The 47,304-nt window shown below is 64.7% G+C and carries 45 protein-coding genes (1 of these 45 cut by a window edge); 24 read left to right on the forward strand and 21 right to left on the reverse strand.

The annotated features are described in order from the left end of the window. The 3 genes in view from ACYQ00_RS10125 to rsfS are tightly spaced (at most 14 nt apart) and all read right to left on the reverse strand, a layout consistent with a single transcriptional unit that may run on beyond the window. Positions 1-228, reverse strand: the 5' portion of a protein-coding gene (locus ACYQ00_RS10125; RefSeq protein ID WP_021762294.1) for a hypothetical protein. It extends 15 nt beyond the left edge of the window; the window shows 228 of its 243 coding nt (coding positions 1-228); the start codon lies at positions 226-228; the stop codon falls past the left edge of the window. A 14-nt stretch (positions 229-242) separates the two neighbouring features. Beyond that, positions 243-1,841, reverse strand: a complete 1,599-nt coding sequence (gene gpmI / locus ACYQ00_RS10130; RefSeq protein ID WP_460032013.1) for a 2,3-bisphosphoglycerate-independent phosphoglycerate mutase — start codon at positions 1,839-1,841, stop codon at positions 243-245. Continuing rightward, the gene (gene rsfS / locus ACYQ00_RS10135; protein WP_460032014.1) at positions 1,838-2,347 is read right to left on the reverse strand and encodes a ribosome silencing factor; all 510 of its coding nucleotides are present in this window, start codon (positions 2,345-2,347) and stop codon (positions 1,838-1,840) included. The genes gpmI and rsfS overlap by 4 nt, the downstream gene beginning before the upstream one ends. A gap of 260 nt (positions 2,348-2,607) precedes the next feature. On the opposite strand from rsfS, the gene ACYQ00_RS10140 reads away from it, so the two are divergent. Both ACYQ00_RS10140 and ACYQ00_RS10145 read left to right on the forward strand, forming a co-directional pair. Continuing rightward, entirely contained in the window at positions 2,608-4,338 is a 1,731-nt protein-coding gene (locus ACYQ00_RS10140) for a dynamin family protein (RefSeq protein WP_460032015.1), read from the forward strand. Between the two features lie 33 nt (positions 4,339-4,371). Further along, positions 4,372-5,676: a phenylacetate--CoA ligase family protein gene (locus ACYQ00_RS10145; protein ID WP_460032016.1), complete on the forward strand. Its 1,305-nt coding sequence runs from the start codon at positions 4,372-4,374 to the stop codon at positions 5,674-5,676. A 74-nt stretch (positions 5,677-5,750) separates the two neighbouring features. Here ACYQ00_RS10145 and ACYQ00_RS10150 read toward each other — a convergent pair whose 3' ends face one another. Continuing rightward, a complete protein-coding gene (locus ACYQ00_RS10150) occupies positions 5,751-6,707 on the reverse strand; it encodes a dihydroorotate dehydrogenase (protein WP_460032017.1) in 957 nt (318 codons plus the stop codon). 16 nt (positions 6,708-6,723) lie between these two features. Continuing rightward, entirely contained in the window at positions 6,724-7,518 is a 795-nt protein-coding gene (locus ACYQ00_RS10155) for an iron-sulfur cluster-binding protein (protein ID WP_460032018.1), read from the reverse strand. Between the two features lie 65 nt (positions 7,519-7,583). Between ACYQ00_RS10155 and ACYQ00_RS10160 the strand changes: the two genes are divergently transcribed. The 5 genes from ACYQ00_RS10160 to ACYQ00_RS10180 all read left to right on the forward strand — a co-directional run bounded on the left by ACYQ00_RS10160 (position 7,584) and on the right by ACYQ00_RS10180 (position 15,302). Then, on the forward strand, positions 7,584-9,788 hold the full coding sequence (locus ACYQ00_RS10160) for a peptidase U32 family protein (protein ID WP_460032019.1): 2,205 nt from the start codon (positions 7,584-7,586) through the stop codon (positions 9,786-9,788). A gap of 374 nt (positions 9,789-10,162) precedes the next feature. Then, positions 10,163-11,371, forward strand: coding sequence for an ammonium transporter (locus tag ACYQ00_RS10165; protein WP_460032020.1), 1,209 nt, complete (start codon positions 10,163-10,165; stop codon positions 11,369-11,371). A 25-nt stretch (positions 11,372-11,396) separates the two neighbouring features. After that, positions 11,397-11,735, forward strand: a complete 339-nt coding sequence (locus ACYQ00_RS10170; protein WP_460032021.1) for a P-II family nitrogen regulator — start codon at positions 11,397-11,399, stop codon at positions 11,733-11,735. A gap of 54 nt (positions 11,736-11,789) precedes the next feature. Next, positions 11,790-14,399, forward strand: coding sequence for a [protein-PII] uridylyltransferase family protein (locus ACYQ00_RS10175; RefSeq protein ID WP_460032022.1), 2,610 nt, complete (start codon positions 11,790-11,792; stop codon positions 14,397-14,399). A 60-nt stretch (positions 14,400-14,459) separates the two neighbouring features. Beyond that, positions 14,460-15,302 carry a YMGG-like glycine zipper-containing protein gene (locus ACYQ00_RS10180; protein ID WP_460032023.1) on the forward strand — a complete coding sequence of 281 codons (843 nt, stop codon included), beginning with the start codon at positions 14,460-14,462 and terminating at the stop codon, positions 15,300-15,302. Between the two features lie 117 nt (positions 15,303-15,419). On the opposite strand, the gene ACYQ00_RS10185 is transcribed toward ACYQ00_RS10180, so the two are convergent. Then, entirely contained in the window at positions 15,420-15,935 is a 516-nt protein-coding gene (locus ACYQ00_RS10185; protein WP_460032024.1) for a hypothetical protein, read from the reverse strand. Between the two features lie 320 nt (positions 15,936-16,255). On the opposite strand from ACYQ00_RS10185, the gene ACYQ00_RS10190 reads away from it, so the two are divergent. The 3 genes from ACYQ00_RS10190 to ACYQ00_RS10200 all read left to right on the forward strand — a co-directional run bounded on the left by ACYQ00_RS10190 (position 16,256) and on the right by ACYQ00_RS10200 (position 20,676). Continuing rightward, positions 16,256-16,912 (forward strand): Bax inhibitor-1/YccA family protein, encoded by a 657-nt coding sequence (locus ACYQ00_RS10190; protein WP_460032508.1) that lies wholly within the window; start codon positions 16,256-16,258, stop codon positions 16,910-16,912. 97 nt (positions 16,913-17,009) lie between these two features. Further along, complete coding sequence (gene rnr / locus ACYQ00_RS10195) at positions 17,010-19,229, forward strand: ribonuclease R (protein WP_460032025.1); 2,220 nt, start codon at positions 17,010-17,012, stop codon at positions 19,227-19,229. Between the two features lie 220 nt (positions 19,230-19,449). Further along, positions 19,450-20,676 carry a glycosyltransferase gene (locus tag ACYQ00_RS10200; RefSeq protein WP_460032026.1) on the forward strand — a complete coding sequence of 409 codons (1,227 nt, stop codon included), beginning with the start codon at positions 19,450-19,452 and terminating at the stop codon, positions 20,674-20,676. A gap of 144 nt (positions 20,677-20,820) precedes the next feature. On the opposite strand, the gene ACYQ00_RS10205 is transcribed toward ACYQ00_RS10200, so the two are convergent. From ACYQ00_RS10205 to ACYQ00_RS10220, 4 genes are read right to left on the reverse strand one after another with little or no spacing between them, the layout of a single operon-like run. Beyond that, entirely contained in the window at positions 20,821-22,494 is a 1,674-nt protein-coding gene (locus ACYQ00_RS10205; protein WP_460032027.1) for a DNA repair protein RecN, read from the reverse strand. 11 nt (positions 22,495-22,505) lie between these two features. Next, the gene (locus ACYQ00_RS10210) at positions 22,506-24,119 is read right to left on the reverse strand and encodes a glycosyltransferase family protein (RefSeq protein ID WP_460032028.1); all 1,614 of its coding nucleotides are present in this window, start codon (positions 24,117-24,119) and stop codon (positions 22,506-22,508) included. Between the two features lie 59 nt (positions 24,120-24,178). Next, a complete protein-coding gene (locus ACYQ00_RS10215; RefSeq protein WP_460032029.1) occupies positions 24,179-25,063 on the reverse strand; it encodes a transglutaminase family protein in 885 nt (294 codons plus the stop codon). Continuing rightward, the gene (locus ACYQ00_RS10220; protein WP_460032030.1) at positions 25,060-27,654 is read right to left on the reverse strand and encodes a circularly permuted type 2 ATP-grasp protein; all 2,595 of its coding nucleotides are present in this window, start codon (positions 27,652-27,654) and stop codon (positions 25,060-25,062) included. The genes ACYQ00_RS10215 and ACYQ00_RS10220 overlap by 4 nt, the downstream gene beginning before the upstream one ends. A gap of 339 nt (positions 27,655-27,993) precedes the next feature. Here ACYQ00_RS10220 and ACYQ00_RS10225 point away from each other — a divergent pair, with 339 nt between their 5' ends. Next, positions 27,994-28,503 (forward strand): MarR family winged helix-turn-helix transcriptional regulator, encoded by a 510-nt coding sequence (locus tag ACYQ00_RS10225; protein ID WP_460032031.1) that lies wholly within the window; start codon positions 27,994-27,996, stop codon positions 28,501-28,503. A gap of 18 nt (positions 28,504-28,521) precedes the next feature. Next, positions 28,522-29,688: an MFS transporter gene (locus ACYQ00_RS10230; RefSeq protein ID WP_460032032.1), complete on the forward strand. Its 1,167-nt coding sequence runs from the start codon at positions 28,522-28,524 to the stop codon at positions 29,686-29,688. Positions 29,689-29,702: 14 nt separating this feature from the next. On the opposite strand, the gene ACYQ00_RS10235 is transcribed toward ACYQ00_RS10230, so the two are convergent. Together ACYQ00_RS10235 and ACYQ00_RS10240 are read right to left on the reverse strand one after the other, a co-directional pair. Then, positions 29,703-30,470 carry a DUF429 domain-containing protein gene (locus tag ACYQ00_RS10235; RefSeq protein WP_460032033.1) on the reverse strand — a complete coding sequence of 256 codons (768 nt, stop codon included), beginning with the start codon at positions 30,468-30,470 and terminating at the stop codon, positions 29,703-29,705. A 100-nt stretch (positions 30,471-30,570) separates the two neighbouring features. Next, on the reverse strand, positions 30,571-30,774 hold the full coding sequence (locus ACYQ00_RS10240) for a twin-arginine translocase TatA/TatE family subunit (RefSeq protein WP_460032509.1): 204 nt from the start codon (positions 30,772-30,774) through the stop codon (positions 30,571-30,573). A 232-nt stretch (positions 30,775-31,006) separates the two neighbouring features. On the opposite strand from ACYQ00_RS10240, the gene ACYQ00_RS10245 reads away from it, so the two are divergent. From ACYQ00_RS10245 to ilvC, 9 genes are all read left to right on the forward strand, one after another. Further along, a complete protein-coding gene (locus ACYQ00_RS10245; RefSeq protein ID WP_460032034.1) occupies positions 31,007-31,453 on the forward strand; it encodes a hypothetical protein in 447 nt (148 codons plus the stop codon). Continuing rightward, positions 31,450-32,319 carry a hypothetical protein gene (locus ACYQ00_RS10250; RefSeq protein WP_460032035.1) on the forward strand — a complete coding sequence of 290 codons (870 nt, stop codon included), beginning with the start codon at positions 31,450-31,452 and terminating at the stop codon, positions 32,317-32,319. The genes ACYQ00_RS10245 and ACYQ00_RS10250 overlap by 4 nt, the downstream gene beginning before the upstream one ends. Beyond that, a complete protein-coding gene (locus ACYQ00_RS10255) occupies positions 32,316-33,011 on the forward strand; it encodes an HAD family hydrolase (RefSeq protein ID WP_460032036.1) in 696 nt (231 codons plus the stop codon). Before ACYQ00_RS10250 ends, ACYQ00_RS10255 begins: the two co-directional genes overlap by 4 nt. 105 nt (positions 33,012-33,116) lie before the next feature. Beyond that, entirely contained in the window at positions 33,117-33,428 is a 312-nt protein-coding gene (locus tag ACYQ00_RS10260) for a YggT family protein (protein WP_460032037.1), read from the forward strand. 20 nt (positions 33,429-33,448) lie between these two features. Beyond that, positions 33,449-33,784 (forward strand): DUF167 domain-containing protein, encoded by a 336-nt coding sequence (locus ACYQ00_RS10265; protein WP_460032038.1) that lies wholly within the window; start codon positions 33,449-33,451, stop codon positions 33,782-33,784. A 15-nt stretch (positions 33,785-33,799) separates the two neighbouring features. Further along, positions 33,800-34,021 carry a DUF465 domain-containing protein gene (locus ACYQ00_RS10270; RefSeq protein ID WP_460032039.1) on the forward strand — a complete coding sequence of 74 codons (222 nt, stop codon included), beginning with the start codon at positions 33,800-33,802 and terminating at the stop codon, positions 34,019-34,021. 12 nt (positions 34,022-34,033) lie between these two features. Next, positions 34,034-35,728, forward strand: a complete 1,695-nt coding sequence (ilvB, locus tag ACYQ00_RS10275) for a biosynthetic-type acetolactate synthase large subunit (protein WP_460032040.1) — start codon at positions 34,034-34,036, stop codon at positions 35,726-35,728. A 10-nt stretch (positions 35,729-35,738) separates the two neighbouring features. Then, positions 35,739-36,224, forward strand: coding sequence for an acetolactate synthase small subunit (gene ilvN, locus ACYQ00_RS10280; protein WP_460032041.1), 486 nt, complete (start codon positions 35,739-35,741; stop codon positions 36,222-36,224). Positions 36,225-36,262: 38 nt separating this feature from the next. Then, a complete protein-coding gene (gene ilvC / locus ACYQ00_RS10285) occupies positions 36,263-37,252 on the forward strand; it encodes a ketol-acid reductoisomerase (protein WP_460032042.1) in 990 nt (329 codons plus the stop codon). Positions 37,253-37,348: 96 nt separating this feature from the next. On the opposite strand, the gene ACYQ00_RS10290 is transcribed toward ilvC, so the two are convergent. Further along, positions 37,349-37,858, reverse strand: a complete 510-nt coding sequence (locus ACYQ00_RS10290; RefSeq protein WP_460032043.1) for a hypothetical protein — start codon at positions 37,856-37,858, stop codon at positions 37,349-37,351. A 223-nt stretch (positions 37,859-38,081) separates the two neighbouring features. Here ACYQ00_RS10290 and ACYQ00_RS10295 point away from each other — a divergent pair, with 223 nt between their 5' ends. Together ACYQ00_RS10295 and ACYQ00_RS10300 are read left to right on the forward strand one after the other, a co-directional pair. After that, positions 38,082-38,579, forward strand: a complete 498-nt coding sequence (locus ACYQ00_RS10295; protein ID WP_460032044.1) for a PilZ domain-containing protein — start codon at positions 38,082-38,084, stop codon at positions 38,577-38,579. Positions 38,580-38,613: 34 nt separating this feature from the next. After that, a complete protein-coding gene (locus ACYQ00_RS10300; protein ID WP_460032045.1) occupies positions 38,614-38,985 on the forward strand; it encodes an FHA domain-containing protein in 372 nt (123 codons plus the stop codon). An 85-nt stretch (positions 38,986-39,070) separates the two neighbouring features. On the opposite strand, the gene ACYQ00_RS10305 is transcribed toward ACYQ00_RS10300, so the two are convergent. Together ACYQ00_RS10305 and ACYQ00_RS10310 are read right to left on the reverse strand one after the other, a co-directional pair. Beyond that, positions 39,071-39,484, reverse strand: coding sequence for an SH3 domain-containing protein (locus tag ACYQ00_RS10305; protein WP_460032046.1), 414 nt, complete (start codon positions 39,482-39,484; stop codon positions 39,071-39,073). A gap of 105 nt (positions 39,485-39,589) precedes the next feature. Next, positions 39,590-40,204, reverse strand: coding sequence for a hypothetical protein (locus ACYQ00_RS10310; RefSeq protein WP_460032047.1), 615 nt, complete (start codon positions 40,202-40,204; stop codon positions 39,590-39,592). A gap of 250 nt (positions 40,205-40,454) precedes the next feature. On the opposite strand from ACYQ00_RS10310, the gene ACYQ00_RS10315 reads away from it, so the two are divergent. Further along, the gene (locus tag ACYQ00_RS10315) at positions 40,455-40,670 is read left to right on the forward strand and encodes a hypothetical protein (RefSeq protein WP_460032048.1); all 216 of its coding nucleotides are present in this window, start codon (positions 40,455-40,457) and stop codon (positions 40,668-40,670) included. A gap of 90 nt (positions 40,671-40,760) precedes the next feature. Here the strand turns inward: ACYQ00_RS10315 and argB are convergent, their stop codons facing one another. From argB to rdgC, 6 genes are all read right to left on the reverse strand, one after another. After that, a complete protein-coding gene (gene argB / locus ACYQ00_RS10320; RefSeq protein WP_460032049.1) occupies positions 40,761-41,645 on the reverse strand; it encodes an acetylglutamate kinase in 885 nt (294 codons plus the stop codon). Positions 41,646-41,679: 34 nt separating this feature from the next. Then, on the reverse strand, positions 41,680-43,089 hold the full coding sequence (hslU, locus tag ACYQ00_RS10325) for an ATP-dependent protease ATPase subunit HslU (RefSeq protein WP_460032050.1): 1,410 nt from the start codon (positions 43,087-43,089) through the stop codon (positions 41,680-41,682). Positions 43,090-43,171: 82 nt separating this feature from the next. Further along, positions 43,172-44,629, reverse strand: a complete 1,458-nt coding sequence (locus ACYQ00_RS10330) for a DegQ family serine endoprotease (protein WP_460032510.1) — start codon at positions 44,627-44,629, stop codon at positions 43,172-43,174. A 137-nt stretch (positions 44,630-44,766) separates the two neighbouring features. Beyond that, positions 44,767-45,303, reverse strand: a complete 537-nt coding sequence (locus tag ACYQ00_RS10335) for a hypothetical protein (protein WP_460032051.1) — start codon at positions 45,301-45,303, stop codon at positions 44,767-44,769. A 77-nt stretch (positions 45,304-45,380) separates the two neighbouring features. Continuing rightward, a complete protein-coding gene (locus ACYQ00_RS10340) occupies positions 45,381-45,788 on the reverse strand; it encodes a hypothetical protein (protein ID WP_460032052.1) in 408 nt (135 codons plus the stop codon). 528 nt (positions 45,789-46,316) lie between these two features. Then, on the reverse strand, positions 46,317-46,931 hold the full coding sequence (rdgC, locus tag ACYQ00_RS10345; protein ID WP_460032053.1) for a recombination-associated protein RdgC: 615 nt from the start codon (positions 46,929-46,931) through the stop codon (positions 46,317-46,319). Between the last annotated feature and the right edge of the window lie 373 nt (positions 46,932-47,304).

Here is a 47,304-nt window from a genome sequence, read left to right on the forward strand (position 1 = left end):
ATCAATCCCGGCCTTGCCATTGGCGAGCATGATCTTGAGAAAGGTCAGGGTCCGTTCGTCAGCCGGGACGATGGGGAACTGCCCCTTGCAGCTGTCGCACTGGGCCAGGGAGGGCTGGGTGGGGCCCACCAGGGGCACCTGGCGCTGGCAGTGCGGGCAGGGGTAGAAGAAGACCAGCTCCAGGCCCACGGGTTTGACGGGGGTGAGGGGTTTGCGGATGTCGCTCATGCTGTGGCTCCTGGCTAGGGCTGCGCGGCGGGGCGCAGCAGAGAGTTGCCGGTCATCTGGTCGCCGCGGGCAAGACCCATGAGTTCCAGCACGGTGGGGGCCACATCGCCCAGACGACCATCGGCCAGGGGGCACGGGCCGGTACCATTGGCCAGCGGGTCACCATGGGGCAGAATGAGGGCCAGGGGCACGGGATTGGTGCTGTGGGATGTCTGGGGCTGGCCTGCGGCGTCGAGCATTTCTTCGGCATTGCCGTGGTCTGCGGTGAGCAGCACGCGCCAGCCATGGCTGCGGGCCGCCTCCAGAATCCTGCCGACGCACTGGTCCACAGTCTCGGCGGCCTGGATGGCCGCGGGGATGCTGCCAGTGTGACCGACCATATCCATGTTGGCCAGATTGCAGACAATCAGATCGTGTTTGCGGGCGGTGAGGGCCTCTACCAGCTGGCGGGTGACCTCGGGGCAGCTCATTTCGGGCTTGAGGTCATAGGTGGCCACCTCGCGCGGGCTGGGCACGAGAGCCCGATCCTCACCGGGGAAGGTCTCCTCGCGGCCGCCGGAAAAGAAGTAGGTCACGTGGGCGTACTTTTCCGTTTCAGCGATGCGCAACTGCTTCAATCCCTTGGAAGCGACGATTTCCCCGAGCACGCCGGTAAGATCCTGCGGCGGAAAGGCAGCCGGCAGGGGCAGCGCGGCCTCATAGCGGGTCATGGTGGCGAAGCCGGAGAGCGCCGGCCGCACCGGACGGGGGTAGGCGTCGAAGGCGTCGTCCCAAATGGCCCGGCACAACTGGCGGGCCCGGTCGGCCCGGAAGTTGAGAAAGAAGATGCCATCGCCATCGCGCAGCAGGCCCCTGGGTTGGCCATCGGCCTGGACCAGCACGTGCGGTTCGATGAATTCATCTGTGGTTCCGGAATCATAGGCAGCCTGGACCAAGGCGGAAGCGTCCGTGGCTGTGGCGGCGCCGCTCAGGCTGGCGGGCTGGGTCAGGGCGCGATGGAAGCGTTCCACGCGTTCCCAGCGCTTGTCGCGGTCCATGGCCCAGAACCGGCCGGTCACGCTGACGATCTCGCCCCAACCCAGCTCCTGCATAAAGGCTTCCAGGCGCTGGATATCGCCCAGGCCGGCGGTGGGGGGCTGGTCCCGGCCATCCATGAACACGTGCACCAGAGCCGGCACGCCCTGGGCCCTGGCCAGGGAAAGCACGGCGCGCAGGTGGCTGCTGTGGCTGTGCACGCCGCCATCGGAGAGCAGGCCCAGGCAGTGCAGCCGGCCGCCGGCGGCCTTGATGTCGGCCAGCAGCTGCAGCAGGACGGCATTGGCGTTGAAGGAGCCGTCCTCAATGGCCATGTCGATGCGGGTCATGTCCTGGTACACCACGCGGCCGGCGCCCAGGTTCATGTGGCCCACCTCGGAGTTGCCCATGAAGCCGGCGGGCAGGCCCACCTCGCGGCCGGAGCAGGCCAGGGTGGCGCAGGGCGCGGTGCGCAGCAGGCTGTCCAGCACGGGCGTGTTGGCCAGGGCGATGGCGTTGCCGGGCCCGTCAGGGGCCAGGCCGCAGCCATCGAGGATCAACAGCAGCACCGGATGCACGGCAGCGGGGGAAGCGTTCATGCGTCGCCTGCCGTGCCCTGTCCGCTTTGCGCAGCAGGTCCGCCTTGCTCGGGGAGGGGGGGCCGGGTCTCCGAAAAATTGAACGTAATGCGCGGCACCTGGAGCCAGAGGCCCTCCAGATTGAAGAGCCGGCGCATCTCACCCATGAAGATGTGGACCAGCACATCGTTCATATCAATGAGAATCCACTGGCCGGCCTTGTAGCCTTCCACGCCCAGCACTTCCAGGCTCTGCTCCCTGGCCAGTTCGCCCAGGGCGTCGGCCAGGGCCTGGGCATGGCGCTGGGTTTTGGCCGTGGCGATGAGCATGGCGTCCGTGGCGGCGGAATAGCCCTTGAGCTGGTGGCCGGAAATCTCCTCGGCCTGCTTTTCATGCAGCCGGGCGGCGATGAGCCGGGCCTTTTCGTCGTAGGGCATGGCATTGTACTTGGGCGGAGTGTGCATCATCGGCGTCTTGTCTTCCTTAGTGCGGACGGGATCTGGGAGAGTGCGGCGAACAGCCGTCATGCTCGCTCTACGCAATTTCGCGCCCGCTTGCAAACAGAGACCTGTTGTGCCCCCATTGCAACCCAGTCCGGCCCAGTCCGGCCCAGTCCGGCCCAGTCCAGTCCAGCCAGGTCCAGCTGGGCATGCCCCGGCCCGCCATGGTGCAGACAGCCCAGAGGCTGGATTTTTCCAGGGAAATGGGCGAAGGAAGGGAACTCGACCAAGACCCCGCGTGCCTGTCATGCGCCTGCGGGCGACCCAATGCCGGAGGCTTCCGCTCCATGTCCGATCTTCAGCCCTCGCCCCTGCTTGAAACCTGCTACCTGCAGATCAAGGAACGCCTGACCGCGCGCTTTACCGACCTGCACGCCCTGGCCGTGGAGACCGGCCCCGAGGCCGCCCGCAGCGTGGCCGCGGATGCCATCGCCTCGGTGCACGCACCGTTTTTGTTCGTGGTGGTGGGCGAGGTCAAGGCTGGAAAATCCAGTCTGGTGAACGCCCTGCTCGGTGCCGATATCTGCGCCGTGGCCCCGGAGCCCTGTACTGACGTCATCCACAAAATCATATACGGCGCCACCTCCGCCGTGCGCATGGTTTCCCCGCACCTGCGCGAGGTGAGTCTGCCGGTGGAGATTCTCAAGGATATCGCCATTGTGGATACGCCGGGCACCAACACGCTGGTGGCCCAGCATCAGGAGATCACCGAGGCGTTCATCCCGCAGTCCGACCTGGCCCTGTTCGTGTTTCCGGCCACCAATCCGCATACCAAGTCGGCCTGGGAGTTTTTTGATTTTGTGCACGAGGCCTGGCGCAAAAAGGCCGTCTTTGTCCTGCAGCAGAAGGACCGGGCCAGTGAGGAAGAGCTGGCCGTGAACACGGCCAAGGTGGCGGAATACGCCAACGCCCGCGGCATGGCCGAACCGGCCATCTTTGCCGTCTCCGCCCGCAGGGCTCAGGACGATCCCGAAGGCTCGGGCATGGCCGCCTTGCTCGCCTTTATCCGGGCTCATGTCACCGGCGGTCGCCGGGCACGGGAGAAAATGGCCAGCTGCATCACCACGGGGCTGACGGTGCTTGATCTGGTGGACGGCTCCCTGACCAGCCAGGCCGAGCTGCTGCGCCATGACCGCCGCGAAGAGACCATCATCAAGGATTATCTGGAGCTGGCCCGCAAAAGCTGCCTGAGCGACGTGGAGTGGATCCGCACCCGCACCTCCGAGGCCTACGCCCGCCATGCCGCAAGTCTGGCCCGGGACTTTGAGGACGGCCTCTCCCTGATCCAGATGCTGCGCATGACGGCCTATTCCATCGCCGGCAAGAAGGAGAAGATGCAGCAGTGGCTGGATGGCATCTTTGCCTCCTTTAAGCAAAAACTGGATGCCGACGTGGAGGCCGTGAGCGCCCAGGGGGCGGCCCGGCTGCGCGAAAGCGTGGCCAAGGTGATGGAAACGCTGGCCAGCCAGCTGCGGGCCGAGGCTGCGGCCCGCTCCCGCGAAGCCGCCATGACCACCATGACCCGCACCCGCCTGGAGAGCCTGGATCAGGCCCGGGAGCAGGTCCTGGCCCTGTTGGGCGATGCCGCCCTGGATGAACGCCTGGCCCCGCGCACGCTGCAGTCCATGGGCGAGCAGGCCGTGGCCGGCGGGTTGATCACGGCCATGGGCGCGGTCATCGCTGCGGCCACCCATGCCGCGGTCATTGACGTCACCGGCGGGCTGATCAGTCTGGCCGGGGCCGTGCTGGCCCTGAACATCCTGGCCATCCGCCGCCGGGGCAGCGTCAAAAAATTCCGCGAGGCCCTGGAGCAGGGCCGTGAACGGCTTCGTCAGGAGGTGGAGGACCAGCTCACCGGCCAGCTGACGGCCATTTTTGATGACATCCACCTGGCCTTTGCCCCGTTTTTCAACAACCTCGCCCGCCGCGAAGATGCTTTGAGTCTGCTGGACGCCCGCTCCCGCGACCTGCGTCTGGCCCTGGAACGCGAGCGCGACGAGTTGCCCTTTTCGGAATAGACCCACAGTGTTCAGGCGACTGGAGGAACGACGATGATCTATGATGTGGACAAGGAAACCCTGCCTCGCGAAGACATGGAAGCCCTGCAGCTGCGGCGGCTCAAGGCCCTGGTGGAAAAACTCTACGCCGTGGTGCCCTTTTACCGCAAAGCCATGGATGCCCGCAAAGTCGGCCCGGCCGACCTGCGCACCCTGGCCGACCTGCAGTATTTTCCCTTCACTGAAAAGCAGGACCTGCGCAACCATTACCCCTTTGGCCTCTTTGCCGCACCCCGGGAAAGCATCGTCCGCATCCATTCCTCCAGCGGCACCACCGGCAAGGCCACTGTGGTGGGCTACACCCAGCGCGACCTGGACACCTGGGCCCAGTGCGTGGCCCGCGCCCTCATGGCTGCCGGCGCCACCCGCAACGACATCATCCATAATGCCTATGGCTACGGCCTCTTTACCGGCGGGCTGGGCGCACACTACGGCGCCGAGCGCCTGGGCGCCACGGTGGTGCCTGTTTCCGGCGGAGCCACCAAGCGGCAGATCAGCATCTTGAAGGATTTCGAAGCCACGGTTATCTGCTGCACGCCCTCGTACATGCTCCACCTGCAGGAAGCCGCCGAGGAAGTGGGGGTGGACATCCGCAAGCTGCCCCTGCGCGTGGGCGTTTTTGGCGCGGAACCCTGGACCGAGGAAATGCGCCGCCAGATTGAGCAGAAGTGTGGCATCACCGCCACAAACATTTACGGTCTCTCCGAAATCATGGGGCCCGGCGTGGCCCAGGAGTGCGCTGAAGGCCAGTGCGGTATGCACCTCTTTGAGGACCATTTCTACCCCGAAATCATCAACCCCGAAAGCGGCGAGGTGCTGCCCCCGGGCGCCCAGGGCGAACTGGTCATCACCACCCTGACCAAGGAAGGCATCCCGCTGCTGCGGTACCGCACCCGGGACATGACCACCCTGAACTACACGCCCTGCATCTGCGGCCGCACCCTGGTGCGCATGGGCCGCATCGCCGGCCGCAGTGATGACATGCTCATCATCCGCGGGGTTAACGTCTTCCCCTCGCAGATCGAGTCCATCCTCATGGAAACCGAAGGCCTCTCCCCGCACTACCAGATCGTCGTGCGCCGCGAAGGCACCCTGGACACCATGGAAGTGCAGGTCGAGGTGGGCGAATCCATGTTCTCTGACGAAATCAAGACCCTGCAGCAGCGTGAGCGCCGCATTTCCGAGACGATCAAGGAGTTTCTCGGGGTCACGGCCAAGGTCAAACTTGTGGAACGCCAGTCCATCGCCCGCTCCGAGGGCAAGGCCAAGCGGGTCATCGACGAACGTTCCCTGACGTAGCGCAAGGGCGCACGCACCGGGAGGGCGCTGTGCGGCAGCAAGCGGTTCTCCCGGTGCGTGCGTGTGTGTTGGGCTCAGACCTTCAGCGTTCCCCTGAGTTCGTCCAGGCTGTTCACGCGCAGGGCGTGCAGGGCCTGGGGCAGGTCGGCTGCAATGCGGAAGGCGGCGTCAGGGCGCATGAAGTTGGCGGTGCCGATCTGGACCGCCGCCGCGCCCACAAGGATGAATTCCAGGACATCCCGGGCGCTGGCGATGCCGCCCACACCGATGACGGGAATCTTGACTGCCCTGGCCACTTCCCAGACGCAGCGCAGGGCCACGGGCTTGATGGCCGGGCCGGAAAGCCCGCCGATGACGTTGACCAGCCGTGGCAGGCGGCGCTCCAGATCCACGGCCATGCCCGGCAGGGTATTGATGCAGCAGACGGCGTCGGCCCCGGCCTTTTCCACAGCCCTGGCCACGGCGGCAATGTCCGCCACGTTGGGCGTGAGTTTGACCCAGACCGGCGTATCGCCGGCCTGTTTTTTCACCGCTTCGGTCACCCGCGCGGCCTGGGCCGGGTCCTGGCCAAAGAGAATGCCCCCGGAGGCGACGTTGGGGCAGGACACGTTGACCTCAATGGCCGCAATGCCCTCGGCTCGGGCCAGAATGCCGCCCAGGGCGGCGAATTCGTCGGCGTCGCAGGCATAGAGGTTGGCGATGATGGGCACGTCCTGATGGGGCAGGGCCGGGAGCTTGTCCTGCAGAAAGGCTTCCACCCCGATGTTCTGCAAGCCGATGGCATTGAGCATGCCGCAGGGCGTCTCGGCCAGGCGGGGCATGGGATTGCCCAGGCGGGGCTTGAGGGACAGGCCCTTGACGATGATGCCGCCCAGGGTTTTCAGGTCGCCATAGGGCGCGAACTCCAGGCCATAGCCGAAGGTGCCCGAGGCCGTGAGGATGGGATTTTTCAGGGCCAGACTGCCGAGCTGCACGGCGGTGGAGGCAGCGGCGGGAGCGGCCTCGGAGACGGGCGTGGTGGGAGTGGTCATGCGGCGTCCCCTTGGTTCAGACGGTGATTTTGGTGGACCAGAACACCGGACCACGGCTGCAGGTCTGCACGCGCTTGCCCTGGTCGTCCTCGGCCACGCAGCCCAGGCAGGCGCCCACGCCGCAACCCATGCGGTTTTCCAGGGAAAGCTGGGTTCTGGCGCCGGTTTCCCGGGCCAGACGCTGCACGGTGCGCAGGAAAGGCAGGGGGCCGCAGGAGAGCACCAGCCCGTTTTCCGCCGCCGTAGCGGTCATGGCCTCGTGCATGGCGTCGATGAATTGTTGCAGATCGGCCGGCCCCTGCTCCAGAAAGCCCCTGGCGGAGATGGACGAAAAGGCGTCCCACGGGTAGGATTCAAGGGGCAGACGGTGGCCGAAGAGCAGGGAGAGCTTTTCCGGCGCGGGATGGGATCGCGTATAGCCCACAAAGGGGGCTATGCCGATGCCCCCGCAAAGCATGAGGGTGGGGGCGTTTTTTTCCTGGGCAAAGCCGTTGCCCAGCGGCCCCCAGACGGTGCAGCCCTGGCCTGGCTGCAGGGCGGCCAGCTTTTCCGTGCCCCGGCCAGTGTTGAGCACGTACAGGATGAGCCGGCCGTCCTGGTAGTCGCCAATGGAAATGGGCCGGCCCCAGATGAGTTCCTGGCCGAAGAGATCCGGCCGCAGCATGACAAACTGGCCGGGCCGCCAGAGGGTCCAGCCGGGAAAGTCCAACACCAGCTTGAATACGCCGCCGGCGGCCGGGCCCGCACCGAGCAGGCGGTTTTCCAGTACCTGGGCGTCGTGACAGGACGCCTTCAACAAGGCTTGGGCCATAGCAGAGTCCTCATTGACCGTCCGCACCCCTGCCGGACAGCGCAGGGCCGGACGATGGAGAATCCATGACAGTGTTGCATACAGAGACAAAACCCGCTGCGCAGCAGCTCGAACGTCCGCAAAGTGCCGGCCGTTCCACCCCTCCCGAAATCCTGGCTCCGGCCGGGCAGGCGGATTCCTTCCTGGCGGCCGTGGCCGCAGGGGCGGATGCCGTGTACGCCGGGTTGAAGCACTTCTCTGCAAGGATGCAGGCAGACAACTTCGCCGTCAAGGAGCTGGCCACACTTTCCGGCTATGCGCGCGAAAAAGGGGTGAAGACCTACCTGGCCCTGAATACCCTGCTCAAGCCAGGAGATCTGGACGCCGCAGGCCGGATGCTGGACCGCGTGGCCAGGGCCGTGGAGCCGGAGGGGATCATCGTCCAGGATCTGGGCGCCGTGCAGCTGCTGCGGCAGATCGGCTTTCCCGGGGAGATTCACCTCTCCACCCTGGCTGCGGTCTCGCCGGCGGTGGGGCTCAAGGTGGCCAAGGACATGGGCGTGCGCCGGGCCGTGCTAGCCCGCGAATTTCATGTGGACGAGATGAAGCAGATGGACGCCGCCGCGGCAGAACTGGACATGGATCTGGAAGCCTTCATCCACGGCGCACTGTGTTTCTGCGTTTCCGGGCGGTGCTACTGGTCCAGCTACATGGGCGGCAAGAGCGGCCTGCGTGGCCGCTGCGTGCAGCCCTGTCGCCGCCGGTACGCGGGCAAGGGCGTGCATGGCGCGGCCGCCGAAGACGGGCGCGTCTTTTCCTGCCTGGATCTTTCCCTGGACGTGCTGGTCAAGACGTTGCTGCAGTTCCCGCGGATCAAGGCCTGGAAGATCGAGGGCCGCAAGAAGGGACCGCATTATGTCTTTTACGCCGTGACGGCCTACAAGATGCTGCGCGACCACGGCGACGACCCCGCCGCCCGCAAGGAGGCCCTGGCCATTCTGGAACGCGCCCTGGGCCGGCAGGGCAGCCACGCCCTCTTTTTGCCTCAAAAGCCTCACCAGCCCCTGCCCGAGGCTGGCGCGGAAGAGGCCGTTGCTTCCGGCCGGCTGGCCGGCCGCGTGACCCACACCAACGAGGGCGGGGCCTATCTGGCCCCCCGGCTGCCCCTGCTCAAGGGCGATTTGCTGCGCGTGGGCTCCGAGGATAACAGCTGGCATCAGACCATTCTCATCCGCAAGGCCATCCCCAAAGGCGGCCGGCTGGATATTCGCCCCGCCCCCCCGCCAAAGGACAAACCGGCTGCCGCGACACCCCCCAAGCAGGGCGACAAGCCCGGTGGACGTGCCGGGGCGGCCCTCAAACGCAAGGACCAGGGCCAGGCCCGGCGGCCGTTTCCGCCCCGTGGCCGCCGGGTGGGGCCGCGTCTGCCGCCCAAGGGCACGCCGGTGTATCTGGTGGACCGCCGGGAACCCGAGCTGGCCTCCCGCCTGGGCAGCATGCGGGCCGAACTGGCCCAGCGGCGCGAGCCGGCCAGCGTCACCTCGACCTTTGAACCGCAGGTGCCGCCACCAGCCCCCCGGCCCAAGGGCGCGGTGAACATCATCGTGCAACGGGCACTGGCCGCGGGCAAGCAGACCGAGCGCGGGGTCAAGGGGCTGTGGATGACGCCGTTCACCCCTGAAAAATGTTCCCCCACCTTGTACCCGAAGATCTGGTGGTGGCTGCCGCCGGTGATCTGGCCCGAGGAGGAGGAGTCCTGGAAGAAGGCCCTGCACAAACTGGTGCGCGACGGTGGCCGGCGCATCGTCTGCAACGCCCCCTGGCAGATCGGGCTGTTGCCGGAAATTGGCAAGGTCAAGCCTGTGGCCGGGCCATTCTGTAATCTTTCCAACGCATTGGCCTTGGAAGAGATGCGCGGCCTGGGGTTTGACATGGCCATCGTCAGCCCGGAACTGAGCGGTGAGGACCTGCTGGCCCTGCCGGCGCAGAGCCCGCTGCCGCTGGGCATTGTGGTGTCGGGCAACTGGCCCGTGGGGGTGACGCGGTACAAGAGCCCGCTGATCAAGCCCCAGGAGCCCCTGACCAGCCCCAAGGGCGAGACCTTCTTTACCCGGCCGTACGGCCCGCTGACCTGGGTGTTTCCGGCCTGGCCCCTTGATCTCACAGCCCGGGTGGAGGCCCTGGAGCAGGCCGGCTACGGTGTGTTCATCCACCTGCGGGAGCCGCAGCCCAAACGGGTGGACACGCCCGGCCGGAGCAGTCAGTTCAACTGGGAGCTGGGGATGCTGTAAAGTATGCAAAATTGTCAATGAGCCGCAGAGTGCTTTGAGGGGCTCTGCGGCGCAGGCAAGGTACCCGGGGAGGAGCCTCCATACTGTGGAGGGGGGATGGCGTGTTATCTGGCTAATGCATGAGAAATACGTCTGATTTTTGATTGCAGTGCGCACATTGCAGGCGTGCTCTGCCCTCGGTGGCTCCCTCCGGTGTGCGTCTGGCGATGAGATGTTTCGTGTTTGTTACGTTTAATGTCAAAACGTCTTCCCCTGGTGTTTGGCATGCGTTAAGAGGGGGCGTCCTCCAGACGGGAGGAGGTTTTGACCTGGGAGTGCGGCACTGCTGCACCACACGAAAGCAACGCACAGCTCATTTTCAGCAGGAGGAAATCATGCAGCCGGCGGATACCGCGTTCATTCTGATAAGCGCAGCCTTGGTCATGTTCATGACCCCTGGTCTGGCCCTGTTTTACGGCGGCCTGACCCGCAACAAGAACGTGCTGGCCACCATCATGCACAGCTTCATCTTGATTGCGGTGGCGACACTGGTCTGGGTGGCCGTGGGCTACAGCCTGGCCTTCGGGGATGACATTGCGGGCATCATCGGCTCGCTCAATTTTGCATTCCTGTATGGCGTGGGCGGGGAACCGGCTGCCATTGCCCCCACCATCCCGCATTCCACGTTCATGATCTTCCAGTGCATGTTCGCGGTCATCACCCCCGCGCTCATCTCCGGAGCGTATGCGGAACGCATCAAGTTCTCTGGTTTTCTTGTCTTTTCCGTGCTCTGGCTCATCGTGGTCTACTGTCCCATGGCCCACTGGGTCTGGGGTGGCGGCTGGATGGCCCAGATGGGTGCCCTGGACTTTGCCGGCGGCGCAGTGGTGCACATGAGCTCCGGCGCGGCGGCCCTGGCGGCGGCTGTTGTCCTGGGTTACCGCCGCGGCTACGGGCAGGCTCCCTTCATTCCGCACAACATTCCCATGACCGTGCTGGGCGCGGGCATTCTGTGGTTCGGCTGGTTCGGCTTCAACGCCGGCAGCGCCCTGGCCGCCAACGAGCTGGCCTCCAGCGCCTTTGTGACCACGCACATCGCCGCCGCAGCTGCGGCCGTGGCCTGGATTGCCATGGAACGCATCGTCAGCGGTAAGCCCACCACCCTGGGCGCGGCCTCCGGCGCTGTGGCCGGGCTGGTGGTCATCACCCCGGCCGCCGGGTTTGTCACCCCCATGGGCGCCCTCTTGATGGGACTCTCCGGAGGCGCTATCTGTTACGGCGGCATCTTCCTCAAGCACAAGCTGGGCTTTGACGATGCGCTGGACGTGGTGGGCATTCATGGCGTGGGCGGCACCTGGGGCGCCATTGCCACGGGCATTTTTGCCAACCCCGCCATCAACGGCAAGTCCGGCCTGCTGCAGGGCGATGTGCATCAGTTCCTGGTGCAGATTGCTTCCGTGGTGGCCACCTGGGTGTTCTGCTTCGGCGCGAGCTACATCCTGCTCAAGTTCACCGACGTGGCCGTGGGCCTGCGCGTGGCGCCGGAAGAGGAAGAGGTCGGTCTGGACATGAGCCAGCACAACGAATCGGGCTACCAGTTCTAACCTCTTGCGAGAAAGGATTGCGATCATGAAAAAGATCGAGATCATCGTCCGGCCCTTCAAGATGGAAGAAGTCAAGAAGGCGCTGACGAGCCTGGACATCAAGGGCATGACCGTCAGCGAAGTCAAGGGCTTCGGACGCCAGCGCGGGCACAAGGAAGTGTACCGTGGCGCCGAATACCAGGTGGACTTCGTGGCCAAGGTCAAAATCGAAGTGGTGGTGGACGACTCCATGGCCAAGACCGTGGTGGACGAGGTGGTCAAGGCCGCCCGCACCGGTCAGATTGGCGATGGCAAGATCTTTGTCATCCCCGTGGAAGAAACCATCCGCATCCGCACCGGCGAATCCGGGGTGGAAGCCATCTAACCCGCATCTGCACCGGGCCGGTAAGCCACGCTTTCCGGCCCGGTCCTTTTTGGCATGCCCACGCCCATCGAGACCCTGGCCGCGGAGCGCAAGGCCGTGCAGGCCCTGCTGCAACGTCCTGCCATGCCTCCCCCCGCGCCTGGCGCCTCCCCCGTTGCCGCCCGGCTGACTGCAGCCTGCGACGCTTATTTTGCCGCCAGCCTGCCGGCGATTGCAGGCGCGCGTCCTGCCTGCTGCATCGTCGCCGTGGGAGGTTACGGCCGCGGCGAATGCTCTCTGCACGCAGATATTGACGTGCTGCTGGTCTATCCCAAAAAGATTCCCCCCGCCGCGAGCGAGCTGGCCGGGGACCTCTTCCGTCCGCTCTGGGATCTCAGGCTCGACGTGGGCCACGGCGTGCGCAGCGTGGGGGACTGCGGCCGCATCGCCAGACAGGACATGGCCGTGCTGGCCTCCCTGCTGGATCTGCGTTTCGTGGCCGGAGACGCCGGCGTCTTCGCCGCCCTGCAGCAGGCCGTGGAGGGCGTGCTCAGGCGAGACGTGCTGAAACCATTTCTGGAATGGCTGGGCCGGGAGACTACCCAGCGCCTGGCCAGGCACGGCAACGCCTTCGGGGTACTGGAACCGCAGCTCAAGGCCGGCGAAGGCGGGTTGCGGGAAGCGCATGCCGCACGCTGGCTGCATCGTCTGCTGGGAGCTCGCTCCATCCTCTCGGAACGGGACCTGGCGCGGATGGAGGCCGACGTGGGCCTGTTGCTGGAGGTGCGCAGCCGGCTGCATGCCCTGTCCGGCTCGCGCCAGGATCTGATTGCGCTGGAAATACTGCCCGAACTGGCCGCCCGGTGCGGATGGGGCGGGACAACTGGCGAACCCGGCACCCCGGTCATGCCGGACGAATCCGGATTCCTGGCCTGCCTGCACCGGGCCATGGAGCGCAACCGCGCCGCGGCCTGGTGGCAGCACCGGGCTGCGCTGGGCAAGGCGCAGCAAGATGTGCCGGGCGATTGCTGGGATCTGCTCCTCGTCTGCGGGGCCATGGGCACGCCGCCTTCCCTGGCCACCCGTCGCAAGCTGGAGGCCAAGGCTGCCCGGCCTGTCGATCAGGCAGAACTGTTCCCCCGGCTCACGGCCCTGCTGCAGCAGCCGCAGGCTGCCGTGGCTGTGGAGGCCATGTTCGAGACCGGGCTTCTCGGGGCCACACTGCCGGCCTTTGGCCTTTCCCAGGACCGCATCCCTTACGGTGGCTGGCATGTCAGCCCGGTGGGGCGGCACAGTGTGGAAACCCTGCGTTGCCTGGAGGCACTGGCCGACCCTGCCTCCGAAGCACCGCCGCGCCTGCGAAGCCTGTGGCAGCAGGAGCACGCCCATCAAACATTGCGCTGGGCCGCCCTGCTGCACGACATCGGCAAGACGCCGGCCGAGGGCAGCCAGGGGCATTGCGAACGCGGGGCCCATGTGGCCTCGACCATGCTTGCGGCCTGGGGCGCGCCGGCGGATCTGGTGGACGAAGTGGCTTTTCTGGTCCGCGAGCATCTGCTGCTGGCCGAAACGGCCCATGGCGAGGATCCGGAAGATCCTGCCGTGGCCGCGCGAATCATCGGCCGGGGGTTGACCAGGGCCCGGCTGCGGCGCCTTTTGCTGCTGACCTATGCGGATTCTCGGGCCACGGGCCCGCGCGTCTGGAATGATTGGTCCGCCTCCCTGTTGTTCGCCCTGGCGGACGCCCTGGGGGAAGCCCTGGAAACAGAGGATCCCGTTCCGGCCCGCCAGGCCAGACAGCTGCAAAAGCGGCGCGAGTTGTTGCGCAGTCAGGCTGCCAGCGTCTATCCTCCTGATGTTTTTGAGGAACGGCTGGGGTTGCTGGATTCGCGCTACCTGCTGGTGGTGACGCCGCGGGAGGCGCTCCGGCATCTGCAACTGCGCGACGAGTTTCTGCGCCGGTTTGAGGAAGCCTTGATCCGTCTGCCCGGAGGGGGGCAGGAGGGCAGGGTGGCCGTGCTTCAGGCGCGCCCCGCAGGCCGGGAAGACCCCCGGGCCGATTCCGGGGCCTGGGAGGTGGATGTGGCTGGCCGGTGCGAAGCCCGGCTCCTGTCCATGACCTCAGGGGTGCTGGCGCTGCACGGGCTGGATATTCTGCAGGCTGATGTCTTTACCTGGAAGGACGGCGTGGCCCTGCACCGCTTTTTCGTCAGCCCGCCACCGGACCCGTTGTATCCTGAGGAGTTCTGGGCCAGGGTGCAGTCTTCCCTGACCTACGCCCTGAGCGGGAAGGTCCGCGTTGAGGAGCGGCTGGCAGAAAAGCGCAATTCGCTTTTCGCCAGTGCCGGCAAGCCCGGGGCTTGCAATGGTCGCGCTGCGGCGGGGCCGGTGGTGGCCGTTGCTGGCGAGGGGGAGGGGGTTCGGGTGCAGGTGGAGGCCGATGACCGCATCGGTCTGCTGCATGACATTGTGGTGGGCATCGAGGCCGCCGGCGGAGCGGTGCGCACGGCGCGCATCCAGACCAGAGGGCACCGGGCCCATGATCAGTTCCATGTGCAACCGCCTGCGGGAGTGCCGGCGGGGGGCGTTCCGGCAGCAAATCTTTCGGGCAATGAGACCGGTTCGGCAGATTTCTTTGTAAAACATTTGCAGGAGACCTTGCTCTCCCGGTTGACCTGCGGCTAAAAGCGGCCTGATTGGTGGTCCGGCTGTGTGTGCCGACTGCCCAACCAAGGAGCACGCCTCATGTTCAGCTGGTTCAACCTGCCTCGCCAATACCCGCGCCTGCATCGGGCGCTCGTCTGTGTTGTCTGCTCCCTGATGCTTTTGTCCGCACTCTGCACCGGCGCCTGCACCTACCGCCACGTGCCGCCGCCACCCCGCGTGTACAACCAGCCCATGCCCACGGATGTTGCCCCCAGCTATGTGGACGCCCGCTGGCAGCTCACGGCCGTGTCGTATGTCTGGATGGGCCAGGGGTTCGACTATTCCCGGGCCGGCCTGGAACCGGTGATCCTCAAGGTGGTCAACACGGGAAGCACCGGGATTCAGGTGCTGACCGACGAGGTGGTGGGCATTGCCCAGGATGGTTCGGAATATCTGGTGTACACCCTGCCGCAGGCCGGGCAGATGGTCATGAATTCAGAATACTATCGCGCCAATCGCGATGCCGCGGCCAGCACCGTGGCCGGTACGCTCATTGGGGCCGGGTTGGGCTCCATCGTGGGGCTGCTGGTGGGCGGCGGGCCTGGGGCCTGGCGTGGGGCCATCATCGGCGGTGCGGGTGGCGCAGTGACCGGGGCCATGTCCGGCTCGGCCCAGGGAGAGGCCCGGCTGCGCAACGACGTCATGCAGGAACTGCAGTATTACGTATGGAAGGAAACCCTCATCGCGCCCCAGGCCACCAAGGTGGGCTACTTTTACTTCCCCCGGGTGAATCTGCGGGCCGTGCGTGTGACGGTGCGTGGCGTTGGCGGCGAGCTGCAGGCCTATGAGCTGCCCCTGGTGGCGCCGGCCAACCTGCCTCCGGCGCAGCCCGCACCTCAGGCCGCTCCGGCAGCACCTGCCGGCACTACGTTGACGCAATAGCACTGCGTCCGCTTTCATGCGGCAGGCAATGTCAAAGGCCGGGCACCTTACGGTGTCCGGCCTTGTTGTATGCCTTGCTGGAGTGTTGCAGTGCGCTTGCCTGGTGCCAGCGTGGCACTATCTGTTCATGGCGTTCAGCGCGTTGAGGTTGTTGCGGATCATCATGGCGTTGATCTGGTTCGCCGTGCGGATCTGCTGTGCGGCGATGGCGTTAGTGCGGGCTTGCTTGTTCACGTAAGGACGAGGAGCCACGACAACGCCAGGGACTCCACCCATGGGCGGCGCGACCACAGGGCGGGGCGCCACGACCACAGGACGCGGCTGGTAATACACCGGGGGCGGCACCACGGCCACTGGCGGGGGCATCACCACCGGAGGGGCGACCACTACCGGCGGAGGCGGTGCGTAGACCCGGCGCGGCGGTACGTACACGACCGGCGGCGGAGGAGCCACCACGACACGCGGCGGGGGCACTACCACAGGAACGCCAATGGACACGTGCACACCAGGGGCGTACACAGTCAAACCTTGCGCAGCAGCAGGCGCGTGGGCTGCAAACACCGTCACCACACTTGCCATGACAGCCGGGATGACAAAGAACAGGAACAACTTCTTTATAAGCAGGCGGTTCATACTATGCCTCCTTTGCAGTCTCTCTTGCAATGCAGCTATGCATGGTGCATGAAGTGCATTGCGACCTGTTACAGAGCGGCATGAAAAAAAGTTTAATCCTCGACATCAGATTCAATTTGGGGATTCATTTTTTTCACGCCTTCCTATATTTCAATGTCAGGCATTCAAGCCCGCTTGTCAACGCGGGCAGGCGTTGTTAAATACTTCTTTTACAAGACCAGACCCAACCAAGGAGCCGACAAGTGAATCAGACTCCCTATGCCTTTTCCAGGACCCAGGCCGGTGGCGTGGCTGCCAGCAAGTCCCTGGCCTCCATCTTCATGCGCGGCGTGTACCAGTGGATGTGCCTTGGCCTGCTGGCCACGGCAGCCATGACCTGGTTCACCCTGAGCAGCGAAGCCGTGCTCAGCCTGCTGATCACCCCTCAGGGCGGCCTTTCCATGCTGTACTGGGGCGCTGTCATTGCCGAGCTGGTGCTCGTGGTGGTGCTTTCCGCCCGCATTGGCAAGCTTTCCGCCGCCTCGGCCTCGCTTATGTTCCTGGCGTACAGCCTGCTGAACGGCGTCACCCTCTCGCTCATCGTGGCCATGTACACCCAGGCCTCGGTGCTGCGGACCTTCCTGGTCTGCGCCGGCATGTTCGGGGCCATGAGCGTCTATGGCATGGTCACCAAGAAGGATCTGACCGGCATGGGCAGCTTCCTGATCATGGGCCTCATCGGCATCATCCTGGCCTCTGTGGTGAACATCTTCCTGCAGAGCACCACCATGCACTTTGTCATCAGCTACCTGGGTGTGCTCATCTTCACTGGCCTGACTGCCTATGACACCCAGAAGCTCAAGGAAATGGGCTCGGTGATGCCCCTGGACGACGCCACGGCCGTCCGCCGCGGCACCATCCTCGGCGCGCTGACCCTGTACCTGGATTTCATCAACCTCTTCATCATGCTGCTGCGGGTGATGGGCGACCGCCGCTAAGGCGGGCCCCATCCCGGCGTTGCAGCCTGCATGCGCCCTGCGAAGACGCCCGTCGGCTTCGGCCGGCGGGCGTACGGGCGTTATCAAAAAGGATCAAATGGCCAAGAAAAAACGGCGCGGCGAGCGCCCCCAAAGCGTGGACCTGCCCACGGTCCTGCGCGTGTTCAAAGAAAGCCGCAAACCCCTGAGCCAGGGGGAACTCGTTTCCATACTCAAGCTCTCGGGCAAGGAGGCCCACCGACTGCGGCCCATCATCGAACAACTCCTGGATACCGGCAAGCTCATCAAGCTGGGCCGCGGATCCTATGGTCTCACGGAGCGGCTCAAGCTCATCACCGGCAAGCTGGAGGTCCAGCGCTCCGGCGTGGGCTTTGTTATCCCGGAAGACAAGCGGCGCACGGACATCTTCGTCAGCCCGCAACATTTCAATGGCGCCTGGCATGGCGACCGCGTGGCCGTGGCGCTCCTGCCGGAATCCCACGGCCGCCGGCCCGAAGGCCGCATTGCCCGGGTGCTGGAGCGCGGGGCCACCAAGCTGGCCGTGCGTGTGCAGCGCCGCATGGGCGAGCTGCTGCTTTGCCGGCCCACGGATCCCAAGCGCGGGTTCCACGTCATGGTCAAGGCGGAGGAGCTGGTCCAGTCTCTGGGGCAGGATGTCTTTGACGGCGACATCCTCCTTGTCGAGCCCGGCGAACAGCTGGACCGCGACCTGTACAGCGCCACGGCCCTGTCCCGTCTTGGCCCTGAAGGGGAGGTGGGGGTGCAGGAGTCCCTGGTCAAGAGCAATTACGACATCCCCGCCGCCTTTCCCCAGGCCGCGCTGGAGCAGGCGGCCACCCTGCCCGAGGCGCCCGGCGAGGCCGATCTGGCCGGCCGCGAGGATCTGCGGGCCCTGGATCTGGTGACCATCGACGGCGCCACGGCCCGGGATTTCGACGACGCCGTGTGCGTGCATCGCGAGGGCGAGGGCTACCGCCTCTGGGTGGCCATTGCCGACGTCGCCCACTACGTCCACCCTGGCACGCCCCTGGATGAGGAAGCCTACACCCGCGGCAATTCATACTATTTTCCGCAGTCCGTCTGCCCCATGTTCCCCGAGGCCCTGTCCAACGGGCTGTGCAGCCTGAACCCGCACGTGGACCGGCTGTGCATGGTGGTGGAGACGGCCTTCGACCGCCACGGCCGCCCTGGCGAGTCCCGGCTGTATCAGGCCGTGATGCATAGCAAGGCCCGCCTGACGTATGATCAGGTGCAGCGCGCCGTGCTGCTCAGGGAAGAGGAGGAGCGCGCCAATCTGGCCGCCGTGCTGCCCATGCTCGAGGTGGCCGAGGAGCTGGCCCGCAAGATCAATGCCCTGCGCAACCAGCGCGGCAGCCTGGACTTCGACCTGCCCGAGCCGGAAATCCTCTTTAACCTCCAGGGCGAAACCACGGACATTCGCCGCCGCACCCGGCACTTCGGCCATCAGATCATTGAGGAATTCATGATCGCAGCCAACGAGGCCGTGGCGCGGTTCCTGACTGAGCGGGAGTTTCCCTGCCTCTACCGCATCCACCCCGAGCCGGATCCGGGCAAGCTGGCTGCACTCTTCAAGCTGCTGCAGTCGACTTCCCTGGGCCCGCAGCTGGATCCTGAGCAGGCCAGCAGCCCCACCCCCGAGGGCGTGCAGCAGCTCCTGGCCCTGGCCCAGGGTACGGAGCAGGAATACGTGGTCAACCGGCTGACTCTGCGGTCCATGATGCAGGCCTCCTACGACCCGGTGAACGAAGGCCACTTCGGCCTGGCCTCGGACTGTTACTGTCACTTCACCTCGCCCATCCGCCGCTACGCCGACCTGGTCGTCCACCGCAGCGTCAAGGTTGCGCTGCACCTCGCCACTTGGGAGCAGCCCTTCCACTCCCTGAAACAGCTCAAGAAGGTGGCCGAGCAGCTCTCGGCCACCGAGCGCGTGGCCATGGAGGCCGAGCGCGAGATTCTGAAGCGCCTGACCGTGCTTTTCCTGGAAGACAAGGTGGGTGCGGAGTTCACCGGCGTGGTCAGCGGCATGTCGGACTTTGGCTTCTGGGTCGAACTCAACGAGGTCATGGCCGAGGGGCTCGTCCGCCTCTCCACCCTCAATGACGACTACTACGCCTACCTCTCGGACAAGCAGGTCCTCCTGGGCGAACGCACCGGCCGGGCCATCACTCTGGGCCAGGAAGTGCGCGTGCTGCTGACAGACGTGCACATCGGTCGCCTGGAAGTGAATCTGGAACTGGCCGCCCCGCCGGAACGCGCCGCTGCCGGCCGCCGGGCAAAGTTCAAGCGCAGGGGGTAGAGAGCAGCGTTCGTGGAACCCCTTTCTGGAGAAGGGGGTTCCACCAATCCCATCCCCAAAGACTTTTATCGGGCCAAAGACTTTTATTGGGGTGGGTACGGGAAAAGTGGGCAGGTTGACCCGGTAAAAGCCGGAGTTTGCCTGGGCGATCGGCCATTGGCAGGCGCAGGCTTTTCACGTACAACGCCCCCTTCCTCTCACGCCTACCCGAAGACATATCATGCACCCTCGCGTTGCCTATATTTCGTTGTGGCTGCCCAAGCCGTCGGAAACGTTCATCATGCGGGAGATTCTCTGCCTGCGCGCCCAAGGTCTGGACGTGTTCCCCACAGCCCTCTATGGCCCGCTGCGCAAGCATTTCTCCAAGGAAATGCAGGCCTTTGCCGCCACAGTCACCCGTCTGGGAATCAAACACCTGGCCCGCGGCGTGGCCGATGAGCGGTATTGGTGGAAGCGTGACCCCGCTGCCGTCAAGGAATGCCTGGGCTATGCCCGGCTGGGCTTTCGGACCCTGGAGCGCACCGGCGAGAACCTCTGGGCCCTGCACGCCGGCTTCCGGCTGGCCCGGTTGTTCGAACAGGAAGGCGTGACCCACATGCATGCCCCCTGGGCCACGGGCCCGGCCATGGCGGCCATGGTCGCCTCGCGGCTGACGGGCATTCCCTTCAGCTTTGCCGCCCGCGCCGGAGACATCTACCCGCCCGAGCAGGCCCTGCCGGCCAAGATTGCCCGCGCGGCTTTTGTGCGCGTGAACACCCAGTCCAACGTGAGCTACCTGCGCTCCCTGGTCCCGGCCGACCAGCAGCAGAAGATCCTCAATGTGTACAACGCAGTGACCCTCATCCCGGCCGAGGAGGCCCCGGTCTTCATGACCCCGCCGGCCCGCCTCCTGGCCATCGGCCGCTTTGTGCGGACCAAGGGCTTTGATGATCTGCTGCGCGCCTGCGGGCTTCTCAGACAGCAGGAAATTGACTTCACCCTCACCCTGGCCGGCTCCGGTGGCGAGGAACCCGCCCTGCGGCAGCTCGTCAAGGAACTGCAGCTCGAAAATCGGGTCCGCTTTCCCGGTTTCGTCACCCACGAGGAAGTCTCCCGGCTTCTGGACCAGGCCGATTGCTTCGTCATGCCCTCCGTGGTGGGCAAGAACGGCGACCGCGACGGCATCCCCAACGTGATCATGGAAGCCTGCACCCACCGCGTGCCCGTGGTGGCCACGGACTGCTCGGGCATTGGCGAGGTGATTCGCGACGGGCAGACCGGACGCCTCGTGCCCCAGCGCAATCCGGCAGCCCTGGCTGCCGCCCTGCGCGACACCCTGGCCGACCGCGCCACGGCCCTGCGCCTGGCCGACACCGCAAAAACCCTGGTGCTCTCCCTGTTCGACCAGCAGACAAACTGCGCGACCTTGCGCAGATTGTTTACGGAGAACGGACGAAAGGAAAGATGAGTCAGGGGGGATAATCCCCCCTGGACCCCCTGATAGTGTAAGCGGCGCTTCCGGTTCGTATACGAACCGGAAGCGCCGCTTACACTATTGGAGGGGGTTCGGGGGAACTCAGTTCCCCCGGATTCTTCTTTCCCCGCCGTTCTCTTATTCTTCCCGTCTTCCCAACAGTTCGCGGGCCAGGGCTTCGCCCTGGGCGCCGCCACCGGCCATGCGGGTCAATTCGGCGAAGATGGCGTCCGGGTCGAGCTGGCGGCAGCGGGTGGTGGTTTGCCCGTCGAGGACGAGTTTTTCCACGTAGAAGTGCCGGTCGGCCAGGGCGGCGAGCTGGGGCCAGTGGGTGACGACGAGGATCTGGCGGCGGTGGGAGAGTTCCTTGAGCCGCTCGGCGACGTGATTGAGGGTGATGCCGCCGACGCCGGTGTCGATCTCGTCAAAAAGCAGGGTGGGTTGTTCGAGGTCGTCGCGGGCGGCGCTGGAGCGGACCAGGGCCAGGAGAAAGCGCGAAAGTTCGCCGCCAGAGGCGATGCGGTCCAGGGGCTGGGCAGGCTGGCCGGGGTTGGGCCGCCAGAGCAGACGGGCGCGGTCGTCCCCCAGGGTGGAAAAGAGCGGGTCGGCGGCGCGGTCCGGGAAGAGCAGGGCGCGGTCGAATTCGCAGCCGACGTGAACTTCCGGGGAGAATCCCAGGCCGCGCAGCTCCTCCTCCAGGATGCGGGAAAACTGTTCGGCGGCCTCGCGCCGGGCGGTGTTCAGGCGTTCCAGCAAGGCGGCCAGGGCCTGGGCGGCCTCGGTTTCCTCGCGGGTCAGCTGGGCCAGCTCCAGGCCGCAGACATCCAGAAAGGAGATGCTCTCCTCGATTTCGGCCTGCAGGGCCAGGATTTCCGGCATGCTGCGTTTGAGCTGCCGTTTGAGCTGGGCCAGGGCGTAGAGCCGGGATTCCACGGCTTCCAGCTCACGCGGGGAGGGGCCGGCGGCGCGTTCCTTGCGCAGGCGGGAGGAGAGATCGCGCAGGCGGATGGAGGTTTCCTCCAGCCAGGGCAGGTCGTCGGCGTAGTTGTCGCTGACGTCGGCCAGGAGGGTCAGGCGCCGGCCGAGCTGATCCACGGTCTCGATGAGGCCGGCCTCCCCACCCAGAAGCAGGGCCAGGGAGTTGTCCACGGCTTCACGCAGGGCCTTGGCCGCGCGGGCAGCCTCACGCTTTTCCTGCAGGGCGTCTTCCTCGCCTTCTTCGGGGGCCACCTTGTCGATGATGGATTTCTGATGCTCCAGCAGCTCGCGCCGGGCGGCAAGGTCGCGGCTGCGGGTCTCCAGCTCCTGGCGCCTGGCGGCCAGATCGCGCAGGCGGCGCTTGCCGTTCTCGCAGGCGGTCCACAGGTCGTCAGGAACCAGTTGCTGACGGCGCAGGAAGTCATCGAGCAGGCGGGCCTGGAAGGCCGGGGAAAGGAGCTGCTGGTGGCCGTGCTGACTGGTCACCGCCACGAGGGCGGGTCGCAGGGCGCGGATGGTATCCTGGGAGGAAAGGGCGTCGTCGATGCGCAGTCGGCTGCGGCCGGAGTCCGCGGCCAGTTCGCGGTGCAGCACCACTTCGCGTTCTTCGCCTGCCGCCGTGGGAATAACGAACAGCGCTTCTACGGTGGCTTTGTCCTCGCCGGGGCGGACGAGGTCGGCGGCGAGTTTTTCGCCGGTGAGAAAGCCCAGGGCCTTGAGGATGAAGCTCTTGCCCGCGCCGGTTTCGCCGGTGAGGACGTTGAAGCCGGTGTCCAGCTCCAGGGCCATGTCCTCGATGAGGGCAAGATTTTTGATACGCAGATATTCCAGCATGATGGCAGTGCTCAGAGGATAGAGGCCAGGGTCTTGGCAAGCAGGCCGGAGGGATCGAGCCCTTCCAGCCGCCGGGCGAACTGCCCTTCCTTGCCTTGGCTTCGCGCGGAATGCAAGGCCAGGGCAGCTTCTTCCAGACCTTCCTTGAGGCGAAAGGCCTTGAGATTGGCCAGCCCCAGGGAGAGGCCGAGCCGCCAGTCCTCGCGCCGGCGCAGGGAGAGGTCAGAGAGCAGGCCCAGCCGCAGGTGCTCCCAGCCGCCGCAGGCCGCCAGGAGGGATTCCAGGCGACGGGTGATTTCCATGTCGTGCGGGGCCAGTTCCATGGCCAGAAAGAGGCAGTCCGCGGCGCAGGCTGGCAGGTGCATGCGCGGGGTGAAGCTGCGGCCGGGAAAGGCCGTCCGTCCAAGCCGGGCCAGCTGGGCGGCCCAGCCCTGCAAAAGGGCGGCGGGCGTTTCCGGCCGTCGGGGCTCGCCTTGCAGGAGCAGGCATTGCCGGGCGAATTCGAACTGCCCCTGATACAGCCCCAGCACGGAACAGGCCGCGGCCAGAGGGACGATCCGGGAGTGGACGGGATGCTGGATGATCTGCACGGCCAGCTGCAGCGCATCCTGCGGCCGGTTGAGCAGGTGCCAGGTCTCCAGGACGGCGGCCAGGGCCTCGGGATGATCCACATACCCGGCCAGGGCCAGGCCAAGCTCCCGCAGGCTGCCGGGCTGCCGGCGGTTGCGCACCAGTTCCCAGCGGGCCAGCAACCAGGCCAGGCGGCGGTCCATGACCGGCGCGGTCTGCGCCGGCAGGGTTTCCGCAAAGCGCAGCAGCTCGGCCGCGCGGTGCTTCGGCAGATGGCTGGCCTGCACGCGCTCCCAGCCGGCCCGGGCGATGGCCTCGGCCGGGCGGGGGAAACGGCGGAACTGGTCCAGCAGGGCCTGCAGTTCCAGGACATGATCGTAGACGACGATTTCCTTGCCTGGCTCAAAGAGGGCGTCCTGGTCCGGGCCTATGTTCTGGCTGAGGACCAGACAGCCGACACTGGCTGCCTCGGTGACGCGGAAATTCACCTCGGCCTGGATGGCTTCGTTGGGCGCCAGACGGGTGTCCGCGTACACGTCGAGCATGGCATGCAGGGGCAGATCCTGCTCGATGCGGGCATTGCAGCGGGCCTTGAGGAATTCCGTCAGCCAGGCCCGGCGGGGCCGTTCGGGGGTGATGCGGCCGACAAAGCTGACATCATGACCGCGCCCGGCGTGCGGGGTCCAGGGGCGTGGATAGCCGGGAAACGCCAGCCGTCCCAAGGGCGGCCGGGGCCAGGGAAACTGCTCCCAGAGGTGGCGGTGCGGGGTGACGACGCCGTCGAAACAGCAGGCATACCAACGGTGCCAGTGGGCATTGAGGTGTGAATCCAGGGACCAGAAGATTTTGGGGCAGGCGAGCTTGTCCAGCCCGGTGAGCAGCACGCGGGGGCCAAGGAACTCTTCCTGAATGATCAGTTCAGGCGTGAAGCCTTGCTGCTCCAGGGCCTCGGGCAGGTTGAATTCGGCCTGCCCGGTGGGCCAGAAGCAGATCACCTCATGGCCCAGGGACTGCATGGCCTTGTTCAGGGCAGGAGAGATGAGGCAGATGCGCATGGCTGGGCTGGTGTTGAAGGGAATGGTGGTGAAATGGGCAACGGCGCCGGCTGGCAGGATCAGCCTTCCAGGCGCATGACGTCCACAGTCACGTCCATGGCCTGGGCGCCGCTGGTGTAAATGACGCCTTTGAGGGGCGGAACATCGGCATAGTCGCGTCCCCAGGCCAGGGTGATGTGGCGGTCCATGGGGATTTGGTTGTTGGTGGGGTCAAAGTCCATCCAGCCATGCTCGGGCACGTACACGGAGAACCAGGCATGGGAGGCGTCCGTGCCGACGAGCTTTTCCTGTCCGGGCGGGGGCAGGGTTTCGATGTAGCCGGAAACATAGCGCGCGGCGAGGCCCATGGAGCGAAGGCAGCCGATGGCCAGGTGGGCAAAGTCCTGGCAGACGCCGCGCCGGTGGGCGAGGACCTCTTCCAGGGGCGTGGAAATCTCGGTGAAGCCCGGCACGTACGCAAAGTCGTGATGGATTCGCTCCATCAAATCCCTGGCCGCCAGCAGCAGGGGCCGGCCCATGGGAAAGGAGGGCACGGCGTAGGCCTGCAGCTGGCCGGTGGCGGCGATGAGGCTGGAATCGAGCATGAAGTCGCGGTTCTCGGCAATGTCGAAGTGGTCGGAATGGCGAAGAAGCTGGCGCGCGGCCTCCCAGGGGATGTCATCGCCCGGCCCGGGGGTGTCGTATCCTGCATCGGCAACCTGCACCTCGCTGGTCACGCTGACGGTCAGTTCGCTGTGAGGTTCCTCAATGGAGAAATAGCAGACCTGATTGCCAAAGTAATCAAACCGCTTGCGGAAGATTCGCGGCTTGGGGACGATGTGGTAGCGGTTGCGGGTACAGGTTTGGCGGGAAAAATCCCGCGGGGAGAGCCGGGCCTCGTTATGGGAGAGAGGCACAGGCTCGCTGTGGCGGAATCTGGTGGTGTGGATGATTCTGTAGTTCACGAGAGGGCCGCCCGTCGCCGCGCCAGGGGCGTGGGGCCGCCGGCGTGGCTGAAAAAGGAAAGGGAAATCGCGTCAGACATGGCTGCCAACAGCCGGAACTGCTCGGCCAGGAAGGTGCGCAACACCTCCTGCCGCCTGAGCCTGCCTGTGGTCCGGGCCAGTTCCATGGCATCCATGCGCTTGAGGCTGGCGAAGGCCTCCAGGGCCAGGCGTTCTTCCGGGCTGGTACGGGAGGTGCGGCGCGGCCGGGGCAGGGTTTGCATGTGTCGCTGCAGCTGTTCCAGCTGAAAGGCCAGGGAGCGCGGGTTGGTCTCGTCCAGGAGCAGCAGATCCAGGGTCTGTTCCAGGTGCAGCCGGGAGCGGTAGCGGCGGCGGTAGGTGATGAGGGATTCCAGGGTGGAAAGGGTCATCTCCATCAGCTGCTGGGCCACCGGTTCGGCCAGGGGGCTGGAAACCTGCGGGGTCAGGGTGGCCTGGAGCATGCCGATGAGCATCAGCCCGCGCTCCATGCGGCGGCCGGTGTCCAGGAGAATCCAGCCCACGGCGCGGGTCATGCTTTCCATGGTGTAGCCGGTAAAGGCTATCAGGCTGGTCAGGAGCAGATCCAGGGTGCTTTGCAGCCGCTCCATGGAGGCCAGGGCCACCTCCGGAGGCTGGGAAAAATAGTCCGAAAGCGTCTCGGCGTGTTCCTGGATGGCGTCGATGACCCGCCAGGTGTCCGCAGACCAGCGATCACGCACGGCGTAGGCATTGCCCGCCAGCAGCCGCAGGGTTCGGGGCAGGGAGCCGCCGAGCTGACTGCCCAGGATCAGGGCCTGCAGCTGCGGCTCGGGCCAGTCGGCCAGGGTGGTCAGGTCGTCCACCGAGTCAGGCATTGCGCCGCCGGTGAGGTTGGCCAGGGCCTGCAGCAGGTGCGGCAGGCTGGTGCGCTCCAGTTCCGGCTCAAAGGAATCGGAGTGGCTGAACAGGCTGGCCAGCACGCGCAGAAGCCGGGCGCAGGCCGTGGCCCGTTCCAGATAGCGGCCCACCCAGAAGAGATTTTCCGCAGCCAGACTGGGGAGCACGTTGTCCACGGCCCAGGGTTCGCGGACCTGGTCAGAGCTGGTCCAGAGGCTGATGTGCTGGGTTCTGGCCCGGGCGCGGACCCAGGTATCCTTGCTTAACTCGCGGCCCAGTTCGCGGTTCTGTTCGCGAGCGAGGGGTTGGGAGGATCCAGGCTCGTCCGCCTCGTCGCTCAGGCAGCGGGTCAGCCCGCCGGGCATGATCATGTACCCGTCGTCCTTGGCGGTCAGGAAGGTCCGGACCACCACGGGACGGGTGCACAGGCCCGAAGGCTGCACGCCCAGGCCGGGTTCGGGAAAGGCGGGCGCCGTGGACGGCTTCAGGGGTTCCTGCGCGGCGAAAAGGGCCGGCGTGGCGGCGATGCGTCGGGCCAGGGCCTTGCGGGCTTTGCGATCCAGCCGCCAGCTTTCCACGGGCGGGCCATACTGGGCGGCGATGGGCAGGATGCGCAGGGTTTCCATGCGCTCCAGCACCAGACGCTTGTCTTCAGGCACGCCGCACCACCAGGTCTGGGGGCTGGGCAGCAGCAGATCCTGTCCCAATAGACGCCGGCAGACCGCCGGCAGGCAGGCGGCCAGGGCAGGATTTTCCAGCACGCCGCTGCCCAACGGGTTGACCACGGCCACGTGCTGCAGCCGCACGGCCTCCATCAGGCCGGCAATGCCGTGACGGCTGTCGTCCTGCAACTCCAGAGGGTCGCAGAGCAGATCTGTGACTCGTCTGAGGATCACGTCCACGGGCTCCAGGCCGCCGATGGATTTGAGCCAGACCGCGCCATCGCGCACGGTGAGGTCCTCGCCCTGGACCAGGGTGTAGCCCAGGTAGGCGGCGAGGTAGGCGTGCTCAAAGTAGCTTTCGTGCTGCGGGCCGGGGGTCAGGAGGACGATGCGCGGGTCGTCGCTGCGGCGGGGGGCCAGGCGGGCCAGGGTCTCGCGCATGGCCCGGAAAAAGTGGGAGATGCGTTCCACATTGCAGTCGCGGAACAGGTCTGGCAGCACGCGGGCCAGCACGGTGCGGTTCTCCAGCGCATAGCCCGAGCCGGTGGGGGACTGGGTGAAGTCCTGCAGCACCACAAAGCGGCCGTCCGGTCCGCGGCAGCAGTCTGCCGAGTGGAACACCAGCTGCCGGTCCCCGCGATGGTGCATCCTGTCGCAGGCGCGCAGGAATCCGGGGTGGGCGAAGACGAGCTCGGCCGGAATGACGCGTTCCCGCAGCAGCATGCGCGCGCCGTACAGGTCTTTGAAGAGCAGGTCGAGGACCAGGGCGCGCTGGGTCAGGCCGGCTTCCAGCTGTTCCCAGTCTGTGGGGGGGATGATCCAGGGGACGATGTCCAGCTCCCAGGGCCGGTGGCGTCCGGCGGGGTCGCCGTGGACGTGAAAGGTGGCGCCGTTTTCGCGCAGCAGGCGGCGGATGTCCAGCTGGCGGCGGGCCACTTCGGAAGGGGGCATGCGGTTGAGGGAGTGGAAAAAGGGCTCCCAGTGCGGCAGGGGCCTGCCCGCAGCATCCCGAAATTCATCGACAGCCTGCACCGAACTGTGCTCTCCGGCGCGGCGGGCCGCAGGCCAAGCGTCTAACGAATCGCTAGGCGAATCGCTAGGCGAATCGCTAGGCGAATCGGCAGGCAAGGGCGACTGGCCAGGCTGATCGGACTGATCTGGCTGGCCGGGCGCAGCGGCAGACGCCGGGGCTGGGTCCATGGCTTCCATGGATTTGACCACCTACACGATTTTGCCTGATTCCGCCATAGCGAGGATGCCCGGGCAGTTGCGCTCCTGGTTCCGGGCCTCTGGAAAAATCTCCGTTGCGAATGCAACAGAACTGTGGCAGAGAGACAGCCGTTTTACGCATCTCAACTCCCGGGGGGGACCATGACTGAGCAGATTTCTTTTGTGCGGCGGCCTCGCGAACAGTCACTTGGGCGACTCATCTGTCTGGTGAACCGGCGCTTTCAGCTGTATGCATTGCGGGAAATGGCCCGGCTGCAGATCGGCCAGGGCCAGGTGCTGCTGATGGCCGAGCTGTTCACCAGGCATGCGGAAGGGGTGCCGCCCTGTTCCCAGGACGAGCTGGCCGGCCTGCTGAAGGTGGACAAGGCCACCGTGACCAGGGCCATGGCCCCATTGGAGCGAACCGGGTATGTGAGCCGGACGGCGGATCCCGATGACCGGCGCATCCGCCGGGTGCAGCTCACGGACAAGGCCTTGGCCATTGAACAGGAATTTTTCGATATTTTGTACAACTGGTCTGACGCGCTGCTGGAGAACATCCAGGAACCCGGACGCAGCGAGCTGTTTGCCTTGCTGCATCAGGTGTTGGTCAATGCCGACCGGGTTGCCGATGCCGTCAGGCCGGCCCCTGACAGCTCGGCTGACGCGTAAGACGGACGGAGTCTTTTCATGACGTTGCACGCCTGGAGCATTCTCTCCATATCCCTGCTCACGGTCATGGCCGGCGCTGTGGTTGCGCCGGCGCTGGCCGCGGTGCAGGCCGCCTTTCCAGACGTGCCCGCCACCACGGTCAAGCTGCTGCTCACGGCGCCCTCGGTGTGCATCATCCCCATGACTTTTCTGGCGCCGCGCGTCTGCGCCCGGCTGGGCTACAAGCGGACCATCCTGTTGGGCGGAACCCTCTATCTGCTGGGCGGAGCCGGCGGGGGGCTGGCCACGAGCTTTCCGGTGCTGCTGGCCACGCGGGTGGTGCTGGGCATCGGCGTGGGCATGATCATGCCCATGTCCAACTCCCTGGTGAGCGTCTTTTTTGCCGGGGAAGCACGGGTGCGGATGATGGGTCGTACTGCTTCCACGGCCAACCTGGGCAGCATTGCCGGCATGTTCTGCTCGGGCTGGCTGGCCCAGATGAACTGGCGCTATGCCTTTGCCATTTATGGCATCAGCCTGTTCACCATGACCATGACCACATTGTTTCTCCAGGAGCCTCCGGCCACGCACGGTCCTGCCGGCGCGTCGGGCCGGCTGCCCCTGGGCGCGTGGCTGGGCGCCGGGGCGTTGCTGCTGCTCATGATCGCCTTTTACTGCCTGCCGACCAACCTGGCCATGTTTCTGGTGCGGGAAGGATACGGCGATGCGCGGTATTCCGGCGTGGCCCTGGCTGTTTCCAGCGCCGCGGGGTTCCTGGCCGGGCTGGCGCTTCCGAGATTGCGTCTGCTGCTGGGCCGCCTGTTGCCGCTGGGCATGCTGGCCATGATGACCGCCGGCTTTTTGTGTCTGCATCAATCGGATGGCCTGCTCACCGCGCTGGCCGGGGTGGCCTTGGTGGGGCTCGGTTTCGGCTCGCTCTGGCCCACATTGCTGGTGGTGGTGGCCAAGGCCACGCCACTCCCGAAGAGCATGCAGGCCATGGCCCTGGCCGGGAGCATGATCTTCCTGGGGCAATTTCTCTCTCCCCTGGTGTTCGATGCCCTGGGGCAGGCCTTGGATCTCCTGAACCCGCGCAGCCTCTTCGGCCTGGCCAGCCTGGGCACGGCCGCCGCTGCCCTGGGCATGGTGACCGTGGGGGGACGCCTGCAGCGCCTGCTCGATCACCGGCCCGTCTCGCCCGTCTAGCCCGCCTCGCCCAGTTAGCCAGTCTGCTTTGTGGTCTGGATCGCTGCATCGCGGACCCAGATCCAGCCTTCCTTGCGGGCCGTCTCCAGCTCTTCCGGGCGCGGACCGGGCGTGAGGCCCTGCAGATAGTCCGCGCCGCCAAGACAGCACAGGGCAGCGTCCAGCAGGTGCTCGCTGCCAAGACAGGCCTCCCTGATGCCCTGGGGCAGGTCCATCAGACGTTCCAGGATGCCCACCATGGCGGCGCGGTCGGCAGCGGTTTTCTTGTAGCCGGGGCGCAGCAGGCCGCGGCAGGCCAGCACGCCGGCGGGGTAGATCTCCAGTGCGCAGGATTTCTCCAGCCGGCCGGGCGTCCAGCCCAGGGGGAGCGGCAGGCCCGAGGCCTGGCGCAGGCGCTCCAGCAGGTTCACGGCGGCCAGGGCGGCGCGGGCAATGTAGTTGGCGCCCACTTCCATGGGCCGCTTGCCCAGACGCTGGGCGATGCGACGGTCAGTCAGCCGGGAGAAGAGCGCGTCGGCAGGCAGGCAGAGCCCCTGGCCGGCGTGATGACCGGTCAGACGCGGGCCCATGGACTGCGGCCAGCCGAGGGGGGCGTCCATGCAGAGCAGGGCCGGGGCCGGGGACAGGCGGAGCCATTCGACCAGACCCTCCACAAGCTCCGGCCAGGAGGGGGCTGTGAGGGTGGCCAGCAACGCGGGCTGCCGGCCGTCCCATCGGGCGAGCATGCAGCCCATGCGGACCGGGGAGGCGGCGCAATCCAGGCCAAGGAGCAGGGTGTTCATGCAGCGGGCTCCAGGACGCAAAAAAACCGGCGCGCCATCCCGGCAGAGGGCAGGGCGGCGCGCCGGCGTGCAAGCAGGCAGAAAGAGAGGCGCGCGAGGGCTACTCGGCCTTCTCGTCGTCCTTCTTTTCGGTCACTTTTTCTTTGGGGGTGACGTCAATTTCGTCGGGCTCGGTGGTTGCACGCTTGAAGTTGCGGATGGCCTTGCCCATGCCACCGCCGATTTCAGGCAATTTGTTGGCGCCAAAGACGATGAGGACGATGCCAAGAATGAGGATGAGTTCCCAGATGCCGAGGCCACCGATCATGGCGCTCCTCCTTACATGAAAAAATCCTGGCCAACGCTGATGCCGGCCACAGGGGCCTCGTCCCAGTTGATGTCGGCGCTTCGCACGGCGTCCAGACGAGACATGCTGCCTATACTCACGCCAAAGGGCAGGGTCAAGGAGCAATTTGGCAGGGGCTGTCGCAATGCTTGCCGGCGGGGGGGCAAGGGTGTAGGAGAACGCTTTTTGGTCCAGCCAGCCCGACATAGCCATGACCCGCCGCCTCTTGCACTTTCCCGGCCAAGGATGCCACTATTACTGGAACGGCCGCTGCCTTCTGGAGGAGCGCCGCAATCCTGGCCTGGAGCAGGCCTGGCGCTGCCGCGTGCTGCTGGCCTGGGGCGAGGCCTACGATCATTTTCTGGATCAGGCCGAGGTGTTTGCCCTGGCGGACGAGACGGCCATGGGCATCTGGCGGCAACGGATGAAAAAGCTGGGGCACCCCAGGCTTTGGTGCGGGGAATACGTCCTGGCTCCGGATGGGGACGACCTGCCCGACCTGCCGCCTGGCATTTCCCCTGAGGATGTGGCCACCGTGGGGTGTCTGCATCAATTGGAAGACATGTGCCTGAAAGAGCTGCCGGCCTGCGCCGGTGTCTGCGCCCATTTTGAACCGCGGCGAGATCACGACGCTGCAGAGGATGAAGACGCGCCATGAACGAATCTCCCGAGCGCCCGCTGCTGATCGCCTTTCCCACACTGCATCCCTCTTTGCTTTCGGGCCAGGGCCAGGGCCTGCCTGCGCAGACGCGCTTTCTGGATCCCGGTCTGGCCCCGCCGCCCCTCAGGGCGCGCATGGTCATGCCCCCGACCATGCCCATGAACCGCCAGATGGCCCGCGCCTGCCTGGCAGAGATGCTGGCCTTTGGCGAGCGGTTCAAAAAGCCCGGGGACATGGCCTACTTTTCCGTGGCCGGGATGGAAAATTTCTACGACGGCACCACCATGGACATCCGTGAGGAGCTGAACGCGCTGCAGGCCCTGGGCGACAACGCCCCCCCGCCAGCGGAGGACCTGACGGAAAAGCGGCTGGCTGCCCAGCGGCTGTTGCTGCTGGCCTGGCATCTGCAGGAAAAACAGGCCGAGGTGCGCGAGGCTGCCGAAACCCTGCGTGGGCTGAATTTGCGGTTGCAGTCTGCCGTGGTTGATGAGGAAATGGCCGCTGCGGAAGAGCCGACCCTGGACGACCCTGAGCTGGCGCGGCTGGTGGGCGAACTGACGCCCAGGGATCTGGACCTGGAGCCCATCCCCGCGGCCCAGGAGGAGCAGGGCTGGCGCAAGCTGGCCGAGGCCGTGCTGTTGCTGCTGCCCGAGGGGGCGGAACTGCAGATGTGCACGCCTGAAATTGCGGCGGCCCTGGCGCTTTCCGGGCAGGACGCGACGGATGTGCCCGGCTGGCGTCTGGTTGGTCTGGCTGCAGCGGATCCGGCCCGTCCCTGGCTGGACCGCGTCGTCCGCTGCCATGCTCCCCAAATTGGCCAAACGGGCCAGGATGGTCCAGACGCACAGGGGGCCAAGGCATGAAAATGCCGGTGCAAATCGGACGCATGACCGCCCCCTCCCTCTTTGAAGGTGTCAAAGGCATCATCTTTGACTGCGACGGCGTGCTGTTTGATACCCGCGAGTCCAACGCACAGTACTACAACGCCATCCGCGCCCGGCTTGGCCTGGGCCCGATGAGCGAGGCGCAGGAGGCCTATTGCCACTGGCACACTGTGCTGGACTGCATCGCCCATGTGACGCCCTCGGATCGTTGGCCGGAAGCCCTGCAGGCCCGCAAGGAAGTGAGCTACAATCGTGAGATTCTCCCTTTTTTGCGGCCGTTTCCAGGCCTGTACGAGGCCTTGGACGCCTTGCGCAGCCGCGGGTACCTGCTGGCCGTGCACACCAACCGGACCAATTCCATGGAAAATGTGGCCTCGCGGTACGGGCTGGTCAATTACTTTTTCCCGCTCATGACAGCCAGCAAGGCACTGGCCAAGCCGCACCCCGAAGGGGTGCACCGCATTCTCTCGACCTGGGGTATGCGGCGTGAGGATGTTGTGTTTATTGGCGATTCCAAACTGGACCAGGCGTGCGCCGCCCGGGCCGGGGTCCGGTTCTGGGTTTTTGGCGATGAACCCCTCGCCGCCCAGGCCCGCATCCCGGACTGGTATTGCCTGCTGCAGGCCCTCATGCGGGTACCCCGTGTGAACAGCAGCTTGTTCGAAGCATGACGGCAGGATGCAGATTCTGCTTGATTTCTGGTGACGCACACGTAAGAATCATACCAACAGTCGCAGCCGCCTCCGGCGGACAGCGCGGGAGTATGGAGGAGAAGAATGACAGTATTCAGCAACTTGCTGAGCACCTTGGCGTTCATTTTGAGCACCGTGTTGCAGATTTATATGTGGGTGGTGATTATTTCTGCGGCACTGTCCTGGGTCAATCCTGATCCGTACAATCCCATCGTCCGCACCCTGCGTACCCTTACCGAGCCGGTCTTCCGCAGGCTACGGCGTACCTTTTCCTTTCTCGTGGTCGGCGGCATGGATTTGACCCCCATTGCCGTGATTCTGCTCATCTACCTGATTCAGGGCGTGGTGGTGCAGACCCTCTACGACATGGCGGGCCGCGCGCCCATCTTGCGGTAAGAGCAACCAAAGGATTGCCGATGCCCACATCGCTTCCGGCCCCTGTTGTCAGACCGCAGTATGCGGAACCCGCCGGCCCTGGCGCCTGGCGGCTCAGGGTCTGGGTGCAGCCGGGCGCCAGAAGCGAAGGTCCGGCAGGGGAGTATCAAGGCTGCCTGAAGCTGAAGGTGGCTGCCCCTGCCGTGGACAACAAGGCAAACGCCGCGCTGGTGAAGCTGGTGGCCCGGTTCCTGGGCCTCAAGGCTTCTGCCGTGCAGGTGGAGTCTGGCCAGACCAGCCGCAAGAAAGCCCTGCGCATCGAACTCTCCGAAGAACCCGCCTGGCGGCTTCTGGCCGGCCAGGCAGAACCATCCTGAAAAGGAGACACTCCTATGGAAGCGAACGAGCTGACCTTGATCGAGCAGTTTCGGGGCAAGGACACGGAGCTGCAGACGCTCTGGGAAGAGCATCTCCTCTATGAAAAGCAGCTTGAAAAGCTCGAAACCAAGCCGTTTCTGTCTCCTCAGGAAGAGACCCTAGTAAAGGATATTAAAAAGAAGAAGCTGATGGGCAAAACGCGCATGCAAGCCATTCTTGACAAGTATAAAAGCTAGGAGACCGAGACCATGCCCAAGTCAGGGGCGCAGATTTTGCTGGAATGTCTGGTGCGTGAAGGCGTGGACGCTCTGTTCGGCTATCCGGGCGGCGCCATCATCGACATCTACGACCAGCTCCCCAACTACCCGATAAAGCATATTCTGGTCCGACACGAACAGGGCGCAGTGCATATGGCGGACGGCTATGCCCGAGCCTCGGGCAAGGTCGGCTGCGCCCTGGTCACCTCCGGGCCCGGCGCCACCAATGCTGTCACCGGCATTGCCAACGCGTACCTGGATTCCATCCCGCTGGTGGTCATCACCGGCCAGGTGCCCACAGCCCTGATCGGCAACGACGCGTTCCAGGAAGTGGATATCGTCGGCATCACCCGGCCCTGCACCAAGCACAACTTCCTGGTGAAGGATCTGGAATCCCTGCCGCTGATCATCCGCCGGGCCTTTCACCTGGCGCGCACCGGAAGGCCCGGCCCTGTGCTGGTGGATGTGCCCAAGGACATCCAGCAGAAGAAAATGGCCTTCAAGTTCCCATCGGACAAAGACGTGGCCATGCGCAGCTACAATCCCACGGTCCAGCCCAACAAGCAGCAGCTCAAAAAGGCCATGGACCTGCTGACCAGCGCCAGGCGGCCCATCATTTATGCCGGCGGGGGGATTCTCAGCTCCAATGGCGCCGAGCCCCTGGGCTGGCTGGCCAGGGCGCTGCAGATTCCCGTCACCGCCACCCTCATGGGCCTGGGCTGCTTCCCCGGGGAAGACCCGCTCTTCCTGGGCATGCTGGGCATGCACGGCACCTACGCCGCCAACATGGCCATCAGCAATGCCGATGTCATGCTGGCCGTGGGCGCGCGTTTTGACGACCGCGTGACCGGCAAGCTCTCCACCTTCGCGCCCCACGCCAAGATCATCCATGTGGATATCGACCCCACCTCCATCCGCAAAAACGTCCGCGTGGATGTGCCCGTGGTGGCAGACTGCCGTCTGGCCCTGGAAGGGCTCAAGGAGCTGGCGGAAGCGCGGCTGGAGAATAAAGACTGGGCGGCCGAGCACGCCCCCTGGCTGGACCAATGCAGAGAGTGGGCCACCCAGCACCCCCTGATCTGGAAGGAAAATGGCGGCATCAAGCCTCAGTATGTGGTGGACGCCATCTACCGCCTGAGCAAGGGGGAAGCCATCATCGCCACGGAAGTGGGCCAGAACCAGATGTGGGCCGCGCAATTCTACAAATACAACAAGCCCCGTACCTTGCTCACCTCCGGTGGCCTGGGCACCATGGGCTTTGGCCTGCCCGCGGCCATCGGCGCGCAAATCGCCTTCCCGGACAAACTGGTGGTGGATGTGGCCGGAGACGGCTCCATCCAGATGAACATTCAGGAACTCATCACCGCCGTCTGCAACAAGCTGCCGGTGAAGATCGTCATCCTGAACAATGGCTACCTGGGCATGGTCCGGCAGTGGCAGGAGCTCTTTTACAGCAAGAACTACTGCGGCACCTGCATGGACGCCCAGCCCGACTTTGTGGCCCTGGCCAAAGCCTACGGCGCCGTCGGGCTCCGGGCCACCAAGAGGGAAGAAGTGGAGCCCGTGCTTGAGGAGGCCTTCCGCACCCCGAGCACCGTCATCGTGGATGTGCGTGTGGAACGGGAAGAAAATGTCTACCCCATGATTCCGGCAGGCGCCTCCCTGACCGAAATGCTGCTTGTGTAAGGAGATTCCCGTGCGACACGTGCTCTCCGTGCTTGTGGAAAACGAACCCGGCGTGCTTTCCCGCATCTCCGGACTCTTTTCCGGCCGCGGTTTCAACATCGAAACCCTCAACGTCGGCCCCACGCTGGAGGAAGGCGTCTCGGTGATGACCATCACCACCTCCGGCGATGACCAAATCATTGAGCAGATCATCAAGCAGCTGCGAAAACTCGTCACCGTCATCAAGGTGGTGGATCTGACGGAATTGACCAGCATTGAGCTGGAAATGATGCTCCTGAAGGTGCACGCTGAAGATTCCAAGAAGGCGGAGATTTTCCGTCTGCTGGATGTATTCCGCTGCAAGATCGTGGATGTGGGCCTGGACGACATCATCGTCGAGGCCACCGGCGACCACGACAAGCTGCGCGCCCTGGTGATGCTCCTGCAACGCTACGGCATCAAGGAGATGGCCCGCACCGGCGCCGTGGCCCTCAAACGCTCCTTGCAACTGGATTAACTCGTCAACTGATTCGCTCGATCAAGGATTGTTTCATCATGAAAGTGTATTACGATTCGGATGCGGACCTGTCCCTGCTCAAGGGCAAAACCATCGCCATCATCGGCTACGGCAGCCAGGGCCACGCCCACGCCCAGAACCTGCGCGACTCCGGGTGCAATGTGGTCGTGGGCCAGCGTCCCGGCGGCAAGAACTATGAGCTGGCCAAGGAACACGGCTTTGAACCCATGAGCGCCGCCGATGCCGCCAAGGCTGCGGACTGCATCATGATTCTGCTGCCTGATCAGCACCAGGCCAAGGTGTATGCCGAAGACATCAAGCCCCACCTGACCGCGGGCAAGACCCTCTTTTTTGCCCATGGCTTTAACATCCACTTCAAGCAGATCGTGCCTGCGGCGGACGTGAACGTGGTCATGGTGGCGCCCAAAGGTCCTGGCCATCTGGTGCGCCGCGTGTTCACCGAAGGCGGCGGCGTGCCCTGTCTGGTGGCCGTGCATCAGGACGCCACGGGCAACGCCCTGCAAATCGCCCTGGCCTATGCCAAGGGTGTGGGCGGCGCGCGCTCCGGCGTCATCGAAACCACCTTTGAGGAAGAAACCGAAACCGACCTCTTCGGCGAACAGGTGGTGCTCTGCGGCGGCCTGTCCTCCCTGATTCAGGCCGGCTTCGAAACCCTGGTGGAAGCAGGCTACCAGCCTGAGATCGCCTACTTCGAATGCCTGCACGAAGTAAAGCTCATCGTGGACCTGATCTACGAGGGCGGCATGGCCAAGATGCGCCACTCCATTTCCGACACTGCCGAATACGGCGACCTGACCCGCGGCCCCCGCGTGGTGACGGAAGAAACCAAGAAGGAAATGAAGCAGATCTTGAAGGAAATCCAGACCGGCGTGTTCGCCAAGGAGTTCATCCTGGAGAATCAGGCCGGCGGGGCGCACTTCCAGGCCCTGCGCCGTATCGGCGCTCGCCACCAGATCGAAGAAGTGGGCGGCAAGCTGCGCGACATGATGCCCTGGCTGAAGAAGTAAGCAGCCAGCTCTGCAGGCGTGATATCAACAAACGCCGGGGAACGCGTCCTTGTGACACGCTCCCCGGCGTTTGTGCGTGTGGGAAAAAGCTGCCGCCTAAAACGCCCGCAACTCCCAGCCCCCGGGCAGGGTGGGGCTGCCTGCCTGCTCGGCCACGCGGGTGGAGTAGGTGGGCAGGGTAATTTCAGCCGGGGCGGCTGGCCTGTGCGGCGAGGCGGTTGGCCTGGCCTGGGCAGGGTGCGGCACCGGGTGCGCCGGCGTGGCTGCTCCGGCTGGATGCGTCGGGGCCGCCGCCACTTCCACGTGGCCGGACACGGCCTTGGCCATGGGCTCCAGGGTTTTGTTGAGGCGCGCTTCTGTTCGTTGCGCAGCCGAGAGCAGCACAGGATCCATTTTGTCCCGGATCACATGGTCCATGCTGGCCAAGGCCCGCTGCTCCACCGCATGCACGCCTTCCTTCCAGACAGTCACGGTGTCGATCCAGCCCTGCCTGTCCAGCAGGCCAAGCATCACCAGCCCTTGCATCAGGGCCACGCAGATCACGGGCCAGGCCAGGGCTTCAATCCAGAACTGCAACACCAATCGGCGCAATGGGGGCATCTTCATACTACTCGCCTCGTGGCTCGGGTCCAGGCAGGAATTGCCGGACCGCACGTATGCTCTGGGAACAGAGCAAGGAGCATGCCTGGCGGATGCGCTGGCATTGCCTGCCGGATTCAGCCGGCTTGCTGCTCTTCCTCTTTCACTTTTGGCGGGATTGCGCTACGATGCATACGCCGAGGGCTCGCCGCCAGCAGGTGCAGGTGGCGGAGACATGCGAGGAGCGGTTATGGACGAAGCATTGCAGAACCGATGCGTCAAATGCCCTACCTGCGGCGATGTCTTCACCGTGGGGCGCGGGCTGGCGCTTGCGGAAGGCGCGGAGGCGCCTTGCCCGGTCCCGGCTGCCGTCAGCCCAGGCGAAGACAGGGGGTGGGCGGAGCGACGCATTGCCGAGCGTGCCAATACCGTCTCCATCCGCATTCTTTACGAGGCCACGTTGCGGGAATTTCCAGTCAAGGACATCACCCCGAACAGCATCGGGGTGTATCACCTGGGCTGGCGGTTTGAGCTGGGCCGCAGCATCCATTTTGATTTGATCGAGGGCTACAAGTTTTTGCTCAAGGGACTCACGGCCAAGGTGGTGCGCATCGACGATGAAGCCATTGGGGCGCTGTTCGAAAATGTGCCGGAAGGAGACCTGCTCCCCATTTATCAGGCTGCCTTGACCAGAGACGCCGCTGCAGGCACAGTGCTGGATGCCCCGGATGACGATTTTGGTGAATAAAGCCTGCCAGGATCAGGGAAACGAGGAACAGGGTATGGGAGAGAATTCCGGCAACACCGCGCCGCATGCCGCCGGCCCACAGTTGGTGCTGCGCTTTGAGGGGCAGGAGCTGGTGCTCGGCCAGGGGCAGGGCGCCATGCCCACGGCCTCCTTGGGTCGCGATAAAACAAACGACCTGGTGGCGGCGCAAAAATTCGTCTCCCGCCAGCATGCTGTGGTGGAGTGTGTCCGGGATCGGTTCGTGTTTACGGACATGAGCGCCAACGGTACCTACGTCCTGCCCCAGGGGCAGGAGCTCCTGCACGTGCATGGGGCCAAGATGTTCTTGGAGGGCGCGGGCCTGCTCTCCCTGGGCCTGCACCCGGACAGGCCCGAGGCCCTGCATGTGGAGTATGTGGTGCTCTGATCTCTTTCACCACCTGTCAGACACACAAAGCGCCCCGCGTCGGAGATGTCCGGCGCGGGGCGCTTTTTCGTGGTGTTGCGCCGGGTTACGGCACAAGGTGGCGGGCGGAAGCCCAGCCGGTGATGTTGCTGCCGGGGACGCGGACCAGATAAAAGCCGTGTTCAAAGCCCTCGGCATGCAGTTGCTGGCCACGATACACGATGGCCACCACCGGGCAGCGCTGGCCAGGGCAGGAGCGCAGATTCAAGGACCGCGCGGTAACGGTCTTCATACCCAGGACCACCGGTGGCCTGGGATTCGGACGGACGACGACCGGTGGCGACGGTGGCAGCGGTGGAGGCTGTTGCGGCGGTGGCGGCGCAGGCAGGCATTGCCCCTGCCGCCAGAAATACCCGGGCGGGCATTGGGCCAATGCCGATACGGCCGGCAGCAGCACAAATATACCTGCGGCAAGCGCCAAAATCAAAGACAAGGTGCGCAACGTGTGTGCAGATTGCATGCTCTCACACTCCTGAATGCGAAAGTTCCGCTGAAGAGGTCGTATGATAGCAGTTCCCGCGGCATCCAGGCAAGGTTAGGGCCGGCGCTGGAGGAAAAAGTGCTGTTAAAAACGAAGCAGGGGGATGGCCGTGGGCAGGGAGTCATCCTTGACATTATACCAGGTGGTGGGGCCGCGGTGTGTTTCATCTCCATCCTTTTCAAAAATAGAGAGTTCCACATCCTTGGCCAGGGGCTCGTAGTACAGGGCCAGCTTGCGGCCCTCGGCCAAGTTGCCTTCCAGCTTCAGCTTGATGCGAACCTCGCCCTTGCGCCAGAGCCAGACCGTAGTGGGCCCGTCCTGGCGGGATTTTTCCACACCGTAGCGCTTTTCCAGGCTGGACTTGATGGCGTCAAAGGCTTCCTGAGACGGGAGATCCACATACACGGCAAAAACCTTGCCCTTGGTGACTCCGAACACCACGCGGGGCACGGCGATGCCATCCACCACGAAGGAACGGGAACGATTGACGTAAAACTCGGCCATGTGTTTGACGCCAACCTTTTCCATGCCGGACAAGGCGGCCACATCCGCGCCCCAGGGAATGTCCTGAAAGCCTTTTTCCAAAGGCAGCGGCTTGGTGGCGGCGGTGGCGGGCAGGGCCATGACGGCCAACAGCAACGCGCTCAGCACGAGCAGGGAAACCGGGCGGAACAATAAAAAGGGCGCGTGTACAGGCATCTCGGTCCTCGGGGTCGGCGGTTATGGGGGCGCCGGCTGCGGCCCGGATGGCCGCGAGCGGCGCGACGGCAGTCCATCCATCGCATGAAGCCGCACGCAGCACAAGGTTTGCCGGGGCAAAACATGCCGGCCAGTGACAACGCCTTCATGGGCCACCGCGGGCATTCGACCCCGCGGATCACATTGACAGCTTGTGCCACTCCTTATTACGAGAGCATAGTTGACCGTGAAGCCTTCATGGGGGGGCACTATGCCAATGCACACCGGCGTGGAACTGTTTACGTGCGTGCGCTGTTTCTGGCGTGGGGATGAGGATTGCCTGACCTACCTGCTGCCTCCGTTCGGCGTTGGCGTCGGGTTGCCGGTGTGTCCGGAGTGCGGCGCCCCGGTGACGACGGACGAGCTCGAAGGCGGCGATGCCATCGAGAAGGTTGAAGACCCTGACGATTCTGCCACCGCGTTCTGATCACCGTTTCTCGCGAAGGGATGCGCGCGCAATACGAACGGGGACCATTGCCGCCTGGCAACAGTCCCCGAAAAGCATGCACAAACGCGGCTAGCGGGTGCGGACGATTTCCGTGCCAATGCCGCCGGCGGTAAAGAGTTCCAACAGCACGGCGTTTTCCAGCCGGCCGTCGATGATGTGCGCTTTGTCCACCCCCGCATCCAGGGCTTCCATGCAGCATTTGACCTTGGGAATCATACCGCCGGAGACGGTGCCGTCGGCTATGGCGATGGCGGCCTGGGAGAGGGTGAGGCTGGAGATGAGCTGCCCGTTCTTGTCCAGGATGCCGGGCACGTCAGTAAGCAGAATCAGCCGCTTGGCCTTCATGGCCGAGGCGATGGCGCCGGCAGCGGAGTCCGCGTTCACGTTATAGCTCTTGCCGTCCTCATCCACGCCCAGCGGGGCGATGACGGGGATGAAGCCGTCCCGCTCCACGGAGCGGATGAGCGCCGTCTCCACGGCCACCGGCTCGCCAACGTGGCCGAGGTCGATGATTTCCGGCGGGGCGTTTTCGCGGTCCACAGCCAGCTCCATGCGGCGAACCTTGAGCAGCCAGCCATCCATGCCCGAGAGGCCCACGGCCTTGCCGCCGTGCAGGTTCAGCAGGCTGACGATTTCCTTGTTCACCTTGCCGCCAAGGACCATTTCCACCACGTCCATGGTGGCGCGGTCGGTCACGCGCAGGCCTTCGCGGAAGGTGGTGGGGATGCACAGCTTCTGCAGCAGCTGGCCGATCTGCGGACCGCCGCCATGCACCACCACAGGGTTGATGCCAATGTACTTCAGCATGACCATGCTGCGGGCAAAGGCGCTCTTGAGCACCTCGTCCTTCATGGCATGCCCGCCGTATTTGATGACCAGGGTCTGGCCGTGGAACTGCCGGATGTATGGCAGGGATTCCATCAGCATGCGCGCAATGCGGGCGCCTTTCTCCATGGGCTCTTCCTTTGCAATGAAATCGGAAAGGGGGTCAGAGGATGTAGCGTGCGAGGTCACGGTCTTCCAATACGTCCATGAGTTTGCCGCGCACGGTGTCGCGGTCGATGACGATCACTTCTCCGGCGCGCTCCGGTGCTTCAAAGGAGAGGTCGGCCAGCAGATGCTCAAGGATGGTGTACAGCCGGCGTGCGCCGATGTTCTCGGTCTCCTCGTTGGCCCGCTGGGCGCAGGCGGCCAGCTCCTGCAGGGCGTCCTCGGTAAAGGAGATGCGCACGCGCTCCGTGGCCAGGAGCTCGATGTACTGCTTGGTCAGGGCGTTTTCCGGTTCCGTGAGGATGCGGTAGAACTCATGCTGCCCCAGGGGGGTCAGTTCCACGCGCAGGGGGAAACGGCCTTGCAGCTCGGGGGCCAGATCCGAGGGCTTGGCGCTGTGAAAGGCCCCGGCGGCAATGAAGAGGATGTGGTCCGTGCGGACGTGGCCGTATTTGGTGTGCACCACGGTACCCTCGACAATGGGCAGCAGGTCGCGCTGCACGCCCTCGCGGGAGACATCCGGGCCGCCCTTGGCATGGTTGCCGGAGGAGGCGATCTTGTCGATTTCGTCGATGAACAGGATGCCGCTTTCCTCCACGCGTTCCTTGGCCAGGTCGGTCACCTTTTCCATGTCAATAAGCCGGTCGGCCTCTTCCTGCTGCAGGATCTCGAAGGCGTCCTTGACCTTCATCTTCTTGCGCCGGCGCTTGGGCGGAAAAACCTTGGAGAACAGGTCCTTGAACTGGTGTTCCATGTCTTCCGCGCCGGGCATGTTCTGCATGCCGGGGATGGCCATGATTTCCATGCCGCCGCCAGAGGTGGTCACTTCCATTTCCACCTCGCGGTCGTCCAGGAGGCCCTTGCGGAAGAGATCCCGGAGTTTTTCCCGGGTGGAGAGCAGGTCTGTCGATTGCGCGGGCGGCGCGGCAAAGGCCGGCACATCATTGATGGTGGTGGGAGCTGCGGCGGCAGGTTCGCCGGCGGCGCGGCCCGAGGCTGGCAGCAGGAGATCCAGAAGCCGGTCTTCCGCAGCGGTGGCGGCCTTTTCCTTGACGCGCTCCTGTTCCTCCTTGCGGACCATGGCCACGCCGAATTCCATGAGGTCGCGGACCATGCTTTCCACGTCCCGGCCCACATAGCCGACTTCCGTGAACTTGGTGGCGTCCACCTTGAAGAACGGCGCGCCGGCCAGTCTGGCCAGCCGGCGGGCGATTTCCGTCTTGCCCACGCCGGTGGGGCCGATCATGATGATGTTCTTGGGGGCCACTTCCTCACGCAAGGCCGGAGGCAACTGCTGACGGCGCCAGCGGTTGCGCAGGGCGATGGCCACCATGCGCTTGGCCTGTTCCTGGCCGATGATGAACTTGTCCAGTTCCGCGACAATCTGCCGCGGCGTCAGTGCGTGCATTGCAAACTCCATCCGAAAAGGCGCGCCTTTCCGGGACCCGGAGCCGGGGGACCTGCCGCCGGCTCCGGGGCTTGCGTCATGATTACTCTTCCGTCTCCAGCGGAATGGTGCGGAAGAGAGTCTGGCTGCCGCGCTTGATGAGCAGCATGGCCACGCCCTTTTGCATGGCGTCCTCGTCCATGCGGGTGGCGAAGGCTTCCAGGGTGGTCACGGGCTTGAGGTTCAGTTCCAACACGATGTCGCCCTGGCGGATGCCGGCGTCGTCGGCCGGGGAGCCGGGCTCCACCTCCAGCACCATGAGCCCGCCGCGTTCCAGCTTCTGGGCCTTGATTTCTTCCTTGGTCAGGGGGCGCATGGCCAGGCCGATTTCCGTGGCTTCGGGGGCCTGCCCTTGCCCGTCCTCACCATTCAGGGCTTCCTCAGTGGTCGGGCGCTCGCCCAGGGTGGCGGTGAGGGAGAGTTCCTTGCCCTCGCGCCAGACCTGCAGGGCCGCCTTTTGGCCTGGAGCCAGGGCGGCGATGTGCTTGAGCAGTTCGCCGGAATCAGCCACGGCGCGGTCATTCACCTTGAGGATGACATCCCCGGGCTTGATGCCGGCCTTGTCGCCGGGTTCGCCGCTGCGCACGGAGCTGATGAGCGCGCCGGCGGCTTCCTTGAGGCCCAGGGCCTTGGCGGAATTGGCGTCCACATCCTGGATGGTCACGCCCAGCCAGCCGCGCTGGACCTTCTTGTTCTCCCGCAGATCAGCGATGATCCGCCTGGCCATGTTGCTGGGGATGGCAAAGCCGATGCCTTGGCCCGAGGAGATGATGGCCGTGTTGATGCCGATGACTTTGCCGTCCATATTCAGGAGCGGGCCGCCGGAGTTGCCGGGGTTGATGGAGGCGTCTGTCTGCAGGTAATCGTCAAATGGGCCGCCGCCAATGGTCCGCCCCTTGGCCGAGATGATGCCTGCGGTCACGGTATGGTCCAGGCCAAAGGGGTTGCCGATGGCCACCACCCATTGTCCGACTTCCATGGTGTCCGAATCGCCGAACTCCAGGACGGGCAGGGTGGTGTTGGTTTCGATCTTGAGCAGGGCCAGATCAGTTTCCAGATCCCGGCCGACGACGGTGGCGTTGAAGGAATCCGAATCCTTGTCCTGCCCCTGCAGGTTCACGGAAATCTGGTCCGCGTCCTTGATGACGTGGTTGTTGGTGACGATGTAGCCATCCGGCGAGATGATGAAGCCCGAACCCAGGGAGCGGTCCTTGCGCTTGCGCTCTGGCTGGTTGAAGAATTTCTCGAATTGCTTCCAGAATTCTTCCATGCGGTTGTTGTCGCGCGGGGTGTCGCCGTCTGGCTTGCGGAAGCGGAAGAAGTCTTGCAGGTCAGGCCGTTCCACGTTGCGCACGGTGGAGATGTTCACCACGGCCGCGCCGGTGCGCTTGGCCAGATCCGTGAATTCCGGCAGGGCAGCGGCGGCCAGGGCCGGGACGGCCAGGCACAGCACCAGCAATGAGGCCAGGGGGGGCAGGAATGGTTTGGCAAAGGATTTCATCAGCATGCACAAATCTCCTTGTGCGACCCGGCACGGGAGACCCTGCCGGCGCGGGTGAGGGCGCTTGGTTCCCCCGGAGTATAGTGGTTTCGTAACGCAAGTAAACCGCCGGGCAAGGCCTGGCGCCGCAGAACCTGCTACTCTGGCGCGCCCTTGGCGATCCACTCCCGCACGGCCTTGACCGTTTCCGGCCAGTCCGGAGCCAGACGGGCCTGGAGGAACTGCAGGTAGACCGAGTCGAGCAGGGCGATGCCTTTCTCAAGAAGGTAGAATTTTTCCAGGTAGATGGCGTCAGGATCGTCGCCTTCTTCGCGTCCGGCTTCGATTTTTGGTGTTTTCAGACTGTTAAGGGAAAAGTCCTCGGCCTTGAGGGTCACGGACCATTCTTCCTCGTCCACCGCCAGCCGGATCAGGGCGCGGGTGACCTTCTTGCCCGTGCCCAGGCCCAGGCGGGCTTCCTTGAGTTCGCTCATGGCCCCGCTCACGGTGGCGGTTTCCAGATTGTCGCCCTGGCCGCCCTGGACCACCACGCGCTGCTCCACCACGCACAGGAACGCCTCGCCCTTGGGGGTGCGGAAGTTGCCGCCCGTGCGCTCGCTCATGCACCACAGCCAGGTCAGAAAGTCCTGGCCCAGCAAGACGTCCTGCGCCTGCCCCACATACAAATCCACCATGTGTCGTCGTCCTTCCAAAAAGATTGATCCAAGAGCCTCGGCCGAACGAATTCCCATCGCAGGCCAGGCCCCCGGCGTCAACGTGAAATGCGCGCCCCGCGCCGCAACACCCAATACACCCCCGCCGCCCAGACCAGCACCCCGGCTGGAATCACCACCCAATGCACGCCCAGAGCATCGGCGGCGGCAAGGATATGGCTGGGGAAAAGGGCCAGAATGGCGAGGCCGACGCAGGTTGTGCCCCATCCTGCGACAACGTAATACCGTGGAAAGCGCGGCCACCAGACTGCATTGGTGAAGTACATCAGTTCCTCCGCCACGCGGGACTCCGCTGCGTACGGTTCGGAGTGCAGTACGAGGAGGCCTGCCGTCACGCATGTCAGGGAGCTGCTCAGAACCTGCCAGGGGCCGTCAGCTACGACGCCGGCGATGGAAGAGAGCACGGCAGCCAGGGCGAAGGTGTTGTAGATGCGCCGGTTACTCATAGACATATCCGCATGTAATGGAGTGATGTGAAGTGAGGCTGCCTCTCCCGCCAAACCACCCGGCACCCGGAAGATCATATCCGTGCTGAACCCCAAAAGAAGTACAAAATGTATTGCCGAGTTCTATATGGCTAAAGCTAAATCCTGCAATGAGGGAGAAACCGATGGTCTCTATATTGCATCATCCATTCATTGCATGGAGTGGTGTTTGAAATTGTGCAAGATTGTTGGGGAGCAGTAACGTCGCCTCGAACAATGTGACTCCAAGTTTACCAAAGGAAACCGCCGGCCCGGCCAACGTCGCCCTATACGTACCGCTATATTGTTTTCCGGTAAATGTCTTCTCGTCAATTCGCGTGTCAAAAATGCAGGTGGTGGAGACATTGCAGGTCAGGTGGCAGACCGCTCCGCCAGAGGCGCCCGGCAGATATGGGCCTCCACAATGTAGTGGGGCGCCGCTTCGGGTTGGAATTGTCCAAGCCGAAGCAACGCCCCTTGTCATTCTTTAAGGTGGGTGGTGATGCTTCCTCACACAAAGGCCGCCGGCTCCAACGCTTCCAGCCGTGGCCCGGCCTCCTGGCCCAAGAGCGACAGGCCCAGGAAAAACGGCGTCAACGGCTCCAGGTGCAGCTCGAAGGTGTCCGTAAAGAAGTTGGTGAACATTTCCTTCACTTTACTGTTGGTGGACGCCAGCCAGACATGCCCGGTTTGCATGTTCCAGGCCACCTCGAACACCGCCGGCACCGGCAGCGCCCGGGCCATCAGCCGCAGCTTCACCTGCTCCTTGAGCTCTTTCTTCTGATTGCGGCCGACGAACTTCTGGCCCTTCTGGCGGGCCTCGTGTTCGGCGTCGGCCAGGTGCAGCTCAAAGTGCTTCTTGAACACCGCGGGCGAGACGCGCCGCGTTTCCAATCTAAGGTTAAAGACAAAGTAGTCACCCTTCTGCGGGCTGCCCTCGCGCCAGGTGGTGTCCAGCCAGTTGTCGGCATTGGACCAGCCGAAGCTGCGCTCCTCGGCGCTCTGGTCGATGTCCTTGAACGCGAACCGCTGCAGCCGTTCGGGAATCTCCATCCATAGAGAGGAGGGCGCCTCCTCCACAATGCGATAGCGCGTGATGCTCGCGCTGGCGGAACAAAAACCCATGCCATCCTCCGAATAGTTGATGTCCGCAGGGTCTACAGCAAATATGCCGGGGCGTCACCCTTGAAAATGGCATTTTAACACACTGAAATAATGCATGAAAAAAAGTGAAAAAGTTGCTTGACTCCGCGGCCGGATTCATGGATAAGCCCTTCTCCCGACGAGGCACGCACCACTCGCACTGTCCCGCCGCAGCCTGAACGGCCGGCACGAAAACATGGACGAGGCGCAAAAAAATGGTTGACGGGCTCCGAAGGGGGATGTAAACAATCTCTCCGCTCGACGCAAAGGCCAAGAGCGGGGTGAGAAAAGCTCTCTGAAAACCGACAGTGAACACCGAGTCCAGGTCTTCGGGATGGTTGGCGATCAGGTGATG

Source organism: Megalodesulfovibrio paquesii (assembly GCF_054653055.1).

What these genes read in the sequence shown, in the direction of transcription:
- gpmI (WP_460032013.1), bottom strand. Translation starts at nt 1,841, where the DNA reads ATGAACGCTTCCCCCGCTGCCGTGCATCCGGTGCTGCTGTTGATCCTC.
- rsfS (WP_460032014.1), bottom strand. Translation starts at nt 2,347, where the DNA reads ATGACGGCTGTTCGCCGCACTCTCCCAGATCCCGTCCGCACTAAGGAA.
- ACYQ00_RS10140 (WP_460032015.1), top strand. Translation starts at nt 2,608, where the DNA reads ATGTCCGATCTTCAGCCCTCGCCCCTGCTTGAAACCTGCTACCTGCAG.
- ACYQ00_RS10145 (WP_460032016.1), top strand. Translation starts at nt 4,372, where the DNA reads ATGATCTATGATGTGGACAAGGAAACCCTGCCTCGCGAAGACATGGAA.
- ACYQ00_RS10150 (WP_460032017.1), bottom strand. Translation starts at nt 6,707, where the DNA reads ATGACCACTCCCACCACGCCCGTCTCCGAGGCCGCTCCCGCCGCTGCC.
- ACYQ00_RS10155 (WP_460032018.1), bottom strand. Translation starts at nt 7,518, where the DNA reads ATGGCCCAAGCCTTGTTGAAGGCGTCCTGTCACGACGCCCAGGTACTG.
- ACYQ00_RS10160 (WP_460032019.1), top strand. Translation starts at nt 7,584, where the DNA reads ATGACAGTGTTGCATACAGAGACAAAACCCGCTGCGCAGCAGCTCGAA.
- ACYQ00_RS10165 (WP_460032020.1), top strand. Translation starts at nt 10,163, where the DNA reads ATGCAGCCGGCGGATACCGCGTTCATTCTGATAAGCGCAGCCTTGGTC.
- ACYQ00_RS10170 (WP_460032021.1), top strand. Translation starts at nt 11,397, where the DNA reads ATGAAAAAGATCGAGATCATCGTCCGGCCCTTCAAGATGGAAGAAGTC.
- ACYQ00_RS10175 (WP_460032022.1), top strand. Translation starts at nt 11,790, where the DNA reads ATGCCCACGCCCATCGAGACCCTGGCCGCGGAGCGCAAGGCCGTGCAG.
- ACYQ00_RS10180 (WP_460032023.1), top strand. Translation starts at nt 14,460, where the DNA reads ATGTTCAGCTGGTTCAACCTGCCTCGCCAATACCCGCGCCTGCATCGG.
- ACYQ00_RS10185 (WP_460032024.1), bottom strand. Translation starts at nt 15,935, where the DNA reads ATGAACCGCCTGCTTATAAAGAAGTTGTTCCTGTTCTTTGTCATCCCG.
- ACYQ00_RS10190 (WP_460032508.1), top strand. Translation starts at nt 16,256, where the DNA reads ATGCGCGGCGTGTACCAGTGGATGTGCCTTGGCCTGCTGGCCACGGCA.
- rnr (WP_460032025.1), top strand. Translation starts at nt 17,010, where the DNA reads ATGGCCAAGAAAAAACGGCGCGGCGAGCGCCCCCAAAGCGTGGACCTG.
- ACYQ00_RS10200 (WP_460032026.1), top strand. Translation starts at nt 19,450, where the DNA reads ATGCACCCTCGCGTTGCCTATATTTCGTTGTGGCTGCCCAAGCCGTCG.
- ACYQ00_RS10205 (WP_460032027.1), bottom strand. Translation starts at nt 22,494, where the DNA reads ATGCTGGAATATCTGCGTATCAAAAATCTTGCCCTCATCGAGGACATG.
- ACYQ00_RS10210 (WP_460032028.1), bottom strand. Translation starts at nt 24,119, where the DNA reads ATGCGCATCTGCCTCATCTCTCCTGCCCTGAACAAGGCCATGCAGTCC.
- ACYQ00_RS10225 (WP_460032031.1), top strand. Translation starts at nt 27,994, where the DNA reads ATGACTGAGCAGATTTCTTTTGTGCGGCGGCCTCGCGAACAGTCACTT.
- ACYQ00_RS10230 (WP_460032032.1), top strand. Translation starts at nt 28,522, where the DNA reads ATGACGTTGCACGCCTGGAGCATTCTCTCCATATCCCTGCTCACGGTC.
- ACYQ00_RS10235 (WP_460032033.1), bottom strand. Translation starts at nt 30,470, where the DNA reads ATGAACACCCTGCTCCTTGGCCTGGATTGCGCCGCCTCCCCGGTCCGC.
- ACYQ00_RS10245 (WP_460032034.1), top strand. Translation starts at nt 31,007, where the DNA reads ATGACCCGCCGCCTCTTGCACTTTCCCGGCCAAGGATGCCACTATTAC.
- ACYQ00_RS10250 (WP_460032035.1), top strand. Translation starts at nt 31,450, where the DNA reads ATGAACGAATCTCCCGAGCGCCCGCTGCTGATCGCCTTTCCCACACTG.
- ACYQ00_RS10255 (WP_460032036.1), top strand. Translation starts at nt 32,316, where the DNA reads ATGAAAATGCCGGTGCAAATCGGACGCATGACCGCCCCCTCCCTCTTT.
- ACYQ00_RS10260 (WP_460032037.1), top strand. Translation starts at nt 33,117, where the DNA reads ATGACAGTATTCAGCAACTTGCTGAGCACCTTGGCGTTCATTTTGAGC.
- ACYQ00_RS10265 (WP_460032038.1), top strand. Translation starts at nt 33,449, where the DNA reads ATGCCCACATCGCTTCCGGCCCCTGTTGTCAGACCGCAGTATGCGGAA.
- ACYQ00_RS10270 (WP_460032039.1), top strand. Translation starts at nt 33,800, where the DNA reads ATGGAAGCGAACGAGCTGACCTTGATCGAGCAGTTTCGGGGCAAGGAC.
- ilvB (WP_460032040.1), top strand. Translation starts at nt 34,034, where the DNA reads ATGCCCAAGTCAGGGGCGCAGATTTTGCTGGAATGTCTGGTGCGTGAA.
- ilvC (WP_460032042.1), top strand. Translation starts at nt 36,263, where the DNA reads ATGAAAGTGTATTACGATTCGGATGCGGACCTGTCCCTGCTCAAGGGC.
- ACYQ00_RS10290 (WP_460032043.1), bottom strand. Translation starts at nt 37,858, where the DNA reads ATGAAGATGCCCCCATTGCGCCGATTGGTGTTGCAGTTCTGGATTGAA.
- ACYQ00_RS10295 (WP_460032044.1), top strand. Translation starts at nt 38,082, where the DNA reads ATGGACGAAGCATTGCAGAACCGATGCGTCAAATGCCCTACCTGCGGC.
- ACYQ00_RS10300 (WP_460032045.1), top strand. Translation starts at nt 38,614, where the DNA reads ATGGGAGAGAATTCCGGCAACACCGCGCCGCATGCCGCCGGCCCACAG.
- ACYQ00_RS10305 (WP_460032046.1), bottom strand. Translation starts at nt 39,484, where the DNA reads ATGCAATCTGCACACACGTTGCGCACCTTGTCTTTGATTTTGGCGCTT.
- ACYQ00_RS10310 (WP_460032047.1), bottom strand. Translation starts at nt 40,204, where the DNA reads ATGCCTGTACACGCGCCCTTTTTATTGTTCCGCCCGGTTTCCCTGCTC.
- ACYQ00_RS10315 (WP_460032048.1), top strand. Translation starts at nt 40,455, where the DNA reads ATGCCAATGCACACCGGCGTGGAACTGTTTACGTGCGTGCGCTGTTTC.
- argB (WP_460032049.1), bottom strand. Translation starts at nt 41,645, where the DNA reads ATGGAGAAAGGCGCCCGCATTGCGCGCATGCTGATGGAATCCCTGCCA.
- hslU (WP_460032050.1), bottom strand. Translation starts at nt 43,089, where the DNA reads ATGCACGCACTGACGCCGCGGCAGATTGTCGCGGAACTGGACAAGTTC.
- ACYQ00_RS10330 (WP_460032510.1), bottom strand. Translation starts at nt 44,629, where the DNA reads ATGAAATCCTTTGCCAAACCATTCCTGCCCCCCCTGGCCTCATTGCTG.
- ACYQ00_RS10335 (WP_460032051.1), bottom strand. Translation starts at nt 45,303, where the DNA reads ATGGTGGATTTGTATGTGGGGCAGGCGCAGGACGTCTTGCTGGGCCAG.
- ACYQ00_RS10340 (WP_460032052.1), bottom strand. Translation starts at nt 45,788, where the DNA reads ATGAGTAACCGGCGCATCTACAACACCTTCGCCCTGGCTGCCGTGCTC.
- rdgC (WP_460032053.1), bottom strand. Translation starts at nt 46,931, where the DNA reads ATGGGTTTTTGTTCCGCCAGCGCGAGCATCACGCGCTATCGCATTGTG.